General features: G+C 31.3%; 58 protein-coding genes and 2 tRNA genes (1 of these 60 running past the window's edge). 32 read left to right on the forward strand and 28 right to left on the reverse strand.

All coding sequences use genetic code 11. The features are described 5' to 3' along the window. Positions 1–73 precede the first annotated feature (73 nt). Positions 74–1105: a pseudaminic acid synthase gene (pseI, locus tag ELQ04_RS00010; protein ID WP_002938994.1), complete on the reverse strand. Its 1032-nt coding sequence runs from the start codon at positions 1103–1105 to the stop codon at positions 74–76. A gap of 255 nt (positions 1106–1360) precedes the next feature. On the opposite strand from pseI, the gene pseA reads away from it, so the two are divergent. From pseA to hisF, 3 genes are read left to right on the forward strand one after another with little or no spacing between them, the layout of a single operon-like run. After that, entirely contained in the window at positions 1361–2497 is a 1137-nt protein-coding gene (gene pseA, locus ELQ04_RS00015; RefSeq protein ID WP_002938770.1) for a pseudaminic acid biosynthesis protein PseA, read from the forward strand. After that, positions 2494–3099, forward strand: a complete 606-nt coding sequence (gene hisH / locus ELQ04_RS00020) for an imidazole glycerol phosphate synthase subunit HisH (protein ID WP_079396629.1) — start codon at positions 2494–2496, stop codon at positions 3097–3099. The genes pseA and hisH overlap by 4 nt, the downstream gene beginning before the upstream one ends. Next, a complete protein-coding gene (gene hisF, locus ELQ04_RS00025; protein WP_002938776.1) occupies positions 3100–3846 on the forward strand; it encodes an imidazole glycerol phosphate synthase subunit HisF in 747 nt (248 codons plus the stop codon). On the opposite strand, the gene pseH is transcribed toward hisF, so the two are convergent. Genes pseH through pseF form a run of 3 tightly spaced genes read right to left on the reverse strand, consistent with a single transcriptional unit; the run spans position 3811 to position 5787 of the window. Beyond that, positions 3811–4284: a UDP-4-amino-4,6-dideoxy-N-acetyl-beta-L-altrosamine N-acetyltransferase gene (gene pseH, locus ELQ04_RS00030; RefSeq protein WP_002938777.1), complete on the reverse strand. Its 474-nt coding sequence runs from the start codon at positions 4282–4284 to the stop codon at positions 3811–3813. The genes hisF and pseH overlap by 36 nt on opposite strands. After that, positions 4281–5105 (reverse strand): UDP-2,4-diacetamido-2,4,6-trideoxy-beta-L-altropyranose hydrolase, encoded by an 825-nt coding sequence (gene pseG / locus ELQ04_RS00035; protein WP_002938778.1) that lies wholly within the window; start codon positions 5103–5105, stop codon positions 4281–4283. The genes pseH and pseG overlap by 4 nt, the downstream gene beginning before the upstream one ends. Beyond that, positions 5089–5787, reverse strand: a complete 699-nt coding sequence (gene pseF, locus ELQ04_RS00040; protein WP_002938779.1) for a pseudaminic acid cytidylyltransferase — start codon at positions 5785–5787, stop codon at positions 5089–5091. The genes pseG and pseF overlap by 17 nt, the downstream gene beginning before the upstream one ends. 91 nt (positions 5788–5878) lie before the next feature. Between pseF and ELQ04_RS00045 the strand changes: the two genes are divergently transcribed. Further along, entirely contained in the window at positions 5879–7093 is a 1215-nt protein-coding gene (locus ELQ04_RS00045; RefSeq protein ID WP_044778058.1) for a DUF2920 family protein, read from the forward strand. A gap of 23 nt (positions 7094–7116) precedes the next feature. Further along, on the forward strand, positions 7117–8187 hold the full coding sequence (locus ELQ04_RS00050) for a hypothetical protein (protein ID WP_002938519.1): 1071 nt from the start codon (positions 7117–7119) through the stop codon (positions 8185–8187). On the opposite strand, the gene ELQ04_RS00055 is transcribed toward ELQ04_RS00050, so the two are convergent. Then, positions 8184–8411, reverse strand: a complete 228-nt coding sequence (locus ELQ04_RS00055; protein ID WP_002938517.1) for a hypothetical protein — start codon at positions 8409–8411, stop codon at positions 8184–8186. The two genes, ELQ04_RS00050 and ELQ04_RS00055, sit on opposite strands and share 4 nt — an antisense overlap. Before the next feature lie 39 nt (positions 8412–8450). Beyond that, a complete protein-coding gene (locus ELQ04_RS00060; protein WP_044778057.1) occupies positions 8451–9959 on the reverse strand; it encodes an AMP-binding protein in 1509 nt (502 codons plus the stop codon). Between the two features lie 59 nt (positions 9960–10018). Here ELQ04_RS00060 and ELQ04_RS00065 point away from each other — a divergent pair, with 59 nt between their 5' ends. Then, complete coding sequence (locus tag ELQ04_RS00065) at positions 10019–11230, forward strand: DUF2920 family protein (protein ID WP_044778056.1); 1212 nt, start codon at positions 10019–10021, stop codon at positions 11228–11230. A gap of 13 nt (positions 11231–11243) precedes the next feature. Here ELQ04_RS00065 and ELQ04_RS00070 read toward each other — a convergent pair whose 3' ends face one another. From ELQ04_RS00070 to dcd, 12 genes are read right to left on the reverse strand one after another with little or no spacing between them, the layout of a single operon-like run. Continuing rightward, positions 11244–11465, reverse strand: a complete 222-nt coding sequence (locus ELQ04_RS00070) for an acyl carrier protein (protein ID WP_002786077.1) — start codon at positions 11463–11465, stop codon at positions 11244–11246. Continuing rightward, entirely contained in the window at positions 11465–12526 is a 1062-nt protein-coding gene (locus tag ELQ04_RS00075) for a beta-ketoacyl-ACP synthase III (protein ID WP_002938680.1), read from the reverse strand. Before ELQ04_RS00075 ends, ELQ04_RS00070 begins: the two co-directional genes overlap by 1 nt. Next, entirely contained in the window at positions 12516–14078 is a 1563-nt protein-coding gene (locus ELQ04_RS00080) for an HAD family hydrolase (RefSeq protein ID WP_002938678.1), read from the reverse strand. The genes ELQ04_RS00075 and ELQ04_RS00080 overlap by 11 nt, the downstream gene beginning before the upstream one ends. Beyond that, positions 14075–14491 carry a VOC family protein gene (locus ELQ04_RS00085; RefSeq protein ID WP_002791673.1) on the reverse strand — a complete coding sequence of 139 codons (417 nt, stop codon included), beginning with the start codon at positions 14489–14491 and terminating at the stop codon, positions 14075–14077. The genes ELQ04_RS00080 and ELQ04_RS00085 overlap by 4 nt, the downstream gene beginning before the upstream one ends. After that, positions 14484–15377, reverse strand: a complete 894-nt coding sequence (locus ELQ04_RS00090; protein WP_002938677.1) for a class I SAM-dependent methyltransferase — start codon at positions 15375–15377, stop codon at positions 14484–14486. Before ELQ04_RS00090 ends, ELQ04_RS00085 begins: the two co-directional genes overlap by 8 nt. Continuing rightward, entirely contained in the window at positions 15374–15604 is a 231-nt protein-coding gene (locus ELQ04_RS00095) for an acyl carrier protein (protein WP_002781997.1), read from the reverse strand. Before ELQ04_RS00095 ends, ELQ04_RS00090 begins: the two co-directional genes overlap by 4 nt. Before the next feature lie 30 nt (positions 15605–15634). Then, a complete protein-coding gene (legH, locus tag ELQ04_RS00100; RefSeq protein ID WP_044778055.1) occupies positions 15635–16426 on the reverse strand; it encodes an N-acetyltransferase LegH in 792 nt (263 codons plus the stop codon). Positions 16427–16446: 20 nt separating this feature from the next. Next, complete coding sequence (locus ELQ04_RS00105) at positions 16447–17238, reverse strand: AAC(3) family N-acetyltransferase (RefSeq protein ID WP_044781089.1); 792 nt, start codon at positions 17236–17238, stop codon at positions 16447–16449. After that, complete coding sequence (locus tag ELQ04_RS00110; protein WP_044781091.1) at positions 17235–18542, reverse strand: DUF4910 domain-containing protein; 1308 nt, start codon at positions 18540–18542, stop codon at positions 17235–17237. The genes ELQ04_RS00105 and ELQ04_RS00110 overlap by 4 nt, the downstream gene beginning before the upstream one ends. Further along, positions 18535–19665 (reverse strand): UDP-4-amino-4,6-dideoxy-N-acetyl-beta-L-altrosamine transaminase, encoded by a 1131-nt coding sequence (gene pseC / locus ELQ04_RS00115; protein WP_002937707.1) that lies wholly within the window; start codon positions 19663–19665, stop codon positions 18535–18537. Before pseC ends, ELQ04_RS00110 begins: the two co-directional genes overlap by 8 nt. Further along, positions 19666–20670 (reverse strand): UDP-N-acetylglucosamine 4,6-dehydratase (inverting), encoded by a 1005-nt coding sequence (gene pseB, locus ELQ04_RS00120; RefSeq protein WP_002937709.1) that lies wholly within the window; start codon positions 20668–20670, stop codon positions 19666–19668. Between the two features lie 48 nt (positions 20671–20718). Beyond that, the gene (dcd, locus tag ELQ04_RS00125; RefSeq protein WP_002854086.1) at positions 20719–21279 is read right to left on the reverse strand and encodes a dCTP deaminase; all 561 of its coding nucleotides are present in this window, start codon (positions 21277–21279) and stop codon (positions 20719–20721) included. A 148-nt stretch (positions 21280–21427) separates the two neighbouring features. Here dcd and accB point away from each other — a divergent pair, with 148 nt between their 5' ends. Continuing rightward, a complete protein-coding gene (gene accB, locus ELQ04_RS00130; protein ID WP_002937712.1) occupies positions 21428–21883 on the forward strand; it encodes an acetyl-CoA carboxylase biotin carboxyl carrier protein in 456 nt (151 codons plus the stop codon). 1 nt (position 21884) lies between these two features. Next, a complete protein-coding gene (locus tag ELQ04_RS00135) occupies positions 21885–23216 on the forward strand; it encodes an acetyl-CoA carboxylase biotin carboxylase subunit (RefSeq protein WP_044778053.1) in 1332 nt (443 codons plus the stop codon). A 36-nt stretch (positions 23217–23252) separates the two neighbouring features. On the opposite strand, the gene salC is transcribed toward ELQ04_RS00135, so the two are convergent. Then, positions 23253–24068 carry a peptidylprolyl isomerase SalC gene (gene salC, locus ELQ04_RS00140; protein ID WP_002937716.1) on the reverse strand — a complete coding sequence of 272 codons (816 nt, stop codon included), beginning with the start codon at positions 24066–24068 and terminating at the stop codon, positions 23253–23255. A 64-nt stretch (positions 24069–24132) separates the two neighbouring features. On the opposite strand from salC, the gene gltX reads away from it, so the two are divergent. From gltX to ELQ04_RS00160, 4 genes are read left to right on the forward strand one after another with little or no spacing between them, the layout of a single operon-like run. Then, positions 24133–25524 (forward strand): glutamate--tRNA ligase, encoded by a 1392-nt coding sequence (gltX, locus tag ELQ04_RS00145; RefSeq protein ID WP_044778052.1) that lies wholly within the window; start codon positions 24133–24135, stop codon positions 25522–25524. Position 25525: 1 nt separating this feature from the next. Beyond that, the gene (locus ELQ04_RS00150) at positions 25526–26761 is read left to right on the forward strand and encodes a malic enzyme-like NAD(P)-binding protein (RefSeq protein ID WP_002854063.1); all 1236 of its coding nucleotides are present in this window, start codon (positions 25526–25528) and stop codon (positions 26759–26761) included. Beyond that, complete coding sequence (gene upp / locus ELQ04_RS00155) at positions 26758–27384, forward strand: uracil phosphoribosyltransferase (protein WP_002831283.1); 627 nt, start codon at positions 26758–26760, stop codon at positions 27382–27384. Before ELQ04_RS00150 ends, upp begins: the two co-directional genes overlap by 4 nt. A 5-nt stretch (positions 27385–27389) precedes the next feature. Then, a complete protein-coding gene (locus ELQ04_RS00160) occupies positions 27390–28061 on the forward strand; it encodes a menaquinone biosynthetic enzyme MqnA/MqnD family protein (RefSeq protein ID WP_002854065.1) in 672 nt (223 codons plus the stop codon). On the opposite strand, the gene ELQ04_RS00165 is transcribed toward ELQ04_RS00160, so the two are convergent. Both ELQ04_RS00165 and ELQ04_RS00170 read right to left on the reverse strand, forming a co-directional pair. Beyond that, positions 28058–28708 (reverse strand): TrkA family potassium uptake protein, encoded by a 651-nt coding sequence (locus ELQ04_RS00165; RefSeq protein ID WP_002853664.1) that lies wholly within the window; start codon positions 28706–28708, stop codon positions 28058–28060. The genes ELQ04_RS00160 and ELQ04_RS00165 overlap by 4 nt on opposite strands. Before the next feature lie 10 nt (positions 28709–28718). Further along, entirely contained in the window at positions 28719–30062 is a 1344-nt protein-coding gene (locus ELQ04_RS00170; RefSeq protein ID WP_002876757.1) for a TrkH family potassium uptake protein, read from the reverse strand. A gap of 140 nt (positions 30063–30202) precedes the next feature. Between ELQ04_RS00170 and ELQ04_RS00175 the strand changes: the two genes are divergently transcribed. Next, a tRNA-Phe gene (locus ELQ04_RS00175) sits at positions 30203–30278 on the forward strand. 107 nt (positions 30279–30385) lie between these two features. Here ELQ04_RS00175 and ELQ04_RS00180 read toward each other — a convergent pair. Both ELQ04_RS00180 and ELQ04_RS00185 read right to left on the reverse strand, forming a co-directional pair. Beyond that, a tRNA-Ile gene (locus ELQ04_RS00180) sits at positions 30386–30462 on the reverse strand. Positions 30463–30515: 53 nt separating this feature from the next. Then, entirely contained in the window at positions 30516–31616 is a 1101-nt protein-coding gene (locus ELQ04_RS00185) for an FtsW/RodA/SpoVE family cell cycle protein (RefSeq protein ID WP_002853654.1), read from the reverse strand. A gap of 77 nt (positions 31617–31693) precedes the next feature. Here ELQ04_RS00185 and ELQ04_RS00190 point away from each other — a divergent pair, with 77 nt between their 5' ends. From ELQ04_RS00190 to ELQ04_RS00270, 17 genes are all read left to right on the forward strand, one after another. Continuing rightward, positions 31694–32662, forward strand: coding sequence for an RluA family pseudouridine synthase (locus ELQ04_RS00190; RefSeq protein ID WP_002937723.1), 969 nt, complete (start codon positions 31694–31696; stop codon positions 32660–32662). Beyond that, complete coding sequence (locus ELQ04_RS00195; RefSeq protein ID WP_074469125.1) at positions 32607–33842, forward strand: fibronectin type III domain-containing protein; 1236 nt, start codon at positions 32607–32609, stop codon at positions 33840–33842. Before ELQ04_RS00190 ends, ELQ04_RS00195 begins: the two co-directional genes overlap by 56 nt. After that, positions 33842–35020: a tRNA (guanosine(46)-N7)-methyltransferase TrmB gene (gene trmB / locus ELQ04_RS00200; RefSeq protein WP_002937734.1), complete on the forward strand. Its 1179-nt coding sequence runs from the start codon at positions 33842–33844 to the stop codon at positions 35018–35020. The genes ELQ04_RS00195 and trmB overlap by 1 nt, the downstream gene beginning before the upstream one ends. 69 nt (positions 35021–35089) lie before the next feature. Then, positions 35090–35755, forward strand: a complete 666-nt coding sequence (locus ELQ04_RS00205; protein ID WP_002856386.1) for an ABC transporter ATP-binding protein — start codon at positions 35090–35092, stop codon at positions 35753–35755. Further along, entirely contained in the window at positions 35742–36548 is an 807-nt protein-coding gene (locus ELQ04_RS00210) for an FtsX-like permease family protein (protein ID WP_044778051.1), read from the forward strand. Before ELQ04_RS00205 ends, ELQ04_RS00210 begins: the two co-directional genes overlap by 14 nt. Beyond that, positions 36545–37738, forward strand: a complete 1194-nt coding sequence (locus tag ELQ04_RS00215) for a M23 family metallopeptidase (RefSeq protein WP_002853860.1) — start codon at positions 36545–36547, stop codon at positions 37736–37738. The genes ELQ04_RS00210 and ELQ04_RS00215 overlap by 4 nt, the downstream gene beginning before the upstream one ends. 51 nt (positions 37739–37789) lie before the next feature. Continuing rightward, positions 37790–38509 carry a UMP kinase gene (gene pyrH, locus ELQ04_RS00220; RefSeq protein WP_002854049.1) on the forward strand — a complete coding sequence of 240 codons (720 nt, stop codon included), beginning with the start codon at positions 37790–37792 and terminating at the stop codon, positions 38507–38509. Positions 38510–38519: 10 nt separating this feature from the next. Beyond that, positions 38520–38744, forward strand: coding sequence for a DNA-directed RNA polymerase subunit omega (locus tag ELQ04_RS00225; protein WP_044778050.1), 225 nt, complete (start codon positions 38520–38522; stop codon positions 38742–38744). Further along, positions 38728–40923 carry a bifunctional (p)ppGpp synthetase/guanosine-3',5'-bis(diphosphate) 3'-pyrophosphohydrolase gene (locus ELQ04_RS00230; RefSeq protein WP_044778049.1) on the forward strand — a complete coding sequence of 732 codons (2196 nt, stop codon included), beginning with the start codon at positions 38728–38730 and terminating at the stop codon, positions 40921–40923. Before ELQ04_RS00225 ends, ELQ04_RS00230 begins: the two co-directional genes overlap by 17 nt. 11 nt (positions 40924–40934) lie before the next feature. After that, the gene (gene tyrS / locus ELQ04_RS00235; protein ID WP_002856563.1) at positions 40935–42140 is read left to right on the forward strand and encodes a tyrosine--tRNA ligase; all 1206 of its coding nucleotides are present in this window, start codon (positions 40935–40937) and stop codon (positions 42138–42140) included. Next, on the forward strand, positions 42137–43228 hold the full coding sequence (locus ELQ04_RS00240) for a nitronate monooxygenase family protein (protein ID WP_002857924.1): 1092 nt from the start codon (positions 42137–42139) through the stop codon (positions 43226–43228). The genes tyrS and ELQ04_RS00240 overlap by 4 nt, the downstream gene beginning before the upstream one ends. Then, complete coding sequence (locus ELQ04_RS00245) at positions 43228–45207, forward strand: N-acetylmuramoyl-L-alanine amidase (RefSeq protein WP_044778048.1); 1980 nt, start codon at positions 43228–43230, stop codon at positions 45205–45207. Before ELQ04_RS00240 ends, ELQ04_RS00245 begins: the two co-directional genes overlap by 1 nt. After that, the gene (gene mnmC / locus ELQ04_RS00250) at positions 45204–47045 is read left to right on the forward strand and encodes a bifunctional tRNA (5-methylaminomethyl-2-thiouridine)(34)-methyltransferase MnmD/FAD-dependent 5-carboxymethylaminomethyl-2-thiouridine(34) oxidoreductase MnmC (protein ID WP_044778047.1); all 1842 of its coding nucleotides are present in this window, start codon (positions 45204–45206) and stop codon (positions 47043–47045) included. The genes ELQ04_RS00245 and mnmC overlap by 4 nt, the downstream gene beginning before the upstream one ends. Before the next feature lie 118 nt (positions 47046–47163). Further along, the gene (locus ELQ04_RS00255; protein ID WP_044778046.1) at positions 47164–48303 is read left to right on the forward strand and encodes a hydrogenase small subunit; all 1140 of its coding nucleotides are present in this window, start codon (positions 47164–47166) and stop codon (positions 48301–48303) included. A 2-nt stretch (positions 48304–48305) separates the two neighbouring features. Then, positions 48306–50021 (forward strand): nickel-dependent hydrogenase large subunit, encoded by a 1716-nt coding sequence (locus ELQ04_RS00260; protein WP_002937742.1) that lies wholly within the window; start codon positions 48306–48308, stop codon positions 50019–50021. A 10-nt stretch (positions 50022–50031) separates the two neighbouring features. After that, positions 50032–50724 carry a Ni/Fe-hydrogenase, b-type cytochrome subunit gene (cybH, locus tag ELQ04_RS00265; RefSeq protein ID WP_002937743.1) on the forward strand — a complete coding sequence of 231 codons (693 nt, stop codon included), beginning with the start codon at positions 50032–50034 and terminating at the stop codon, positions 50722–50724. Continuing rightward, on the forward strand, positions 50721–51257 hold the full coding sequence (locus ELQ04_RS00270; RefSeq protein WP_044778045.1) for a HyaD/HybD family hydrogenase maturation endopeptidase: 537 nt from the start codon (positions 50721–50723) through the stop codon (positions 51255–51257). Before cybH ends, ELQ04_RS00270 begins: the two co-directional genes overlap by 4 nt. Here ELQ04_RS00270 and recR read toward each other — a convergent pair. From recR to ELQ04_RS00285, 3 genes are read right to left on the reverse strand one after another with little or no spacing between them, the layout of a single operon-like run. After that, positions 51254–51826 carry a recombination mediator RecR gene (recR, locus tag ELQ04_RS00275; protein ID WP_002894902.1) on the reverse strand — a complete coding sequence of 191 codons (573 nt, stop codon included), beginning with the start codon at positions 51824–51826 and terminating at the stop codon, positions 51254–51256. The two genes, ELQ04_RS00270 and recR, sit on opposite strands and share 4 nt — an antisense overlap. Beyond that, complete coding sequence (locus ELQ04_RS00280) at positions 51826–53061, reverse strand: ArsS family sensor histidine kinase (protein ID WP_044778043.1); 1236 nt, start codon at positions 53059–53061, stop codon at positions 51826–51828. The genes recR and ELQ04_RS00280 overlap by 1 nt, the downstream gene beginning before the upstream one ends. Next, on the reverse strand, positions 53058–53729 hold the full coding sequence (locus ELQ04_RS00285) for a response regulator transcription factor (RefSeq protein WP_002876772.1): 672 nt from the start codon (positions 53727–53729) through the stop codon (positions 53058–53060). The genes ELQ04_RS00280 and ELQ04_RS00285 overlap by 4 nt, the downstream gene beginning before the upstream one ends. 154 nt (positions 53730–53883) lie before the next feature. Here ELQ04_RS00285 and dnaJ point away from each other — a divergent pair, with 154 nt between their 5' ends. After that, positions 53884–55008, forward strand: coding sequence for a molecular chaperone DnaJ (gene dnaJ / locus ELQ04_RS00290; protein ID WP_002937746.1), 1125 nt, complete (start codon positions 53884–53886; stop codon positions 55006–55008). A 114-nt stretch (positions 55009–55122) separates the two neighbouring features. Here the strand turns inward: dnaJ and ELQ04_RS00295 are convergent, their stop codons facing one another. Next, positions 55123–56400, reverse strand: coding sequence for a major outer membrane protein (locus tag ELQ04_RS00295; protein ID WP_134224408.1), 1278 nt, complete (start codon positions 56398–56400; stop codon positions 55123–55125). Between the two features lie 252 nt (positions 56401–56652). After that, positions 56653–57108: a low molecular weight protein-tyrosine-phosphatase gene (locus ELQ04_RS00300; protein ID WP_044778041.1), complete on the reverse strand. Its 456-nt coding sequence runs from the start codon at positions 57106–57108 to the stop codon at positions 56653–56655. Positions 57109–57161: 53 nt separating this feature from the next. On the opposite strand from ELQ04_RS00300, the gene ELQ04_RS00305 reads away from it, so the two are divergent. Continuing rightward, positions 57162–57671, forward strand: the 5' end (the start) of a protein-coding gene (locus ELQ04_RS00305) for an MFS transporter (RefSeq protein ID WP_044778040.1). The gene runs 675 nt beyond the window's last position; only the first 510 of its 1185 coding nucleotides appear in the window; its start codon is at positions 57162–57164; its stop codon lies beyond the right edge, outside the window.

Here is a 57671-nt window from a genome sequence, read left to right on the forward strand (position 1 = left end):
CTTTCTTTTAAAAGAATATTGCTTAAAGCCTCAATGTTTTTGTTAAAAAGTTCTTTTTGAGTAGGGGTGAAGGTCATTGAAAATCTCCTTGTTTTAAAGCATCGCCAAATTCTATATCTTTATTAGCTTTTTTTCCTAAAAGTTCTTGATAAAATTTAGGATGTAGCCCGAAAGAAGGACGCACGGATTTTACATTTTCTTTGCTGAAAATTTCACCTTTTTTGATATCCTTACTTGCATATAAACTTCTTGCAAAAACACGGTTTTTAAGAGCTTTTTCATCTAAATCTAACTTACCATCACCTAAAGCACTTTCGGCCTGTCTAACTGCATCTACCATAGCTTTAAATTCATCAAAATCAAGGCTAAATTTACTGTCTTCACTTTCTATACTTTTATCTAACATAAAATGCTTTTCTATCACTCTAGCGCCTAAGCTTACTGCCATAACAGGGGCCAAAAAACCAAAGCTGTGATCGCTTAGTCCCACTTCAACATTAAATTTTTCTTTTAAACTCACTATAGCTTTTAAATTCATATCTTCTATGGCAGCAGGATAAGCCGAAGTACATTTTAAAAAGATGAGATCAGAATTTTTTTCTTCTTTAAAAATTTTACAGATTCTAAAGAGCTCTTCTTCTGTAGCAATGCCCGTTGAAACGATAGTAGGTTTTTTTTCTTTGGCGATTAAACGTATGAAATTTTCATCATTGGCTTCAAAAGAAGCGATTTTATAGGCTGTAGGATCAAAGCGTTTTAGAAATTCTAAATCTTCTTTGGCAAAAGGACTTGAAAAACAAAGTATGCCTTCATTTTGCGCAGTTTCAAAGATTTGAGAATGCCATTCATAAGGAGTTTTTGCACTTTCATAAAGCTCATAAAGTTTTCTTTTATCCCAAAGCCCTCCTTTGATGATAAAATCTTCTTTGTCGCTATTTAGCGTGAGACTATCTGGAGTGTAAGTTTGGATTTTTATCGCATCAGCACCTGCCTTTTTAGCAGCTTTTATGCTTTGAAGTGCCATTTCAAGACTTCCTGCGTGATTTGCACTAAGTTCTGCTATGATAAAAACCTTTTTATCGGTGTTAAAATTTCCTATTTGCATGTATTTCTTTCTTTGGTAAATTTCCTACTAAAAATGATATATAATTATATTATATATTTCTTCAATTTATATATTTATATTATATAAATATTATGACTTTGTTATGTTTTTGCTTGGTTTTATTCAAAAAATGCCATAGGGATTTAAATCATAGAATTTATTCATTTTTTAATTTTTATATAATATAAATATATAAAATTATAAAATAAAATTTAATTATAACGATATATATTTAAGGCTAATTAAAGGAAATTTATGAAATTTTGCAAAAAATGTGTGATGCCAGATACTAAACCTGATTTACATTTTGATGAAGATGGAGTTTGTGATGCTTGTCATTCACAAGAAGCTAAAAATCAAAATATTAATTGGCAAGAAAGAGAAAAAGAATTTTTTGAGCTTATAAAAAAATACAAAAAACATCCTGTTTATGATTGTGTTATCGGAGTAAGTGGCGGAAAAGATTCTACTTTTCAAGTAGTTAAAATGCTTGAACTCGGACTTAATCCTTTGTGTGTGTGTTTTGAGCCTAGTGTGCCTACGAAAATAGGTCGCAAAAATTTAGACAATTTAAATCATTTGGGCGTGGATTTGATCCATATCAAGCGTGATCCAAAAGTTTATCAAAAACTTGCCCGTGAAGCTTTTGTAAGAACAGGGGATAATGAGTGGCAAAACCATTTGGGAATTTTTACTTCTGTTCCACGCATAGCGGTAAATTTTGGAGTGCCTTTGATCATCTGGGGGGAGAGTCCGCAGATAGAGTATGGCGGACCTGCGAGTAGTAAAAATAAGAATATTTTAGGCAGAGAGTGGCTTGAAGAATTTGGCGGACTTTTAGGAAACCGTGCTTCTGATATGCTTGGGGTAAATGGTATCACTGAAAAAGATTTGTTTTTATATACTTATCCAAGTGATGAAGAACTTCAAAGAGTAGGGGTTACGGGGCTATTTTTAGGGTATTATTTTAAATGGGACTATAAAAAAATTCTTGAAATTTCTAAAAAATATGGTTTTTTAACTCTAGATCATCCTGTTGAGACTACTTATGAAAATTTTGAAAATTTAGATTGTTATTCTAATCATGTTCATGATTATTTAAAATACTGTAAATATGGCTTTGGTAGGGCAACAGATAATGCTTGTTTGGATATTCGTTTAGGTTATATCAGCCGTGAAGAAGGGGTGCGTTTGGTGCAAAAATATGATGGTAAGCCCCCTAAAAAGGCTATTAAAAAATACCTTGAATTCAGTGGTTTTAGTGAGGAAGAATTTCAAAAAATTGTAGATTCTTTTACTAATAAAAAAATCTTTAAACGTGATGAAAATGGCAAATTTTTAAGAGATTATGATGGTTCTTTGGTAAGAAAAGACGAGTGTGTTTTAAAATGATAGCGTTCATTGATTACAAGGCAGGAAATTTAAACTCCGTTGCTAAGGCTTTTGAAAAAATAGGAGCTACAAATTTCATAGCTAAAAATCCAAAAGATTTGCAAAAAGCAGATAAATTGCTTTTACCTGGAGTGGGATCTTTTAAAGAAGCCATGAAAAATTTAAAAGAACTTGGTTTTATAGAAGCTTTAAAAGAGCAAGTTTTGGTGCAAAAAAAACCTATTTTAGGCATTTGTTTGGGAATGCAGCTTTTTTTAGAAAGGGGCTATGAAGGTGGAACTTGCGAAGGACTTGGTTTTATAGAAGGTGAAGTAGTCAAATTTGAAGAGGATTTAAATTTAAAAATCCCACATATGGGTTGGAATGAACTTGAAATTTTAAAACAAGTTCCTTTGTATCAAGGCATAGAAGATAAGAGTGATTTTTATTTTGTGCATTCTTTTTATGTGAAATGTAAAGATGAGTTTGTAAGTGCTAAAGCACAATATGGGCATAAATTTGCTGCATCTTTACAAAAAGATCATATTTTTGCGACGCAGTTTCATCCTGAAAAAAGTCAAAATTTAGGCTTAAAACTTTTAGAAAATTTTATAAGGCTTTAAATGTTAAAAACTAGAATTATCCCTTGCGTGTTATTAAAAAATTCTCAACTTGTTAAAAGTATAGAGTTTAAAGATTTTCGCACTATAGGGCATTTAACTTCAACGATGAGAATTTATAATGCACGCAATGTTGATGAGCTTATTATCTTAGATATAGATGCTTCAAAAAGTGGAGAAATAGATTTTGAAAGTATAGAAGATCTTGCTAAAGAATGTTTTATGCCCTTAACTATAGGTGGAGGCATAAAAACTCTTGAAGATATACAAAAGATTTTAAATTTAGGTGCGGATAAAATTTCTATCAATTCTAAGGCCTTAGAAGATAAAGATTTTATAAGTAAAGCGGCAAATCGTTTTGGTTCTCAATGCATAGTTTGCTCTATAGATGTTAAAAGAAAAGGGGATCAATTTTGTGTTTATGATAGGGGAAATTTACTTGAAAAAAATCCTTTAGAACTTGCTTTAGAATACGAAAAAAAAGGAGCTGGAGAGCTTCTTTTAACTTCTGTAGATTTTGAGGGAAAAGCAAAGGGTTATGATTTAGAACTTTTAAAGATCTTTCAAAATAAACTTAAAATTCCTCTTATTATCAACGGAGGACTTAGTAATCCAAGTGATGGAGTTAAAGCTTTAAATTTGGGTGCTGATGCTTTGGCAGGAGCTTATATTTTTCATTTTTCTAAGTATACCCCTAAAGATGTAAAAGAAGAATTAGCTAAGCAAGGTTTTGCAGTTAGATTGCTTTAGGCAAACATAGTAGAAATCTTTATCTTCATCATAAATAGTAAAATGATTTTGTTGATATAATTTTAAAGCTTTGTGGTTATCTTTAAAAACATAAGCTTTAAGAGTATTTACTTTTAAGTTTTCAAAAGCGTATTTTATAATTTCATTCATTAAAATTTGTCCTACGCCTTTTAAATCAGGTTTTGCATAAAGTCCAAATTCACAAGATTTAGTTGCGATATTGACAAAATCAATTACGCCGATAATCTGTTCATCTTGAAAAACTAAAAAATATTTTTTGCTAGAATCTTGATGTAAATTTTTTAAAAATCTTAAATGTTCTTCAAAATCAATATGTTTTGTTTTCATAAATTGACTGATATCGGGGTGATTGCGCCATTTAAAAATCAGCTCTATTTCTTGAGGGTTAAGTTCTGTGAAATTTTTAAGTTTTATCAATACTTATACTCCACTTCATAGCCTTTTTGAGCTAACCAATTGGCTAGTTTTTCTTGATTTTTAGCAACACAGATGGCTTTAAAATTTGCTTTTAAAAGTAAGGCTTCATTGACTAAAGAACTTGCACTGATGATGAGTTTATTGCTTTCATTCATCAATTTTGCAATATTTTCATGATCGATAAATAATCTAATATTATTATGTAATTTTGCAAATTTTTGTAATTTTTTAAGATCGGGATTAGAAGAGCTAGTTGCAATGCTTATGATTTTTCTTTTAGGTAATTCGCTAGCGATTTGCAAGGAAAGATTTTTGATATCTGTTCCGCCCATGCAAATGAAAAAATCGTATTTTTTTTCTCTATTTTCTTTGGTTTCTTGATAAAATTCTTCTCTGATTAAAGCATAAGAAAAACCACATCTTACTTCGCATTTAAAAGGTACTAAACCTTCATAATCACTTGCTTTTGCATAAGCATTGACATTGAGTAAAATGTCACAATGATGAGGCTTTAATTCATCATCAAAGCTTAAGATTTTTACCCCTGTTTCAAGCTTGATTAGTTTTTCATCATCTACGCTGATGCCATAGTGATCGATGATAAGAAGTTCAAATTTTTCTTCTTTGATGAGATTAATAAGCTCGTAGATACTTTCACTGCTAAGCTCATAAACAGGATAAGGAATTTCATCAATCAAAGAGCCTTTTAAAGGCAAACAAGCAAAACTTACATCATCGTATTGTTTAGCTAAGACTAGATCGCGTTTAATGTGTCCAAAGCCTATTTGACTCGAGCTATCGCTTCTAAAAAGTACTTTCATGATTTGCCTTATAAAGTATTTTTGCAAATTCCAAATCTTGCATGGTGTCTATATCGCAAACTAAATTTCTTGGCAATACAAATACGCCAGAATGAGGTTTAAACATAAAACCTTCCTCAAGCCAAGCTTTACTTGTACCAAAATAAAAAGCTCCTGCATCGTGATAAGCTTTTGTTAAGTCTTGTGAGCGGCTTTTATAATGTTTTTCATCAAACATATAAACTTGATTGTTTTCATTTAGATAAAAAGCCCTTTGTATAGGATACTCAAACTCAGTGGCAGCAAATAAAAACTTGCTTTGATTTTGGATAAATTTTTCATAGGCTTGTTTTAAAATATCTTTGTTTAACAAAGGAGCGGTAGCATAAAGGCAGCAGACATGATCATAAATTTGATTTTGGCTTTGTAAAATTTCTATGGCATTTTGCACTACAGCAGTACTTGAAGCATAATCATCGCTTAAATTTTTATCACGCACAAATGGAGCTTTTGCACCGTATTTTAAGGCTACTTCTATGATTTCTTTATCATCGCTTGAAAGCACTACTTCATCAAAAATACCCGAATTTAAAGCATTTTCTATGCTATAAGCGATTAAAGGTTTGCCTAGAAAATCAATAATATTTTTTCTAGGAATTCTTTTTGATCCACCACGAGCAGGGATGATGCAAAGATTTTTCATAGTTAAGCCTTGTTTTTTGTGTTTTATTTTACTAAAATTTAAGTATAATTGTCTTTAAAATACAATAAAATAATGCAAAGAGGGTGGAATAATGCTCATAAACCAAACCTTTGAAATCGATTCTTGTGATGATGTAGAATTAGGTATTAAAAGAACTAGTAAGCTTGAATACCGCATAAGTTATGATGATGAAAAAGATATCAAAGCTATAGTTTTTATAGTGGGTGGTTTTGGAGCTAATGCAAATATTTCTTTTTTAGATTTTGATAGAGAATATATTGCTAAAAATTTTGATGTTGTAGTGGTGCATGTTTTTTATCATTGTTTTTGTGCAAGAAAAAGTATTGATCAAAAGTACAATCCAAAGCTTATTCCTAACAAAGACGATTTAGAGCGTGTAAATAGTATTTTAAGAAATATTAATTTAGGACATTTGTTGGCTAATGAAGATAATTTTGAACAAATTATTCCTTTTATAGAGCAAAGAGCTGGAGAGATTAAACAGGCAGGTTTGGTTGATGAAAGTCAAAAAATAGAACTTTTTTGCGATTTTATCCCACCCAATGGAGACTATCAAAACTATGGCATTATGGCAGCTATTGATCATATCAATGCTTTAAAAGATTTAGTTAAACGCTTTCCAAAATTTGCAGATTTACCAAAAATTTATGGGGGGGGGTCATACGGAGGATACCTATCTTTACTCATAGCAAAAATAGCTTCTTGGTATGTGGATGGTGTGATTGATAATTCAGGTGTTTGCTTACCATTCTTGGCGTGCATTTTAGGAAGAGAAATGAATCAAGGGGAATTTTATTTCGAAGGAAGTGGTCATAGACTTTATTGCTTTGTGTATAAATATTGGACTAGAAATATAAATTCTTCTTATTATTTTGGAGATGAGAATTATTTAATTAGAGCAATTTTAAATTCAAATCATCTTAAAATTCAAGCAAATATTGATAGTGATATCGTTTTTTCGAGTTATCATAGTTTGCAAGATATAGGTGCGCCAGTGCAAAACAAAATAGAGCTTTATAAGTGTTATCAAGAATTAGGCTATGATGCTACTTTGCATTTAATAAAAGATGAAAGTGATGTAGATGGTAGATTTATAAAAAGTTTAGAGCATGGGCTTAGAATGACTGATAGAGCCTTATTTAGAAAAGAACTTCCTTTAATGCTTGAAAAACTACAAGGAAAAAAATCTTTTATGCGAGAAAATTCCATCTCTTATCCTTGTGGAAATAAAATTTTTACTTTTAAAGATGTGGGAGATAAGTTTGAATTAGTCATAATAAACTAAAATAAAGACAAAGGATATATAAAATGACAGCATATTTACATATAGGAACCACCAATACAGGAAATCAAGAAAAACAAGGCTTCTTGATGCAAAACGAAGAAAAGCTTTTGCAAAAAGGTTATATTTATCCAAAAAGTCTTAGAGTGGCAAATAGACATTGGGCTTTGGTGGATATGGTTTTAGAATTGGTTCAAAAAGAAGATATTTTAAAAAAAGAGAGTGTTTTAAGTCATATTGCAAATGAAAGACTTCTTAGAACTATAGAAAATTTTAAAAGTGAAAGTGCTTTGCATAAAGATAAAAAATTTATTTTTTCAGCTGAGGGTATAGTTTGGGATTTTTCTACTAAAAAACATGTAGAAATTTTAGAAAAGATTATGAGAGAGTTAGGTTTTACTCAAATTTATATTATTGTGTATTTTAGAGATACTTTGGGTTATTTAAACTCACATTGTTCTCAAGATCATAAAAACAATATGGGGTATTATTCTGCTGATTTTGCTCCGCAAGATCATCCTAGAAAATATATTTTTGACTATGAATGGATTTGCAAAACTCATGCTGAGGTATTTGGAGAAGAAAATTTGATAGTAAGACTTCTAAGAGAGGATTATGTAGGAGGGACTTTGCTTAAAGATTTTGTTTATCATTTAGGACTTGAATGGGATGAGAGTTTTGTTTTAAAACAAACCAAAAATGAAAGTTTTAATCTTTTAGGAATGGAGCTTATGTCAAGATTAAATCAAAAAGATTTAAAGCAGGATAATCTTAATTCTTTGCTTTTTATGGCAAGAAGAAAATTTGAAGGCAGTAAAGAAAAAAGATTAAAATTTGCAGTGCAAAAAGATATTGCCAAAGCTTATGTCGATTATTTTGCTTCTTCGCTTGAATGGGTAAAAAACAAATATTTTCCGCATAAAAATTCTCTTTTTACTCCTGTGAATTGGGAAGAATACGAACAAAATTATACTTTAACTCATACACTAAGCAAAGACTGGGATGATGTGGCGAATTTTATAGCGCAAATTATTGTTTCTAAAAATGACATCATCAGTTCTTTAAAAGAGCAACTCGAACTTGCAAGGAAAGATTAGTCTTTCATTGCAAGTTCAAGCATTTTTTTGATATTTTCAAAGCTTTCAAAATTTTCAGGTGTGATAAATTCTGCTTTTAAGGGTTTTTTATAAAATTTTTCTATTTCGGCAACCAAAGCCATGATATCGATACTATCGATAAAATCTTCACTTACTAGATTTTCCACACTCTCATTGATATCTGTTCTTTCTATATTGATAAAAAATTGTTTGATTTCTTGCATTTTTGCTCCTTTGGTTTTTTGAAATTATAAAATATTTATTTAAACAAGTTCTTTTAAAACTTTCCTATCAATTTTACCATTTTGATTAAGCTTAAATTTGTCGAGTTTAATAAAATTTTTTGGGATCATATAAGAAGGTAATTTATCTTTCAAAAAAAGTTTAAAATTAATTTCTTCTTCACTTTCATAAAAACAAATAATATCTTCTTTAAAAATACAAGCACTGTTTTTAATATTCACATGAGAATTTATCACGCTTTCTATTTCTCCAAGTTCTATTCTATGTCCCATATATTTTATCTGATTATCTGCTCTTCCGTAGCATAAAAGCTCTCCAAATTCATTATAAGAAACGATATCTCCTGTTTTATAGAGTAAATCTAAATAATTATCATGCAAAGGATTTTGAATAAAAGCTTGTTTGGTTTTTTCTTTGTCATTATAATACCCTAAAGACAAAGAAGTTCCACGCACAAAAAGCTCCCCTTTAATACCTATTTGTTTAGGACTTATGAAATTCATATTTTCATCAAAAACTAAAAGTTCTGTGTTTTTACATGCTTTGCCTATGGGTAAAAGTTCTTCATCTTTAAAAGTGCGATTGATGATATAAAAAGAACACACATCAGTGATTTCTGTTGGACCATAAAGGTTGGCAAATAAGGCATTGGGTAAGTGTTTACGCCAAATATTTAGCTGTTTATTGGGCATGATTTCACCACAAAAAAGTATCTTTTTTAAGGCATTTAAACTAAAATTATTCAAAGCCTCAGTATTTGCAAAATAAATCAGCACCGAAGGTACCCAAAATATAGTGCTTACTTTTTCTTTTTCAAGACATTCTAAAATTTTATTTGGAAAGGCAAAAAGATGATTGGGTAAAAGGTGTAAAGTCGCTCCTGATTTTACACTTGAAAAAATATCTAAAATGCTATTGTCAAAATAAAATGGCGCTTGATTGGCTAAAATTTCATTCTCATCAAATTTAAAAGTCTCACACACCCAAAAAGTATAATCAATCACACTCTTATATGCTATGCTTACTCCTTTAGGAATGCCTGTGCTCCCGCTAGTAAAGAAAACATAGAGTAAATTTGTATCTATATGTTTTTCTTTGGCATTTTTTATTAAATTCTCATCTATATTAAAACTTTCAAAGTCTTGTGTATAAAGTGTAGGCAAATCTAAATTAAAATTTAAATCCTTTGAAGTGATAAAAAGTTTAGGTTTTAAAACCTCTATGACTTTTTCTACTCTTTCTTTAGGACTTTTTTCATCTAAAAGGGTATAAAAATTTCCACTTAATGCCACTCCAAAAAATGAAATTAAACAATCAATTCCCTTAGGTAAGATGATTAAAACAGGAGCTTGAGTAGGATTATCATTTCCTAAAGTTTTTAAAATTTCACTGGCTAGTTTTTTAGAAAAAAGATCAAAGTCTTTATAAGTGATTTCTTTTCTTTCTTTGGCAAAGGGTTCTACAAAAGCGATCTTTTTGCTAAATTTAATCAAATTTTTTTCTAGAAAATCGTAAATATGGGTTATCATGTTTGCCTTTTTAGTTTTTTGTATTATAATATCAATAAATTAATAAAAAAGGTCTTTATATGCTCATAAACCAAACCTTTGAAATCGATTCTTGTGATGATGTAGAACTAGGTATTAAAAGAACCAGTAAGCTTGAATACCGCATCAGTTATGATGATGAAAAAGAGATTAAAGCTATAGTTTTTATAATAGGAGGTTATGGAGCCAATGCAAATATATATTTTTTAGACTCTTATAGAAATTATATTGCTAAAAATTTTGATGTAGTGACAATAAATGTTTTTTATCATTGTTTTTGTCAAAGGCGTTCGGATGTTGAAAAGTATAGTGCTTTTACAATATTTACAAAAGATGATGTGTCAAATTTATCTCAGGTTTTATTGGAAATAGGTGTTAATATTAATGTTAATCTTGAGAACGCACAACAATGTTATGAATTACTTAATCAGAATATTACTACTTTAAAATCACAAGGAAAACTAGCACAAAATTATCAAGCGAAATTTACCTCAACTTTTGTCCCACCCAATGGAGACTATCAAAACTATGGCATTATGGCAGCTATTGATCATATCAATGCTTTAAAAGATCTAGTTAAACGTTTTCCAAAATTTGCAGATTTACCAAAAATTTATGGGGGGGGGTCTTATGGAGGATACCTATCTTTACTCATAGCAAAAATAGCTCCTTGGTATGTGGATGGTGTGATTGATAATTCGGGTTCGGCTGTTCCACCTTTGATTTATATTTTAGGAAGAGAAATGGAGGGTGGTTGTGATTATGTATTTAATGATCCAAATACTCTAATAGAATGTTTTCTAAAAACCCACTGGACACGTAAAGAAAATTCACCTTATTTTTTTAATAATGAAAATTATTTTATTAGAACATTGTTAAATAAAGATCATTTGATTTTACAAAGTCAAAAAAATAAAAATATCATTTATGTGAGTTATCATAGCAAAGAAGATCCTTTAACTCCAGCAAATTTTAAAGAACAAACCATGCAAATATTAAAAATTTTAGGATATGATGTAAGCTTAAATTTGATAGATGAAAATAAAATTGATGGAAAATTTATTAAAAATTTAGATCATGGTTGTGGTATACCTGATAAAGCCTTATTTAGAAAAGAACTTCCTTTAATGCTTGAAAAATTGCAAAAAAGAAAATGTTTAATGCAAGAAAATTCCATCTCTTATCCTTGTGGGAATAAAGTGTTTATATTTAAAGATGTGGGAGATAAATTTGAATTAGAGATAAAAGATTAAAACCTTAAAGGTTTTAATCAAGCTTTGCTAAATCGATTAAATCACTCACTTTTTGACAATTTTTCAAGTCCTCGGCTGTGATTTTTAAAGCAAAAAGATTTTTATAAAGTACCATCACAGATACAAAAGCCAAACTATCCCACTCGTCTATATCATCAAGTAGCATATCTTCATTTAAGTCTTCATCTCTATGCATAGCTTCTTTAAGCTCTTCTAAAAATTCAGTTTTTGTCATTATTTCTCCTTTGTGTAAATTAAAATATCTTTTGTGTATAAATCCTTGAAATTTAGCACCACACTTCCCCAGCTAAGCCCTGCACCAAAAGCACTTAAACTCGCTTTAAATTCTTTTGGAGTATCTAGTTCGCAAAGTAGAGCAGGTAGTGAACAAGCGCTTAAATTAGCGTATTTTTCCATGATGAAATTAGGAACTTTATCATCATTAAGTTTTAACTCTTCTTTAATACAATCAACCAAATACGCATTAGATTGATGAAAAAGATGAAAAGCAATGTCTTTTTCTTCTACCTTGGAAAATTCTAAAATTTCTTTAAAGCTTTTAGGTTCGCATTCTAAAGCCATATTAAAAATATTTGCTCCGTCCATGTAAAGATTTTCTAATTGTCTAAACTCCTCAGTTTGCATGAGCGAATCATCGTTAAAAATATCTGCTTTAGGTATTCTCATCGCACCTTTTGGAATGATGAGTTTATCAAAATGTCTTCCATCGCTTCCAAGTTCAAAAAAGGCTTCATTAAAATCCGTTTTTTCAATCAAAGTTGCACTTACTCCATCGCCAAAAATTGGGGCTAAATTCATATTTTTAGGATGGATGAATTTGCTTAAAGTATCCCCACAAACGAGCAAAATTTTACCTAAGCCACTTTGTATTAAAGAATGAGCGACAAATAAGCCGTATAAATACCCTGCACAAGCTTGCCCTAAATCAAAAGCTATGGTTTTAGAGCTTAAATTTAAAAGCTGATGTAAATAACAAGCCGTAGAAGGCATGAAAAAATCAGGACTTTGAGTTACTACGATGAGTGCGTCAAGGCTATTTTTATCTATATTTAAACCTTGTAAAAGTGTATTGGCTGCGTGTTTGCCAAGATCGCTTACACAAGTGTTTTCATCACAAATATAACGTGTTTTTAAACCTATGACTTTTTTCATTCTTTTAAGGATTTTGATATCGTTTGAAAAAACGCTTTCTAACTCATCATCAATGCAAATTTTATGTTCAGGTACGCTTACGCAAATACCTGAAATTTTAGCTTTATCAAATCTAGTTTTCATGGATTATAAGTCCTTTAAAATTTAAATTTTGAAATGAAACAAGGGCTGAGTTTTTTTCAATTTCTTTAGAAATTTGTTCTAAAAAGCTCAAAAATGGCATATTTCTTTCGCCTTTTTGATAGTAAAGCCTTGCATTATTGTTTTTAAGATCAAAGAAATGTAAAGCTAGTTCAAAGGCTTTAAAAAACATTCTAGTTTCAAGTTTTCTACCTAAAGCCCTACAAGAAATGCAAAGATCATCGATAAATAAATTTCCTTCTTTACAAGAAAAAACAAAAATAGCGATAATCCCACTATCGCTTAATTTATCACTCATACTCACACTTACAATGAGCTCTTTTTGCATGTGTTGTGCGACTTTTTCTTGATTTAAGCGTGTGTAATTAGCGATAAATTGATTGGTTTTGCCTAAAAGTTCGCTAATGCGAGGGATATTTTGCAGATCATTTTTGCTAAAATTTAAGCTGATTTCAAGATTTTGAAAATATTCTTCATCGCTTAAGCTTTTAAGCTCTTCTCTTAAAGCATTGGCTGCTATATCTTTGGCACGAATTTGATCTTCTTTGGTATTTGAAAGTTTTAAAAGATTAGGAAAAAGTTTGATTTTATAAAGTATATTTTCATCGCATAAAAGTGTTTTAACGCCTGTAAATTTGGTATTTTCAAGCTCGGCGATATTATCATCTATAAAAAGCATAGCGTTAGTATTTATATTAAATTTTTTAGCAATTTTTAAGATATTTTCACCCTTTGGCTCCCAATTGATCATTCTAGTATCAAAATCATCCCATTGTAAGATGAAATCTTTCCTTATTTCAAAAAGTTTTTTTGCGTCTTTTTCTTCATTTTTTGAAGCTAGGGCAAGTAAAAACCCTTGTTTTTTAAAAGTTTTAATTTTTTCTTGTAAGGTTTTGTGCAAAGGACTTAAATTAAGATTATCTATACCCTCTTCACCTAAAATTCCTTGATACAAGGTATTATCAAGATCAAGTACAAGAGCTTTAAGAGCGGGTTTTACGAATGCAGGGATGAGGCTAAGTCCTAAAATTTGTGCTAAAAAAATCAAGGCTTTATTATTAAGCTTAGAGCCTGTAAGTTCTTCTTTAGCTAGGTCTAAAATATCTTCTTCATCAAAATACTCTTTTATGAGTTTTTCTATGTTAAAAATTTCACAATTTAAAATTTTTTTATCTGTTTTAAATTCTCCTAAACTAAGAACTAAAATAGGGTTTTGTGAAATTTTTCTTAGTTCTAAAAGTCTTTCTTCCATAAAATTTTGCACATTATTTTTATAGCGGGTTAAATCTAGCCATAAAAGTTCTAAACTAGCTTCTTTAAAGTTATCAAAACTCAAGCTATCATCATAAGAGCTGAAATTAAACTCGGCTCTTAAATTGGCAAAATGTAAAAAAGGAGCAATGATACTTTGCACTCCTTCAAAAGCATGATTTCTATGGACATTAATAAGAAGATCTTGACTTTTGCCAAAGTCTAATTCTTTGGCGAATTTTATAAGCTCATTGCGTTTTAAATGGGGTGAAAAAAGATTCATTTTAGCTCCACAAGTTCGATTAAAAGCCTATTTGGCATCATGATAAAACAAAGTTTAGCAAAATAGCTTGCTTGCATAATAGGAACAATGCAAATGCCTCCTTGTTGTTCCAAAAGAATTAAATCTTGGGCGATGTTTTTACTTTCATAGGCTAAATGATACATTTTGGTATTATTTTTTAAATAGCTATCTAGTGGGCCTTTATCGTTTAAATTTTGCAAAAGTTCAAATCTATACTGTGGAAATGCTTCATTACAAGGAATGATAAATTCGCCTCTTACCCCTTGTTTTTCATCTATAAATTCTGATTCTTTATAAAAACCTAGTTTAAAAAAACATTCCCTTTCTTTTTCTAAATTTTTACAAGCCACACCTATATGATGAAGGGGTAAATTGAGTGTTGTATTAAGCATTTAAAACTACTGCCATAGTGATAGCATTTTTAAATTTCAATGCTTTTTCCAAACTATAATCATTTGCCATAAAACATTCATAAGCTTTAAATTTTAAGCCTGATTTTTCTATCAAATCTTTAACTTCATCAGGATGGGAAAATAAATAAATATGATCAATAGCAGGAGCATTGATAGGAATAGTTGCAAAAATTTCCCCTCCATCGCTAAGAAGCTCTTTAGATCTTTTAAGGAATTCAAGAGGTTTTTCTACGTGTTCTAGCACTTCTCCAATCACTATCAAATCAGCTTTTTTATCAAAATCATAAGTAAAAAAATCTTGACATAAAAAATCACATTTTGTAATCAATCCCCCTACTTGTTGTTTTACCATTTTTCGAGTAAGTTCGCAACTTGTTGGAGAGATATCAACTCCATAAAAGGCGGAAAATTTACCACTTTTAACTGCTCTTGCAAAATATTCTCCATGGCCAGGGCCTATTTCAAAATAAGTTGTTTTTGGAGTAAAATTTTTTAAATATTGCGAAAAATACTTTCTCACTTTAATATGAGCTATCCAAACAAAAGAAGAAAGAGCTAGGCCTATCATGTATTGTTTCATATAACTTTCATTAAAATAAACTTTATCCTTAACTTCATCAAAGCTAGAATAACGATAAGCCCCATTTTCTATGAAAAATTTTGTTTCTTCTAAAGTATCGTTAAGGATCAATAAATAACAATCGCATTGTTCTTTTATACTGATACCATCTTGAATATAATAAGAAATTAATTTATCAAATTCTTCTTCGTCTTCTTGTGGAAATTCAATTTTTTTAAGATATTTAGAATGGATAGGATTTTTTTGAGCGATGGCTTGAAATAATTTTTCAATATTTTCTTTCATTTTTCTGCCTTTAGGGTTTGAATTTTTTCTAGTAAAGCGCTTTGAGATTTTAAGAGACTTAAATCTTCTTTGTTAAATTTGATTTCAAATTCTTCTTCTAAACTCATGATGATATCAATATGAGCTAAAGAAGTCCAGTTCTTGCAGTTTTCCATGCTTAAATTTGTATTTTCATCTACTTTGGTTTCAAGTATATTTTCTAAAATTTCATAAAATTGTTTTTCCATTGTATACCACTTTCTTGAGAATGTTGAAAATTAATATATTGTATCATAATTTTCTATTAGAATTGTTTGGTTTATATCTAATTTTTTCCATAAAATTTCTATATATTCTTTAGCGTTGTAAATATTTATATGATCTCCTGCAAAATTGTTTTTTTTAAAATTTTTAGTATTATTAACAATATTGATAATGTTAATTAAATTGGGTTCAGAAGATATGTCAAGTTTTCTAACATAATAACTAATGGTTTTATTGTATGATATATTGTTTTCATCAATTAAAATTCCAGAGAAAATTTTATGATATCTGTAAAATACATTAAATTGTTCTTCTGCATAATGTGTTAGTGTGTGTCCTTGGCCTCCAAATGTCATATATTTTCCATTCTCTTTGGTTAAAACCTCATAAACACAATTTTCCCCAAAACAACTTGTTGTATCTTTTAAAAATAATTCTTCTTTTGCTCCTTTTATAGCAAAAGAAAATATAGGATCGTTTGTGCGTTTTACTCCTGTTTGTTTGCGAAAATATTCATTTAATACTCCCATTTTTGTTTTGGAATTTATTTTGTCATAAACTTCATTTTTGCAAAAACTATAAGTAAAGGTTGGCATGATCAAAGTGCCTTCTTTGCCTATAACTTCAAAAAAACAATCTAATATAGTCTGTAAAAATTCATTTCTAGAAAGCAAGGGAAAACCGAAATTAAAAAGTTCAGTATGCACACACAAGGTATCGCCTTTTTGTAGTCCTAGTTTGTAAAAAGTTTCTATGAAGTCGTAAGTGGAGTATTTTTTATTTTCAAATTCAAGTAAATATTTCATAAACTACCTTTAAATATTTTTCATAAAAGAAGCTTTTCATATATGGCAAATTTATCCTGCTTAAGGGCGTTGCCTATGGCTTTGACATATTCTTTAGCATCATAGCTTTCTAGAAAATCTCCTGCAAATTTTATGCTTTTGTAATACCTTGTTTGCCGCACGATTTCATTGATCTTATCAAGGCTGCATACATAGGCTTTTTCCAAGTCTCTTACATAATAATTTATCCTTTTTTCTCTTTTTTGTCCTAGCTCGTCAATCACCAAGCCCTTAAATTCCTTAAAATACCTGCAAAAGCTGGTATTTCTCTCTTCAGCATAATGCGTTAGGGCGTGTCCATAATTCAAGCCTAAAAGCATAAATTTCCCACCTTCCCTAGTTAAAATTTCATATACACTATCCTTTCCAAAACAGCTTGAGTTTTCTTTTAAAAAAATATCCGCTTTAGCACCCTTCACAGCAAAGGAAAAAATAGGGTCGCTAGTTCGCCTAACCCCCCCCCCGCTAGTTCTAAAAAATTCATTCAGCACTCCCACTTTGCCTTTAGAATGCACTTTATCATAAACTTCATTTTTGCAAAAACTATAAGTAAAGGTTGGCATTAGAAGAGTGCCTTCCTTGCCTAGCACTTTAAAAAAGCATTCAAGTAAGGTTTTTAAAAAATCATTTTTAGTAAGCAAAGCTTTGCCAAATTTCATAAGTTCTGTATGTACGCATAAAATATCACCCCTTTTTATACCTAGTTGATAAAAAGCATCTATTAAATCCTTATCGGAGTATTTTTTGCCATTGTGTTCTAAAAAATATTTCATTTTACCAGTCCATAAAATTTTATTTTTTCCAAAAGTTCTTTAAATTCATAAGCTTGCATATTTAAGATATTGGCTATATCGATGATATCATTCTCTCCATCACAGTAAGCTAGAAAATTACAAGCCAAAGGAATGTCATTGGCAGTGCTAAGGGTATGATATAGTCCTCTTTTGCCAAGATTGGGTTCGCATACTATGGTGTTTTCATATACAGCGTTGATTTCTAGATTTAAAATCATTTCTTGTATGCTTTGAAGTCCACCCATTAAACCTTTTTCAGAGATAAAATTGAGATCATCTTTACTAGTGTGGTATTGTTCGTATTCTAGGTATCTTGTGCGACATACTCCTACAATGCCAAGATTTACAAGCGGAGCATTGTATTGTCTTTCATCGCTTCCACGATCTAAAAAACTAAATGCTTTAAAATTTTCTTTATTTTTAAGCGTATGCAAGGCAACTTTATCACTTAGAGTGTTTTTTTTGGGTGTGTGTATGAGTGAGTAAGCATGATCATCGCCTAAGCAAGAAAGCACAAAGCCTGCTTTAACATGTTTTTTTAAATGCTCTAAATGTTTGCTAAGATAGACTATAGAGCCTATGGTTTCAGGAATGATGACAAAGCGGTAATTATACCTTCTTTTTTTTAAACTTAAAAGCCATTTTGCTAGGAAAATAGCCACCACAGGACCACTAAGCTCATTATTTGCCATAGAAGGATGACAAAGATAGGTTGAAATTAAAATTTCATCTTTTGAGTTTTGCGTACTAGGTAGGATAAAATCAGCATAATCCAAAACCCCATTTTCATCATGTTTCGCATTGATATAGACTTTGTATTTGCCTTTTTTGAGTTTTTTTCTTTCATTATGCGTGAGACAAAATCCCCAACGTCTTTTGTAATAACTCGTTACATAAGGAATAGCATCGGGCATTTCTTCTATGGAGTAAAGATGATTTTGAAGTTCTTCAAGTTCGATTTCTTTATCGATAGCTTCGCTATAATTTAGAAGGTGTAAATTATGCTTTTTAAAATCACAAATTTTTTCTCCTTCTGGAGTGATGATATAGGCTTCTTTGGCGTTCCATTCATCAGGGACTATCCAGTCAAAAACCTTTGTGCCACTTTTTATAGAGTGAAATTTGAGTATACCCCCCCCCAGAGTTTTATTTAAAATTTCTAAGCTAGCTCTAAAACCTTGCCCTGTGATGCTTCTAGGGATAGGAAAAAGTTCGCAAGCTAGTTCATACATAGCCTTTCCAGTTTGGCTAAAATCTTGGCTTCTAAAGTCCAGCTTATCCACAATATCCCTTTTTAACTTTTTCAAGAATGCTAAATAAAGTATCTTTTACAAATTTTGCATCTTTTAGATTCATTTCTTGATGACAAGGTATGCTAAGCTCGGCTTTGTAAAAATTATCCGCATTTTGGAGTCTGATTTCTCCTAAGAGTTTTTTATAAAAACTAAACTCATAAGTTGGTTTATAATGTACCTGTACGCCAATTCCTGCATGAAGTAAGCTTTCAAAAAGTTCTTCTTTTTGACAATAAAATTCAGGAAAAAGCAAGATAGGGTATAAATGTCTTGAGCTTTTTTTATAATTTTTGATTTTTATCGTGGAAAAATAAGGATTTTTTTCAAATTCTTTATCGTAAAAACTTGCGATTTCTTCTCTTTTTTCAAGATTGTGATCGAGTTTTTTAAGCTGGTTTATCCCTAAAGCACAAGCAACATCGCTTAAGCGGTAATTATAGCCAAGTTCTACCATATCGCTATCCCAAAGCCTTTTTTTAATTATACCATGGCTTCTTAAAAGCTTGATTTTAGCGATAAGCTCTTCATTATCACTTACCACAGCCCCGCCTTCAAAAGTAGTGATAGGTTTAACAGGATGAAAAGAAAAGATAGAAAGATCGGCTTTTTTTCCTACTTTTTCACTTTTATATAAGGCACCTAAAGCATGGCTTGCATCATCGATTAAAGGGATATTGTATTTTTTAGCAAGGCTTGAAATTTCATCTATTTCAACGCTATTTCCCCCAAAATCCACCACGCTAATAGCTCCTATATTTTTACTATCTTTTAAAAGTCTTGCTTCTAGTTTTTTTTCATCAATATTGCCATCGTTTTTAATGTCGATAAATTCTACCTTAGCTCCAGCTATTAAGGCCGCATTAGCCGTAGCAGCGAAGGTTAAAGGAGTGGTTAAAACGATTTTTTCTTTGATACCTAGTGCTGTATAGGCAAGATGAAGGGCTGAAGTGGCTGAGTTTAATACACAAGCGTGTTTTACGCCCACATATTCACAAAGGGCTTCTTCAAATTCATCCACCTTTTTACCCCCTGTTAAAATTTCATCTTTTAAAGCTTTTGTAAGTGCATCTATATCGCTTTGATCGATGTTTTGATGAGAATAAGTAAGCATTTAAAAACCTTCGGTGTGATCGATGATTTCTAAAAGTTCTTTTTCGCTTGCCCATAAAGGATTATTATCCGAACTATAAGAAAAACCATCTTTTACCTTTTGTCCTTTTTCGCCTAGGGCATTGATACTAAAGTCATTATCTTTATCTACAAGTTTAATGCTAGGGCTTATGGCATAGTAGTTTTCAAATTCATAGGTTAAATGACTATCATCACTTGAAATCATGATTTCATGTAGTTTTTCTCCTGCTCTTATGCCTATGATTTTATGACTTAAATGAGGAGCTAAAGCATGAGCTAGATCGGTGATTTTCATCGAAGGAATTTTAGGGATGAAAATTTCTCCTCCGTGCATTCTTTCAAAATTGCTCAGTACAAATTTCACTCCATCTTCAAGGCTGATCCAAAAACGAGTCATTCTTGCATCGGTGATAGGAAGTTCTTTAGCTCCTTCGCTGATGAGTTTTTTAAAGAAAGGTACTACCGATCCTCTTGAACCTACAACATTGCCATATCTTGTAACACCAAAGCGTGTTTGTTTGTTGCCTGCTATATTGTTTGCAGCGACAAAAAGCTTGTCGCTTGCAAGTTTGGTTGCGCCGTATAAATTTACAGGATTGCAAGCCTTGTCTGTGCTAAGAGCGATACATTTTTTAACCCCATTTTCAAAACAAGCGTCGATGACATTTTGCGCACCGTGGATGTTTGTTTTTATACATTCCATAGGGTTATATTCAGCAATAGGTACATGCTTCATTGCAGCAGCATGTATAACAAAATCCACATCACGCATAGCAGCACTTAAACGCTCTTTATCTCTTACATCTCCTATGAAATAACGCATACAAGGAGCATTAAAAACGCTTGCCATTTCAAATTGTTTGAGCTCATCACGAGAATAAATGATAATCTTATTAGGTTTATAGTTTTCTAGCAAAACCTTAGTATAAGTTTTTCCAAAAGATCCTGTTCCGCCCGTGATTAAGATATTTTTTTTGTTAAACATTTTGCCTTCCTTTGCTTAAGTTTTTTAAAATTAAAGCAATAAGTGTTCCTATTTTAAAATTCTTGGCAAGGTTATGCCAGTTTGGGCTTGATACTTGCCTTTTTTATCTTTATAAGTGGTGTCACATTTTTCATCGCCTTGCAAAAACAACACTTGCGCTATACCTTCATTGGCATAAATTTTTGCAGGTAAAGGCGTAGTATTTGAAATTTCTATAGTGATATGTCCTTCAAAACCTGGTTCAAAAGGGGTAACATTGACGATGATGCCACATCTTGCATAAGTGCTTTTGCCAAGACAAATAGCTAAGACATTATCAGGCATTTTAAAATACTCTATAGTTCTGGCTAGGGCAAAAGAATTTGCAGGAACTATACATACATCGCCTTCAAAATCTACTACATTTTCTTCTACGAAATTTTTTGGATCCACTACAGTTGAATTAACATTAGTAAAAATTTTAAACTCACGCCCTACGCGTATATCATAACCATAGCTTGAAAGTCCATAGCTTACGACACCTTTGCCTATATTTGCTTCGCAAAATGGTTCGATCATCTTGTGTTCTAATGCCATTTTTCTTATCCAATTATCCGCTTTTAAGCCCATTTTTAACCTTTTTAATATTTGTAATTGTTTGTAAGGATTATAACCTAAAAAATCTATATTTTTTATGATTTTTTTCTTTTTTAAAGTTAAATTTCAAGTTTTTTTATATAATACAAGGTTAAGTTCTTAAATTTTGTAGGAGAATTTTATGACAAAAGAAGAAATTAAAGAGTTAGTAAACCTTTTTGCTGAAGCAAATATTAGTAAAATTAAGATCAAAGAACAAGATGGTTTTGAAATAGAACTTGAAAGAGATATGTGCTGCGATGTTCCAGTCCCTGTTTGTCCTCCAGTTCCAGCTCCACAACCTATCAATGTAAGCGTTGTAAACGAAGCTCAACCTAGTCAAAGTGCAAAATCAAACAAACCAAGTATAAACAGCCCTATGGTAGGAACTTTCTATCAAGCTCCAAGTCCAGGTGCAGCACCTTTTGTAAAAGTAGGCAGTACGGTTAAAAAAGGCGATACTATAGCTATTATCGAAGCGATGAAAATCATGAATGAAATTGAAGCGGAATTTGATTGTAGGATCGCTGAAATTTTAGTTGCTGATGGTCAGCCTGTAGAATTTGGAATGCCTTTATTTGCGGTGGAGAAATTATAAAATGGAAATTAAAAGCATATTAATTGCTAATCGTGGAGAAATAGCACTGCGTGCTTTAAGAACGATTAAAGAAATGGGTAAAAAAGCAATTTGTGTGTACTCTGAAGCAGATAAAGATGCTTTGTATTTAAAATACGCTGATGCAAGCATTTGTATAGGCAAAGCAAGAAGTTCTGAAAGCTATTTAAATATCCCAGCTATTATTACAGCAGCTGAAATTGCTGAAGCAGATGCGATTTTTCCAGGATATGGATTTTTAAGTGAAAATCAAAATTTTGTTGAAATTTGTGCAAAACATAACATCAAATTTATAGGTCCTTCTGTGGAAGCTATGAATTTAATGAGTGATAAATCAAAAGCAAAACAAGTCATGCAAAGAGCAGGCGTACCTGTGATCCCAGGAAGCGATGGAGCTTTGGCAGGAGCTGAAGCAGCTAAAAAACTTGCCAAAGAAATAGGTTATCCTGTGATTTTAAAAGCAGCTGCAGGTGGTGGTGGTCGTGGTATGCGTGTGGTTGAAAATGAAAAAGATCTTGAAAAAGCGTATTGGTCGGCTGAAAGCGAGGCTATGACAGCATTTGGCGATGGAACTATGTATATGGAAAAATACATACAAAATCCACGCCATATAGAAGTGCAGGTTATAGGAGATAGTTTTGGCAATGTGATTCATGTGGGCGAAAGAGATTGTTCTATGCAAAGACGCCATCAAAAACTTATAGAAGAATCCCCTGCGATTTTGCTTGATGAAAAAACACGCACTAGACTTCATGAAACTGCTATTAAGGCAGCTAAAGCTATAGGATATGAAGGTGCGGGAACTTTTGAGTTTTTGGTAGATAAAAATTTGGATTTTTATTTTATAGAAATGAATACGCGTTTGCAAGTTGAACACTGTGTAAGTGAAATGGTAAGTGGGATTGATATCATAGAACAAATGATTAAAGTAGCAGAAGGTTATGCTTTACCATCTCAAGAAAGTATTAAGCTTAATGGGCATTCTATAGAATGTAGAATCACAGCTGAAGATTCTAAAACCTTCTTGCCAAGTCCAGGTAAGATTACTAAATACATTCCACCCGCAGGACGCAATGTAAGAATGGAAAGTCATTGTTATCAAGATTACAGTGTGCCTCCTTATTATGATTCTATGATAGGCAAACTTGTAGTTTGGGCAGAAGATCGCAATAAAGCTATTGCAAAAATGAAAGTAGCTTTAGATGAGTTGCTTATAAGTGGGATAAAAACAACCAAAGATTTTCATCTTTCTATGATGGAAAATTCTGATTTTATTAATAATAATTACGATACAAATTATCTTGCAAGACATTAAAATTTCCCTATTAAAGGGAAATTTTAATTGTAATTTTTATCTTAAATATTCTATATTGATTTTAGAGCGGAGTTTATCAAAATAATCTTGTATAAAATTTTGTCTTTGTTCACTTACGTAAGCGTTTAAAACTTCATTTTTAACTTGTTCGTATTCAGGAGTTTGCGCCCCATCTTTGCTTTTAACTTCATAGAGTTCATAGCCATTTTTTCCATTTAAAACAGGGGAAAAGCCTCCAACAGGAATTTGCGATAAAAGCCCTAAAAGTCTTGGATCGGCATTACTTGTATTTAAAGATGCATTTTGTGGTTTAAGGATTGTTTTTTTTGTATTTTTGATATTTTCTAAAGTTTGAGGATTGTTTGATAGATAAATATTTACATTAATTTGTGTATAAAAAGTGAATTTATCTTTATTTTGTTCAAAAAATTTTTTTGCTCCATCATCACTAAAATCAGTTTTTGCCATACTTGCGATTTTTTCATAAAGCTTTCTTTTTTCTAAATCTTTTTTAAAATTTGCACGAAATTGTTCATAGCTTTGATTTTTGGATTTTAAATTTGCTTTGAAAGCATTTAAAGTGGTTTTGTTTTGAGCAAGCATTTTATTTATAGCATCATCAAGCTCTAGATCATTGACTACAATACCTAGTTGTTTCATTTGTGAAATTTCCATTTTTTCATTGATGAGTACGCCTAAAGCTTTATTTCTATCAATTTTAAGTGCTTTCATAGTTTGATCTATATCATAAGTTGTAATAGGCTCTTTGCCTACAACTACAGCTATAGCATTAATGGTATTTGCACTAGCTAAACTTGCAAAAAATGCAAAACTTAATAAAATTTTTTTCATTTCAAACCTTTATTTAAGTATAAATATCGCATTATATCAATAAAAATTTAAGAAAAGGCAAAAAATGCACGAAAAACTTACAACGCGTTTTGCTCCAAGCCCAACAGGGTATTTGCACATAGGTGGACTTAGAACAGCTCTTTATAATTATTTATACGCTAGAAAAAATGGTGGAAATTTTTTACTTCGTATTGAAGATACGGATTTAAAAAGAAATTCCAAAGAAGCTACTAAAGCAATTATCGAAGCTTTTAAATGGTGTGGTTTAGAACATGATGGAGAAGTAACTTACCAATCAGAGCGTTTTGATCTTTATAAAGAATATGTCAAAAAGCTTTTAGATGAAGGTAAAGCGTATTATTGTTATATGAGTAAAGAAGAATTAGAAGAATTGCGCGCCAAGCAAGAAGCCGCCAAAGAGCGCCCAAGATATGATGGAAGATATAGAGAATTTAAAGGCACGCCACCTCAGGGTATAGAACCTGTTGTGCGTATTAAAGCACCTCAAAGCGGCGAGATTGTTTTTGAAGATGGGGTTAAAGGCGAGGTAAAATTTAAAGCAGAGGATATAATGGATGATTTTATCATTGCAAGAAGTGATGGAACTCCAACTTATAATTTTACTGTTGTTATTGATGATGCTTTAATGGGGGTAAGTGATGTGATTCGTGGGGATGATCATCTTTCAAATACTCCTAAACAAATTGTGCTTTATGAGGCATTGGGTTTTAAAATTCCTAAATTTTTTCATGTGGCTATGATACATGGAGAAGATGGTAAAAAGCTTTCAAAAAGACATGGGGCAACTGATGTTATGAAATACAAGGAAATGGGAATTTTACCTCAAGCTTTGCTTAATTTTCTTGTGCGTTTAGGTTGGAGTCACGGTGATGATGAAGTGTTTTCACTAGAAGATTTGAAAAAACTTTTTGATCCTTATCATATCAATAAAAGCGCATCTTGTTATAATGCTAAAAAGCTTGAATGGTTGAATGCTCATTATATTAAAACTTTGCCTTTTGAAGAGATTAACCGTCAGCTTAAAGATCTTGGCTTTGATTTATCTGTTTATGAAAAGGCAGGATTTTTACTTGATTTATTAAGAGAGCGTGCAAAAACCTTGCATGATATTATCAATGGTGCAAAAAGCATAGTTAATACGCCGCAAAATTATGATGAAAATGCAGTGCAAAAATTTGTTAACGAAAATAATTTAGAATTGCTCCAAGCATTTGCTAATACACTTAAAGATCAAAAAACTGGTAAAGATTTTGAAGATTTTACAAATGATTTTTTAGAAAAAAAGGAAGCAAAGTTAAAAGATTTGGCTCAGCCTATACGCATAGCTTTAACAGGGAGTGCGGTAAGTCCTAGTATTTTTGAAGTATTAGAATTTTTAGGGATTGATGAGTGTAAAAAAAGAATAGAAAATTTTTTAAAAGTTAGAGGAAAATAAAATGAATTTAAAAGAAGAAGCTTTAAAATACCATTTAGGTGGGAAAATTGATATTGTGCCAAGTAAGCCAATGGCTACAAGTTATGATCTATCTTTGGCGTATAGCCCAGGAGTTGCAGAACCTTGCCTTGAAATCGCTAAAGATAATGAGCTTGCTTATACTTATACAAATAAGGCTAATTTAGTAGCTATAGTAAGCGATGGTTCTGCTGTTTTAGGACTTGGAAACATAGGAGCACAGGCTTCAAAACCTGTTATGGAGGGTAAGGCTTGTTTGTTTAAAAAATTTGCCAATGTCAATGCTTATGATATAGAAATTAATGTTCATAGTATAGAAGAGATTGTAAATTTTTGCAAGGCTTTGGCTCCGACTGTGGGCGGGATAAATTTAGAAGATATAGCTGCTCCAAAATGTTTTGAAATCGAAGCAGCTTTGCAAGATTTAGGAATTCCTGTAATGCATGATGATCAGCACGGAACAGCTATTATTTCAACTGCAGGACTTATGAACGCTATGGAAATAAGCGGTAAAAAATTTAAAGACATTAAAGTGGTTGTAAGTGGCGCAGGTGCCGCAGGTATAGCAAGTGCTAAGATGTATAGAAATTTAGGGGTTGAAAATATTATTTTAGTAGATAGTAAAGGAGTGATTTCTAAAGATAGAAATGATTTAACTCCTCAAAAGCTTGAATTTGCTGTTGATTCTAAGGAAAAGACTTTAAAAGAAGTTTTAAAAGGAGCTGATGTTTTCCTAGGGCTTAGTGCGCCAAAAATTCTTGATGATGAAATGGTTTTAAGCATGGCAAAAGATCCTGTGATTTTTGCTTTGGCAAATCCTATTCCTGAAGTGATGCCTGAAGATGTAGCTAGACTTAGAAAAGATGCGATTGTAGGAACAGGAAGAAGTGATTATCCAAATCAAATCAATAATGTTTTAGGTTTCCCTTTTATTTTCCGTGGGGCTTTAGATGTGCGTGCAAGTAAAATCACTGAAAATATGAAAGTAGCTGCTGCTAAAGCATTAGCAGATCTTGCAAAACTTCCTGTAAGCGATGCGGTTAAAAAAGCTTATAATTTAAGCACTTTAGAATTTGGAAGAGATTATGTTATACCAAAACCTTTTGATGAAAGAGTAAAAGCTGCAGTAAGTACAGCTGTAGCAGCAGCTGCGGTAAAAGATGGTGTAGCTAAGGTGAAAAATTTTGATGAGAAAGCTTATTTTGAAAGCTTAAAATGAAAAATATTCATTGTATCAATCATCCATTGATCGAACATAAATTAGGAATTTTAAGGGCTAAAGAGACAAAGCCCTTTCAATTTCGTATGTTAATCGATGAAATTTCATCTTTTTTGCTTTTTGAAGCGAGTAAAGATTTTTCTTTAAAAGAAATTGAAATTTCAACACCTATACAAAAAACTACAGTAAAAAAACTTGATGAAAAAATTATGATTTGTCCTATTTTAAGAGCTGCATTAGGAATGCTTGAAAGTGTTTTTAAGATGATTCCTGATGCAAGTGTTGGATTTTTGGGATTTGTAAGAAATGAAGAAACTTTAAAGGCGGATTTTTATTTTCAAAAACTTCCCAAAGATGCAAAAAAACGCACCGCTATTGTCATAGATCCTATGTTTGCTACAGGTGGGACTGCTATAGAGGCTTGTAATTTTTTAAAAAGCCAAGGAGTTAAAAAAATAAAATTTATATCCATACTTGCTGCTCCACAAGGTTTGAAAAAATTTAGCCAAATGCATGATGATGTAGAAGTTTTTGTGGCTTGTATTGATGAAGGTTTAAATGAAAAAGGTTATATTATCCCAGGGCTTGGAGATGCAGGAGATAGAGTGTTTAACACTCTTTAAAAGAGATGATTTTTGGAAAAATTGATTATATTAATCTTTTACCTTTACATATATATCTTAAGAAATATCCCTTGCCTAATGGTTATAAAGCAAATATGGAGTATAAAAAAGGAGTTCCAAGTAAGCTAAATAAAGATTTATTTTATAGAAGAATTGATGCAGCTATCATTTCAAGCATAGAAAGTGCTAGAAAAAAATATAAAAATTTAGATTTGGGTATTTGTGCTAATAAAAGAGTTTTAAGTGTATTAGTAGAAAAAAATACATCAAATGCCAAAGATCCAAGTTCAGCAACTTCAAACGCTTTAGCTAAAGTATTAAAACAAGATGGAAAAGTAATTATAGGTGATAAGGCTTTAAAGCTTTATCTAAAAGATCCTTCTAAATATATCGATTTATGTGCAAAATGGCACGAAAAAACAGGATTGCCTTTTGTTTTTGCTAGATTTTCTTGTGTGCAAAAAAAAGCTTTATATAAACAAATTTTGAAAAAATTTCCAAAAACAAAGATTAAAATTCCTTATTATATACTGCAAAATTATGCCAAAACAAGGGATTTAGATATAAAAGATGTTAGATATTATTTAGATGAAGTTATATATCATAAAATTTCTACCAAAGAAAAAACAGCCTTAAAGCGTTTTGTAAAGGCTTGCAAGGCTTTAAATCTTGCTTAGTGTTCAAATTCTCTAAGTTCTTTAACTGTTCCAAGGAGTATTACAACATCTCCACTATAAACTGTCGTGGTTTCTAAATCAGGTAGTATTTCCCAGTCGCTATTTAATTTTTTATAAGAAATCACTTTCATATTTTGTGCTACATGTTTTAAAGAATTTCCTGCTAATTTTTCATCTATATTGATCTTAATAGCTCGTATAGTATTTGCTGAAAGATCAAAAACTTCATAATCAGCATCTTTAGTTAAAAATTCTTTTACTAGTCTTTTAGCACTTTCTTTTTCAGGATAAATAACCTTTGTTGCGCCTAACTTAGAAAGAATTTGACCATGGATATTAGAGGTTGCTTTAGCAATGATATTTTTAACACCTATATCTTTAAGCGCCATAAGAGTAAGGATTGATTTTTCAACATTTTCTCCTATGCTAACAATAACAACTTCAACATCATGAAAGCCTGCTTCTTTTAGGGCTGAAATATTTGTAGAATCTAAAATATAAGCATAGCTTGGAGGATTTTGTATACTTTTTAAAGCTTCCTCATCTTTATCCGCAACGATAACAGTATGACCTCCAGCAATGAGTTCATCTGCTACAACTGAGCCAAATTTTCCAAGTCCTATGATTCCATAATTAAGATTTTTCACGATTTTACCTTTATAAATTAACCTTTCCTTCAGGGAATTTTAAATGAATAGCTTTGTCTTGTTTGAATACCGAGAGTAAAAAAGCAAAAACACCTATCCTACCACTTAGCATCATAATGATGATAATCACCTTGCTAGGATCACTAAACAAAGCGCATAAAGATAAAGTTCCACCATTTCCTACTGAAATTCCTACGGTTGCAAAAGCCGAAGAAGTTTCAAAAAGCAAGGCTATAAAATCAAATTTTGACTCTAGCAAGGAAAGCAAAATAACAGCTATTACTATATAAACAGCCGAACCTACAGCTATAATAAAAGCTTTAGATATAGTTTCTCTTGGAATTTCATGTCCAAAAATTCTAACTCTTCCATCGCGGATACTCCAATAAGCATAGAGTAATAAAACCATTACAGTTGTTACTTTCATACCCCCAGCTGTTCCACCTGGTGCACCACCAATAACCATAAACAATGATCCAAAAAATAAGCTTGCATCATGTAAATGTCCCATATCTAAGGTGTTAAATCCTGCTGTGCGGTAATTAATAGCAATAAAATATGAGCTTAAAATTTTATCAAAAAATGAAAAATGTCCTATAGTTTGAGGATTTGAGTATTCAAAAGCAAAAATAATAAGCGTTGAAGAGAAAATAAGAAAAATACTTGCAACAACAACCATTTTTGTATGTAGGCTTAAATTTTGCAATTTTTTTCTTTGAAAAAAGTATAATTCAACCAAAACAAAATATCCAAGCCCTCCAATAATAATCAAAGAAGTGATAATAAGATTAATTGCTATATCATGTTTATAAGCTATAAGTCCATGTTCAAATATAGTAAATCCAGAATTATTAAAAGCGCTAATAGAATGAAAAATTCCAAACCATAAAGCTTTCTTAAAATTCATTTCAAGGGCAAAACGCATGGTAAGAAGTATAGCACCTATCAATTCTATAGTAAAAATGAACAGCAAAACCTTTTTAAAAAATTTAAATAAACCATCCATTGATGGATAAAATAAAGACTCTTTTAGTAAATTTCTTGCACTAAAACCAACTTTTTTGCGTATGAGTATATAAACAAATAAACCTATACCCATATATCCTAAACCGCCAATTTGCACCAAAGCTAAGATAATAATTTGCCCTGCTAAGGTAAAATCAACCGCAGTGTTCTTAACTACTAATCCTGTCATACTAACAGCAGATGTGCTTGTAAAAAAGGCATCTAAAAAATCAATAGGAGTTGTATGTGCCCAGCTTGAATGTAGCAATAAAGCCCCAAACAATGCAATAATAATATAACCAGCTAGTAAAATTTTAAAAGTTCGTCTATCTAGTCCAAATTGTTTCAAAAAATTTCCATTTGATAATGATCTAAAGCGGGTATTCTATCTTATTAAAACTTTAAGGGAAATAAAATTTTATTTTTGTATTTAAACTTAAATTAAAGAAAAAAAGATACAATTACATTTTTACTTTATCAAATCATTGTGGTTGGATAGCTCAGTCGGTAGAGCAGCAGACTGAAAATCTGCGTGTCGGCAGTTCGATTCTGCCTCTAACCACCACTTTATCTTTCAAAAAATCACATCACATACTTTTTTATATAAGATTGAAATATTTAAAGAACTAAAAATTATTATTTTAAAGAGAGAGTCTATAACTTATAGTAGAATGGTGGATTTAGCAGGACTCGAACCTGCGACCAACCGGTTATGAGCCGGTTGCTCTAACCAACTGAGCTATAAATCCGCCTAAGTTGAATTAAAAGATAAAATTATATCTTATTAATGCTTAAAAATATTTTATTTAGCCTTTATATCCGTCCAAAAATATCTAAAAGTGATTAAATGCTGTAAAATTCCAAAAAAAATCATAAAAATAGTAAAAGAACTTCCACCATAACTAAAAAAAGGCAAAGGGATCCCAACTACTGGTGCAAAACCTATAGTCATTGAGATATTTACTGCCGCATAAATAAAAATAAATAATGCAACACAATTAATAGCCACTCTAGCAAAATAATCATCTTTAAGCTTATAATTTAAACTAAGTAGATGAAAAATAAGTAAAATATAAAATATAATTAATGTCAATCCCCCAATAAATCCAAATCTTTCTATCATGTAAGCGAAAATAAAATCACTAGTTGAAATAGGTAAAAATTTAAAATGAGTTTGCGTAGCTTCATCTTGAGATTTTCCGGTTAAACCACCATTTCCAATAGCTATCATTGATTGGGCTACTTGATAACTTGGTTTTTCTGAAATAAAATCATGAATTCTTTGCTTTTGGTAGGGTTTTAAAAGATGTGTATAAATAATAGGAGAGCTAACACTTATAGCTATAACAATACTTAACCAAATTTTATAATGAACTCCCATGATAAAAAGCACTCCAAAACCAACAAGTAGTAAAACCATAGCACTTCCTAAATCAGGTTCTTTTGCAATTAGCAAAAAAGGCAAGATGATGTAAAAGCTAAGTTTGATGAATTGTTTAAGTTTGTATCCATTTTTTGGAGGAGGATTTTGATAAATAAGATAGGCAAGCATTAAAATAAAACTAGGTTTAAAAATTTCAGAAGGTTGTATAGTAAAGTGAGTAAAAGGAATTTCAAGCCATCTTTTAGCACCTAATTTTTCAACCCCAAAAATATCTACGCTTAGCAATAAAAAAATATTAATCCAATAAGCAACAGGAATAATCCAAATAAATTTCCTTATGGGAAAGAAGAAAAAAACCATAAAAGCAAACAATCCCACACAGGCATAAACAAACTGTTTTTCTGCTAAAAAAGGATTAGCTTCAAAGATTAAGAAAAATGAAATAAGAATTATGGGTAAAAATAAAATGGGTTGCATATAGTCAAAATGAGTTAAAATTCTTCTATCTAATCTAAACAAAATTTGCCTTCAGTTGGTAATATAAAGCTATAATTATAAACTAAAATTTTAAATTTATCAAAACCTCTAAGGAAAAAATGCAAACTTTTTTAGTAGATGAAAATTCAAGGCTTGATGTGTTTTTGGCTAAAAAATTAAACCAAAGTCGCAATCAAGTTGCTTTACTTATAGAAAAAGATTGCGTACAGGTTAATGATAAAATTCAAGATAAAAATTCATTTAAGCTTAAAAATGGTGATATTATTTCTATTGCAAGTTTAAAGCCTTGTGATGAGATAAAACCCCAGTTTGAAGTGGATTTTGATATTGATGTGTTATACGAAGATGAAGACTTGCTTGTTTTAAATAAACCTTCAAATTTAGTCGTTCATGGAGCAAGTAGCGTTAAAAATGCCACTTTGGTGGATTGGTTAATAGAAAAAAAATATACTTTATCAAATTTAGGAGGAGAGATAAGAGCTGGTCTTGTCCATAGATTAGATAAAGATACAAGCGGAGCTATACTGATAGCGAAAAATAACTTTACCCATCAAAAATTAAGCGAACAGCTTGCAGATAAAAGCATGGGAAGAATTTACCTTGCGTTAATTGATTTGCCACTAAAAGAAGATAAAATTATAGTAGAAAAATTTTTAATGCGTTCGCCTTCTAATGCTATTAAAAAAATAGCCATAGATAAGGAAAATAAATTCAGTAAAAACGCAAAATCAGCTTTTATAAATGTAGTAAAAACTGAAAATTTAACTTTGATGGCTGCTAAGCTTTTTACAGGAAGAACTCATCAAATTAGAGCGCATTTGGCTAGTTTAAATCGCCATATTTTAGGTGATAGTTTATATGGTTATAAGGGTAAGTATGATTGTAGGATAATGTTGCATGCTTATTTTTTGTATTTTATCCATCCAAAAACCAAAGAGCAAATTTTTGTTAAAGCACCTTTGATGGAAGATTTTAAAAATATTATGTTTAAACAAATTAATTTAGGAGAGAATGATGAAAAGATTTCGCTTGAGTTTTTACTTGAGTTTTTTAACTCTTTTGCTTAGCGCTTGTAGTGTTTCGCAAATGAATTCGCTAGCTTCAAGTAAAGAGCCTGCTGTAAATGAAAGCTTGCCAAAGGTTGAAAGTTTAAAAAGTCTTAGTGATATGAGTAATATTGCTTTTGAATGGGAGCCTTTATATAATGAAAATATTAAAGGATTTTATTTGTATCGTTCTAGTGATGAAAATCCTGATTTTAAACTTGTAGGCACTATTAAAGATAAGTTTCAAACTCATTATGTAGATACTAAATTAGAGCCTGGTACTAAGTATCGTTATATGATGAAAAGCTTTAATGAGCAAGGACAAATTTCAGAAGATGGCAAGGTTATAGAAGTGAGCACAGCTCCAAGGCTTGAAGCTGTTCCTTTTGTTCAAGCTGTGACTAATTTGCCTAATCGTATTAAACTTATTTGGCGTCCGCATCCTGATTTTAGGGTTGATTCTTATATTATTGAAAGAACCAAAGGTGATGATAAAGAATTTAAAAAAATTGCAGAAGTAAAAAATCGTTTAAACGCTGAATACATTGATAGTGATTTAAAACCTAATGAAAATTCAAGTTATAGAATTATTGCTGTGAGTTTTAATGGGATAAAGAGTGAGCCAAGTCAAGTTGTAAGTTCTACAAGCAAGGCTTTACCTCCTCAAGTTGAGCATTTAAGTGCTAGCACAGATGGTTCTAATAAAATCATTTTAACTTGGGATGCTCCTACATATGAAGATTTTTCTTATTATAAAGTTTATTCTACGAGCTCAAGTTTCCTTCCTTTTAGTGTTTTAGCAAAGACTGATAAAAATTCTTATGAGGATATAGTAGAAGGAGCAGGTAAAAGCAAGTATTATAAAGTAACAATGGTGGATAAAGATGGTCTTGAAAGTCCTATGCCAAAAGATGGTGTAGAAGGTAAAACTTTAGGTAATCCTTTGGCTCCTAGTATTATTTTGGCTCAAAGTACAAGCGAAGGGATAAATTTAGAATGGAGTGATAATGATACTAGAGCTGTTGAGTATGAAGTAAGACGCTATGGCGGGGAGCAAAATGCAGTTTTTAAAGGCATTAAAGAAAAGCGATTAAAAGATGTAAAAGCTTTACCAGGGGTGGAATATAGTTATGAAGTTATTGCTATTGATTCAGCCGGGCTTCGTTCAGAACCTTCAAGCAAAGTTAAGGCGGCTCAGTAGTGCCAAATTTTAAAAGCAAAAAGATCAAAGAAATAAATCTGCCTTATAGCAAGGATGATGTTGAATTTCTTTGGCTTGCTAAGAATGATAATGTTAGTCTTATTTATACAAAGGTTCAAGAAGAGAGTTTTTTTCTGCAGATTAAAAAAGCACAAAATGGTTTTGTGATTAAAGGCGATAAACATACAAAACCTTCTAAAATAGGTTATTTGCAAAAGGCTTTAAAAATCTTTAAAGAAGGTTTTTGTGAGGATATTGTCAATGAAGCTTTTGGACTTAAAAGCAATGCTTTAATTGAAAAAACACCATTTATTGTTGATAATTTTGATGAGCTTTTATCTAGACTTCAGGGTAAAATTTATATAGAAATAGGCTTTGGATCAGGAAGACATTTGCTTTATCAAGCAAAAGAAAATCTAAATGTTTTAATTTTAGGGGTGGAAATTTACAATCCAGCTTTAACTCAAGTAGCTAAACTTGCTAAAGCACAAAATGTAAATAATATTTTGCTAATCCAAAGTGATGCGAGATTGTTATTGAGTGTATTAAAATCAAAATCAGTTGAAAAGATTTTTCTACATTTTCCTGTTCCTTGGGACAAAAAGCCTCATAGGCGAGTTATTGGGAAAGATTTTTGCAAAGAATGTGCCAGGGTTTTAACCCAAAATGGTCGTTTTGAGCTTAGAACAGATAGTTTTGAGTATTTTAATTTTACTCTAGAACAATTTTTGACTTTTCCTGCTCCAAAATTTAGTCTTAGAAAAAATGAAAATTTAGAAATTTCAAGCAAATATGAAGATAGATGGAAAAAGCAAGAAAAAAATATATATGATCTTTGGGTGTGGAATTTTAACCAAGAATGTAAAAACTATGAGTTAAATGAATTTAATCTCTCATCGGTTGAATTTTCTAAAGAGGATTTAAAAAAAATAGAGCAGAACTTTAAAAATATTACTATAAAAAAAGATGATTTTTTCTTGCATTTTGAAAGCATCTATAAACAAGATGAGAATTTGCTTTTAAAGGTTGCTTTTGGAGCTTTTAATAAGCCTGAACATTGTTATTTGCATCTTGATAAAACGATTGATTTTGTTTTTAAAGAACCATTTAAAATTCAAGAAAATATTAAAGCGATAAATGAATTAAAAGAAATTTTAAAAGTTCAGTTTAAAATATAATTTTTCTTGAAAATTAAGCAAAAATAAAGCATAATTTAAAAATTTAAAAAGGGAAATTAAGGAAAAAGGATGCCTAATTTAATCCAAGCAAATAAACTTACTTTAGGTTATGATGAATTAGTTATTAAAGAAGCGAGTTTTGCTTTTAAGGATGATGATTTTGTTTTTATTACGGGTAAAAGTGGGAGTGGTAAGAGTACGCTTTTAAAGTCTTTTTATGGAGATTTAGAACCTATTTCTGGTAAGCTTGAAGTATGTGGATCTTTGATGAATAAAATTGGAAATTTAGAACTTTTAAAATTGCGTCAAAGAATAGGGATTATTTTTCAAGATTATAAACTTGTACAAGAATATAGTGTTGAAAAAAATGTTATGTTGCCTTTAATGATTAAAGGTTATAGCAAAAAAGTATGCCATGATCAAGCTGCTAAGCTTTTAAAGCATGTAAATTTAACTTTTAAAGCAGATAAATTGCCTAATCAACTTAGCGGTGGCGAGCAACAACGCGTCGCTATGGCTAGGGCTTTAGCTCATAATCCAAAGCTTTTGCTTTGCGATGAGCCAACGGGAAATTTGGACGAGTATTCTTCTGATATTATATGGACTCTTTTAAAGTCTGCTAGAGAGCTTTTAGGAACTTGTGTTATAGTGGTAACACATAGAATTCCTAGTAATTTAAGAGTGGATTATCGTCGTTTTAATATAGAAAATGGAAAAATGAATGAAATTTTTTAAAACACATTTATCTTTAATTTTACCTTTACTTTTTATGATGTTTGCTTTTGAATTTATTTTGATTACAAATGCAACTTTAAAGCATTATGAAGAACTTGTTAATAAAGATTATAATATTATAGTTGTCAGCAAAACTGAACTTGATCAGAATGTAGTAAAAACAAAAGTACCATTTTTTGCTGGACTTGAATCTTTAGATCCTAAGGATTTAATCGATCGTTTGAAAAATGATGTTTCTGAAAAGAATTTGAAAGTTTTAAAAGATTCTCTGCCAAAATTTTATACTTTAAAATTAAATTCTTTGCCCGATCAAAATGAACTAAATTCGATTAAAAATCAACTTTTAAATATTGTAGGTGTTAGCAAGGTTGAAACTTTTTCTAAAACCCATGATAAGATATACTCTTTGCTTATTTTGATGAAATTTGTTTTTTGGTTATTTTTGTTTATCATTATTTTACTTGCCTTTGTTTTGTTTTTAAAACAGATGAGAATTTGGCTTTATGAACATACCGATCGTATTGAAATTATGTGTTTATTTGGAGCTCCGTTTTGGTTTAGATCTTTTATGCTTTATAAGGTGGTTGTGGTTGATTGTTTTATTGCTTTTGTTATTTTACTTGCCTTTTTTACCCAAATTTTTGATCTTTCTATTGTCCAAGAAAGTTTAAAGGCTGTAGATATTATTTTTCCACCTATTAATTTTATTTTACATTTGACTTTAATTTTTTTAGCTACTTTGTTTATTTGCTTGTTGTGTGTAAATACGGTTATGTTTAAGGTTAAAAGATGAGAAAAAATATTCTTATCTTTTTTTGTTTTTTTTTGTTTGTTGATATAAGTTTAGCAAACGCTATAAATGAAAAAACAAAAAGTTTAGAAGAAAATAAACGCATACAAGAACAGTTAAATAAAAAACTTGAAGATTTGGCTAGCGATATTTTAAATGGTGAAAAAAGTTTGAAAGATCTAAGTTTGCAAATTGAAAGCTTAAATTCACAAACTTCTAAGCTTGAAGCAAGTGCTAAGGCTCAAAATCAAGAGTTAAATACTCTTACAAGCCAAAATGAAGATTTGCTTAAAAGTAAATCAAATATGGAAGGTAAGCTTATATCTTTAATGGCTAAAGATTTTGCTTATGATTTACCTATCCCTCAAGGCTATATTGAAAGTGAAGAAAGTTTTATGGCTTTTGAAATTTTAGGAAGTTTAAACAAAGTTTTAAATGAAGAAATTTTTAAAATTTCTAAAGATTATGAGGGAGTAAGCAGGCTTATTGATGATAAACAAGCTCAGATTAAGAAAATCAATGAAAGTCTTAAGGATTACAACGCTCAATTAGCCAAGCTTCAAAGTTTAAAACAAAAACAAATTAGCGAAATTAATAAACAAAAAACAGATCGAGCTATATATGCAAAAAAACTCGATGATTTGCAAGCTCAGCAAGAAGAGCTTAGAAAAACATTAAATCAATTAAAAATTATTAATGATAAAGAAGATGCAAATTCAAACAAAAATGATACTAAAATAGTAAAAAATAATCAAAAAATAAGACAATTAGGTTCAAGCTATCAAGGAAGTTCAGTCAAGCGTTACACAGGAAAAAAAACCATAGCTCCATTGGATTCTTTTACTGTGAAGCAAAAATTTGGAAATTATGTTGATCCTGTTTACAATCTTAAAATTTTTAACGAGAATGTAGTTTTAAGAAGCAATAAAAGCGATGCAGTTGTTAAAAATGTGCTAGATGGAAAAATAGTTTTTGCCAAAGATACTAGCATGTTAGCTCGAGTTGTTATTGTTGAACATGATAATGGCATACATACAATATACGCACATTTAGATAAGATTGCTCCTAATATTAAAGTTGGTAAGAATATTAAAAAAGGTGCCGTAGTGGGTAGGATAAAAAATGATCTTACTTTTGAAGTAACTCAAAAAAATTTTCATATCAATCCTTTGGAACTCATTAGCTTAAATTAGCTAAATTTAATGGAATTTAAAATATAATTTCAAGTTAAATAAGGAGAAATAATGCAAGAGAGAAAAAGAGTTTTAGTAAAATTTTCAGGAGAGGCTTTAGCAGGTGAAAATGGCTTTGGTATAGAAAATTCTATTTTAAAATTCATAGCTTCAGAGATTAAAGAACTTATAAAAAATCAAATAGAAGTAGGTATAGTTATAGGCGGTGGTAATATTATTCGCGGAGTAAGTGCTGCTAAGGGCGGATTGATTAAAAGGACAAGTGGAGATCATATGGGAATGCTTGCTACGGTTATCAATGCTATTGCTATACAAGAAGCTTTAGAAAGCTCTGGACTTGAAGTTAGGGTTCAAAGCGCCATTCAGATGGAAGCATTTTGTGAAACTTATATTATGAGAAGAGCACAAAGACACTTAGAAAAGGGTCGTGTTGTGGTTTTTGCCGCAGGTACTGGAAACCCTTATTTTACTACAGATACAACAGCTATTTTAAGAGCTGTGGAAATTGATGCAGATATGGTAATAAAAGCTACAAAAGTTAATGGAGTTTATGATAAAGATCCAAAACAATTTGATGATGCAGTATTTTTAAATACTTTAAGTTATGATGAGGCTATGCAAGATAATATTAAAGTGATGGATGATACAGCTATAGCTTTAGCTAAAGATAACAAACTTCCTATTGTGGTTTGTAATATGTTTGAAGAGGGTAATTTACTTAAAATCATACAAGGTGATACTAGCCTTTGTTCAATCGTTAAAAATAATTAAGGAGAAAATTATGGATAAAAGAATAGAAGAAGTAGCGGCAAAAGCTTTGGAAAAAATGGGTAATGATAGATATCGCCTTTCTTTAGTGGTAGCAAAAAGAGCGGAACAATTGGCGAATGGAGTAACCCCTTTGGTAGACTTTGATAAAAATAAAAATAAACTTGCAGATATAGCTTTATATGAAATTGCAGAAAATAAAATCACTTTAGAGGGTTTAGTTGAAACCAATCGATGAAGAATTATTGCTTGAACAATTAATCGATAATGTAAAAAATTGTAAAGATTTAGAAGCTGCTAAGGCTTTGCTTTTCGAAATTTGTGGCCATGATGCCATTCTTGAAAAAGCGGTAGATTACTGTATATTTTGCCATGAAGGGCAGTTTAGAAAAAGTGGAGAGCCTTATGCAGTGCATCCTATTTTAGTAGCGACACTGGTTGGATTTTTAAGTGAAAATAAAAGCAATATTTTAGCTGCTTTATTGCATGATGTGATTGAAGATACAAACTGCACTGAAGAAGAACTTAGAGAGCAGTTTGGTTCTGAGGTTTTAAAACTTGTTTTAGGACTTACTAAAATTATAGAAATTAGAGAAGATAATCTCGTTTCATCAAAATCTAAAAAAAGTTTAACTAAATCAGCCTTGACTTTCAGAAATATGCTTTTAGCAAGCATTGAAGATGTTGGGGTTTTGATTGTGAAGTTATGTGATAGGCTGCATAATATGCTTACTCTTGATATTCTAAGAGAAGATAAGCAAAAAAGAATCAGCGAAGAAACTTTAGTTGTATATGCCCCAATAGCTCATAGACTTGGTATTTCAAGCATAAAAAATTATTTAGAAGATCTTAGCTTTAAATATCTTATGCCAGATGAGTATAAGCTTATTGACAATTATATCAACTCCAATAATCAAGAAATGCAATTAGGTTTAAATGAATTTATTTCCAAAATCGAACTTTTATTTTTGAGCAATGGCTTTAGACAAGGTAGTTTTGAAATTCAAAAACGCATTAAACATAGCTATTCTATTTATCTTAAAATGCAAAGAAAAGGCATTGGTATTGAAGAAGTTCTTGATTTGCTTGGGGTAAGAATTTTGGTTGAAAAAGTAAGTGATTGTTATTTAGCTTTGGGAATTTTACATACACATTTTAATCCCTTGGTTTCGCGTTTTAAGGATTATATAGCCTTGCCTAAACAAAATGGTTATCAAACCATACATACCACACTTTTTGATGCTAAAAGTATTATAGAAGCACAAATTCGAACTTTTGATATGCATAAAATTGCGGAATTTGGTATAGCAGCGCATTGGAAATATAAAGAAGATGGCAGTGTGGTTGCGCCTCGTCTTGATTGGCTTACAGATATTTCAATGCAAAGTATAAACAATCTTGAAAATGCAGAAGATTATAATGCTATTGAACTTTATGAATATGCTAAAGATAGTCTTTATGTTGAAGATGTCGCAGTTTATTCTCCTAAGGGAGAAATTTTTACTTTGCCTCGTGGTGCAACGGTTCTTGATTTTGCCTATGAAGTGCATACCAAAGTAGGGCTTCATGCAAAAAGTGCTTATGTAAATCGTATTAAAATACCTTTGTTAACCGAGCTTAAAAATGGCGATATTGTGCAAGTGGTTACTAGCAATGATAAATTTTATCGCTGTTCTTGGATAGATAGTGTTAAAACAGGAAAAGCAAAAGCAAGTATAAGGGAATTTTGTAAGCAAAAAATCAGAGAGATTAATCTAGCAAGTTCTATTAATATGTTAAGTTTTATTTTTGGAGTTGATAAAAACAGAATTGAAACTTGGATAGAAAAAGAAAATTTAGCCAGACGTATTAGACAAGTAGCAACAGATAGTGCTTATTTAAAAGATATAGTTAATGGTCTTAAAAAATACGCCAAGAAGTCATATTGGTTTGATAAATATGAGATTAAAGAACAAAAAATAGGAAATTTTACTCTATATTGCAACCATAAAATCGCTAATGTGGATTTTGATTTTTGTTGTCATCCAAAAAGAGGTGATGCTGTTTTAGCTTTTGTTAAAGGTGGTAACGCTATCGTCCATCATAAGCTTTGCGATAGAGCTGATAAAATGATAGATAATAATCAAGATATGGTATTTATAAAATGGGATTCTAACATCCCTAAATCTTATAAATTGATTTTTTCTTTGGAAAATAAAAAAGGTGTTTTAGCGGAATTTTTGGCATTTTTAGCTAAAATGCAGATAAATTTATTAACAATTAATTTATCAAGTGATTTAAATTCGGCGGTAGATTATTTTGAGATTACAATGGAAATTCCTGATAATATCAACCCAGATAGTGTCAAGGATAGGTTAAAATCTCGTTGTAAAATTTTAGATTTTACATCTTTAAATGATGCTTATAAAGAAGGTTAAAAAGGTTTATTATGGATATAAAAAAAATATTAGCAGAAGTTAAGCGTGGCTGTGCAGAGCTTATTGATGAAGAAAGAATAGAAAATTTAATTAAAAATTATTATGAAAAGGGTGAAAATTTCTTCATAAAGGCAGGATTTGATCCTACAGCACCTGATTTACATTTAGGCCATAGTGTGGTTTTAACAAAAATGGCTTTTTTGCAAAAACATGGAGCTATTGTGCAATTTTTGATTGGAGATTTTACGGGACAAATTGGCGATCCAAGTGGAAAAAGTGCAACGCGTAAAAAGCTGGATAAAGAGCAAGTTTTAATCAATGCTAAAACTTATGAAACGCAGGTTTTTAAGGTTTTGGATAAAGAAAAAACACAGATTAAGTTTAATTCTACTTGGCTTAATGAACTTGGAGCTGCGGGTATAGTAGAGCTTACTTCAACTTTTAGTGTAGCTAGAATGCTTGAGCGTGACGATTTTACCAAGAGATTTAAAGAGCAAAGCCCTATTTCGATTTGCGAGTTTTTGTATCCTTTACTTCAAGGATATGATAGCGTGGCTTTAAAAAGCGATATTGAAATGGGCGGAACGGATCAAAAATTTAATCTTTTAATGGGAAGACAGCTTCAAAGGGTTTATAACATAGGAAAAGAACAAGCTGTGATTATGATGCCTTTACTCGAAGGTTTAGATGGTGTAAACAAAATGAGTAAGAGTTTAAATAATTACATTGGTGTTACAGAAAAAGCTAATGATATGTATGCTAAAATTTTAAGTATTAGTGATGAATTGATGTTTAGATATTATGAACTTTTAAGTCAAAAAAGCTTAGAAGAAATCGCGCAAATAAAAAAAGATATAGAACAAGGCAATTTACATCCTAAAAAAGCTAAAGAAAATTTAGCTTTAGAGATTACGGAGCGTTTTCACTCCAAAGAAGAGGCTAATAATGCTAAGTCTGAATTTGATAGGATTCATTCTCAAAATGCTTTACCAAGTGATATGGCTGAGTTTGAAATACAAGGAAAAATTTGGCTTGCTAAGGCTTTGGTTGAATGTGGTTTGGAAAGTTCTACTTCTGCGGCAAGAAGAAGCATCAGTGCTAATGCAGTAAGTGTAAATTCTCAAAAAGTTAGCGACGAGCAAATGCATTTAGAACAAGGAGAATACATCTTACAAATAGGTAAAAGAAAATTTGCAAAATTAAAGGTAAAAGAATGAATTTACAACCCTTACAAATAGGAAAACATACTATAAAATATCCCATTTTTCAAGGGGGAATGGGACTAGGCATAAGCTGGGATAGATTAGCTTCTGCAGTTTCTTTAAATGGTGGACTTGGGATCATTTCTTCTGTGGGAACAGGATATTATGAAGAAAGAAAGTATGCAAGTAAAGAATTAAATGCTAAGCCTTATGGAAGTGAAAATTTTTACTCACGCAAGGGTTTGCAAGCTTTGATTAATAATGCAAGAAAAGTTTGTGGCGATGCACCTTTGGGGTGTAATATCTTATGTGCAAGTAATGATTATGCAAGAATAGCACGCGATGCTTGTGAAGTTGGTTTTAATGTGATTGTTTCAGGCGCTGGACTTCCCACAAATTTACCTGAATTTACTGCAGATTTTCCTGATGTGGCTTTAGTGCCTATCATTTCATCTGCAAAGGCTTTAAAAATTATTTGCAAAAGATGGCAAAGCCGTTACAATCGCTTGCCTGATGCAGTGGTTTTAGAAGGGCCAAAAAGTGGAGGTCATCAAGGTTTTACTTATGAACAGTGCTTAGATCCAAATTATCAGTTAGAAAAATTAATCGCTCCTGTGGTAGAAGAGGCTAAAAATTGGGGATCTTTTCCTGTAATTGCTGCGGGTGGAATTTGGGATAAAAAAGATATAGAAAACGCTATTTCTTTAGGGGCTAGTGGCGTTCAAATGGGAACGCGTTTCATAGGAACTTTTGAATGTGATGCGAGTGAAGAGTTTAAAAGCGTTTTGCTAGCTTCTAAAGAAGAAGATATAGAGCTTATTAAATCTCCTGTGGGCTATCCTGCACGTGGGGTTAGAACCAATCTTTTAAATTTGGTAGATAAAAGAATGGGTCCAAAGATTAATTGTATAAGCAATTGTGTAGCACCTTGTGGACGCGGAAAAGAGGCGACTAAAGTAGGGTATTGTATAGCAGATAGGCTTTTTGATGCGTGGTCAGGTAAAAAAGAAACAGGACTTTTCTTTACAGGTGCAAATGGATATCGTTTAGATAAGCTTATCAGTGTTAAAGAACTTATGGAAAAATTGGTTAATGGTGAATAATGGCTAAAATTTTTGTATTTTTAGTATTTGTTTTCACAACTCTTTTTGGAGCTTATGAAAATGAACTTGCAAATTTCGATAAAAATTTTATCGGTTCTAAAAGCGAAGTGCAAGTAAAATTTCACCATCAGCTCAAAAGCCTTTATATACAAAGTGTTATTAATGAAGATGAAAAAACTAAAATTGAAATTTTAAAAAGATTGATCATCAGTTCAAATACTTTAAATTTAGATGACAAGTCATATGCTAATGAGTTAAAAGAAAGTGGTATAAGTGAAGCAAGTATCAATGCTTTAAGAAAGGCTGTTATTAAAGATATTAAGGTTCAAAATATTTCTCAAGACACTGAAAAATCAACTTTTGAACCTATAAAAACAGTTCAAAAAAATGAAAAAAAATCATCTAACGAACAAATAAAAAATACAGAAAAAACAAGTTCTAAAACTTCGCGAGCGCCAAAGAGTAGTATCGTTTCTAAAGCAAAAAGCGATGATAAAATTTATGTTTTAAAGTCAAGTAAAACAAACCAAGGTGTAGAGTTTGAACTAAATGCAGATTTAAATAAGGAACAATTAAAAAGTTTTGCTTTAGATGAAAAAGGAAATTATCGTTTTATTAGTGATTTTGAGGGGGTTTTAGAAGGGGGTAAAAAAGAGTTTAAATTTGATGATTATCGTTTAGTGATTTCACAATTTAATCCCAAAACCATACGTATAGTGGTTTATGCTAAAGAAAAAATTCCTATTGATATATCTTTTAAAGAAGAAAAATTAATTTTTTCAAAAGAAACTACTAGCCAAAAAAAGACTGAGCAAGTTAGTAAAATTTCAGAGAAAAAGCAAGATCAAAAAACAGAAATTAAAGCCAAAGTTTTAGAAACAAAAAAACAAGATAAAAAAACCAATAACGAAAAAGAAAATCAAGAGCCTTTATATGTTTTAGATGTGGATAAAATTTCTAATGCTGTGGTGTTAAATTTAAGCGATGATTTAGATGAAAAAGAAATAGCAGTATTTGATACCAAAGATCAAAAATTCCGATATGTTGTAAGTTTTAAGGGTGTGTTAGAAGGTAATAGAAAAAGCTTTACTTTTGGACAAAATGTGATTACAGTTACTCAATATAATCCAAAAACTGTTCGTGTGGTTTTGAGCGCTCCTAAAGAATTTAAACTCTTAAAGGAGTTGGATAATAAAAATCTCACTTTAGGTTTTTATACACAAACTACAAATCAAAATGTAAACAAAAAAGCAACTCAAAGTTCTAGTAAAACTTTAAATACAAATTACAAATCAGGAAAGCTTGTGGTTATCGATGCGGGGCATGGTGGAAAAGATAGCGGTGCCTTAAGTGATAAAAAAGGAAGTTTAAAAGAAAAAGATATAGTTTTAAGTACGGCTTTAAAACTTGGAAATGAACTTAAAAAACGCGGTTATAAAGTGCTTTATACTAGAAGTTCGGATAAATTTATCAATCTTCGTGATAGAACTAAATATGCCAATGATAAAAGAGCGGATTTGTTTATTTCTATACATGCTAATGCAGCACCAAATGCCACAAAAGCCAAAAGTAGTGAAGGTGTGGAAACTTTCTTTTTAAGTCCTGCAAGAAGTGAAAGAAGTAAAAAGGCAGCAGAAAAAGAAAATCAAGGGGATTTTGAAGAGATTAATTATTTCTCAAAACAAAGTATTTTAAATTTCTTAAATCGTGAAAAAATCGTTGCTTCAAATAAACTAGCCATTGATGTACAAAAAAATATACTCACTCAAACACGCAAAAAGTATAAAATTGTAGATGGCGGTGTAAGAGAAGCACCTTTTTGGGTTTTAGTAGGTGCGCAAATGCCTGCAATTTTGATTGAAATTGGCTATATCACACATCCAAATGAAGGCAAAAGAATCGCCAATAAAGCTTTTCAAGATTTATTGGTTAAGGGTATTGCTGATGGAGTTGAGAGTTATTTTTATAACAACCGATGAAAAAAGCTAAGCTAATCTTTAAGGATAGTACTCCTTTTTCTTTGGATTTTGATGATTTTTATTTTAATTCCAAAGATGGCTTAAATGAAAGCAAATTTGTTTATACTCATTCTTTTGAATGGAAAAATCAAGAAAATTTTATTATCGCAGAGAGTGGTTTTGGTATAGGTTTAAATTTTTTTCTTACTTTGAAACGCTTTTTAGAAACTACCCCTTCTAAGCGTCCTAAAAAACTTTTTTATATTAGCGTAGAAGCTTTTTATATCGAAAAAGAACAATTAAGAGAAATTTATCAAAAACTAGGATTTTATGAAGAGTTTAAAGAGCTTTTAGAGCAATTTTTAAAATTTTATCCCAAGGCTAAAGAAGGAATTTATCGTTTTTATTTTGAAGATTGTTTTTTAGATCTTGTTTTTGAAGATATAGCTGTTTTAAAAGAATTGGATTTTAAAGCTGATGTTTGGTATTTAGATGGATTTTCTCCAAATAAAAACTTGCAAATGTTTGATGAAAATTTAATCTTTGAAGTGGCAAGACTTTCTAAAAAAAATACACAAATTTGCACCTTTTCTTCGGCAAGTTTTTTGCAAAAAAATTTAAAAAAATATGGTTTTAGAGTAGAAAAAACCAAAGGTTTTAGAAAAAGAGAAATGATTAAAGCTTATTTGGAAAATGAGCTTGAGTTTAAAGACAAAGAAGCGTATTTTTCAAGAACATTTTCATCTTTAAAAAATAAAAAAGTAGCTATTATTGGTGCGGGTATATCAAGTGCTGTTTTAGCTTATGAGCTTAGTTTAAGAGGTTTTAAAGTAGATGTTTTTGAAAAATATTTAGAATTAGGCAAGGGTGCAAGCGGAAATGAAAGTGGAATTTTAAGCTCTTTAATCTTAAAGCCTAAGGTAAATTTAGGGGAGTTTTCAGAGCTTTCTTTTATAGAAGCAAGCCGTTTTTATAGACAAATTTTAGATTTAAAATTTAAGGGTGTGGTGGAGTTTGCACATAATGATTTGATGCAAGAAAGATTTGACACACAAAGAGAAAATGTTTTGTTTAAAATTTCAAAAAATCAAGCTTTTTTAGAAGAGGGTGGAGTGATTTTTCCAAAAAATTTGGTTAAAAATCTTTTTGAAAAAAGTAAAGCTTGTATATATTTTAATCATGAATTTCAAGCTTATAAATTTGAAAATGAGTGTTTTACTTTAAAATTTAAAAATGATATTGTTAAAAGTGATTATGCGGTTTTAATTTATGCTATGGGTGCAGATACAAAAGATTTTGTTTTTTATGATGAGATGAAATTAAGCAAAGTAAGAGGTCAAGTTACACATCTAAAACCTTTTTTAAATACTCCATTTCCTTTATCTTCTAAGGCTTATATTTGCCCTGTAAAAGATGATTTGCAAGTGATTGGAGCAAGCTATGATAGGCTTGATACAAGTTTAGAATCAAAAGAAGAAGATGATAAACAAAATATAGAAAATATAGCCGAATTTATAGATAAAAATACAAAATTAGAAATCATAGGTTCTAAGGTAGGCTTTAGATCTTATTCGAGTGATCGCTTTATGATAGTTGGAAATGCCTATGATGAAGTGTTTTATAAAGAAGAATATAAAGCTTTATTATGGACAAAAAACAAGAAGCAAAAGCTAGCTAAAATGTCTTGTAATTTGTATTTTAATTTTGCTCATGGATCAAGGGGTTTTAGCACAAGTGTTTTAGCGGCAAGGTATTTGTGTGCATTGATAAATAATGAACCCTTGTGTTTAGAAAAAAAATACATCCACGCTATTCACCCTGCAAGATTTTTGATTCGTAAACTCAAAAAAGGCTTATGATTAAGCTTTAATTAAGAGTGATACTAATATTTGCTTATGAGAGTAAGTTTTAACTTTATTTTAACTTCCTTTATTTTATTATTATAGAGAATAAATTTCATGTTATAAAGGAAATATAATGATTGATTATCATCAAATAGAGTCGCGTTTATCGGCTCTTGAAAAGCTTCCTTCTTTGAAAGACAATGATAGTATTACAAAAGCATTAGAAAAGTCAGGTTTTTCTAGAAGGGATTTTATGAAATGGGCAGGTGCTATGACTGCATTTTTGGCTTTGCCAGCGAGTTTTACTCCTATGGTGGTAAAAGCTGCTGAGCTTGCTGATAGGCTTCCTGTTGTGTGGCTTCATATGGCTGAGTGTACAGGCTGTAGCGAGAGTTTGTTAAGAAGTGATACTCCAACGATTGATAGTTTGATTTTTGATTATATTTCTTTAGAATATCACGAAACAGTGATGGCTGCAGCAGGTTGGCAAGCTGAAGAAAATTTAGAAAGTGCCATTCAAAAGCATAAAAATAAATACATTTTAATGGTTGAAGGTGGTATCCCTATGGGTGATACAGAGCATTTTTTAACCATAGGTGCACATGGAAAAACAGGCTATGAGCTCTCAAAAATGGCAAGTGAAAATGCTTTGGCAATTTTTGCTATAGGAACCTGTTCTAGCTTTGGAGGAATCCAAGCCGCAAGACCAAATCCTAGTAATGCACAGCCTTTAAGCAAAGTAACAAGCAAAACTGTGATCAATGTTCCAGGCTGTCCTCCAAGTGAAAAAAATATAGTGGGTAATGTGCTTCATTATTTATTATTTGGCGAGTTACCAGCACTTGATGTGTATAATAGACCAAAATGGGCTTATGGTCTAAGAATTCATGATCTTTGTGAAAGACGCGGACATTTTGATGCGGGTGAGTTTGTACATGCTTTTGGAGATGAAGGAGCAAAACAAGGTTTTTGTCTTTATAAAGTAGGTTGTAAAGGGCCTTATACTTTTAATAACTGCTCAAGAGAGAGATTTAACCAGCACACTTCTTGGCCTATTCAAGCAGGGCATGGTTGTATAGGTTGTTCTGAGCCTGATTTTTGGGATACTATGGGACCTTTTGAAGAGCCTATGGCTAGTCGTAAATTTGATACTGTTTTTGGTTTGGGTGCAGATAGTGTTTCAGATAAAATTGGTATAGGTGTGCTTACACTCACAGGCGTTGCTATAGCAGCACACGCAGTTATATCTTCCATGCAAAAAGATAAGGAATAAAAATGAGTCAAAAAATAATCGTAGATCCTATTACAAGAATTGAAGGGCATTTAAGAGTTGAAGTTGTTGTTGATGATAACAATGTGGTAAAAGAAGCTTATGCAGGCTCTACTTTGTGGCGCGGTATTGAAACCATAGTAAAAGGGCGCGATCCAAGAGATGCGGGTTTTATGACACAAAGAATTTGTGGAGTTTGTACTTTTTCACATTATAAAGCAGGTATAGTTGCTGTTGAAAATGCTTTAGGTATTACTCCGCCTTTAAATGCGCTTTTAACAAGAACTTTAATGAATGCAGCTTTATTTTTACACGATCATATTGTGCATTTTTATCAACTTCATGGGCTTGATTGGGCTGATGTGGTAAGTGCTTTAAGTGCTGATGTTAAAAAAGCAAGCGATGAAGCTTTTAAATACACTCCAAATCCTTATGCAACAGGTGCAGATAAACTTCTTGAAGTGCAACAAAGACTTAAAACTTTTGTAGATAAAGGAAATTTAGGACCTTTTGCTAATGCGTACTATGGTCATCCAACTTATCGTTTAACTCCTGAGCAAAATTTAATCGTTCTTTCTCACTATCTAGAATGTTTAAGAATTCAAAGAATCATTGCTCAATGTATGGCGATTTTTGGAGCTAAAAACCCACATCCACAAAGCTTAACCGTTGGTGGTATAACTTGTGTTATGGATTTGCTTGATCCTGCAAGAATGGGTGAATATATGGTTAAATTCCAAGAAGTACAAGACTTTGTTAATCGTGCGTATTATCCTGATCTTGTGATGGCAGGAAAAGCTTATGCACATGAAGCAAGTGTTTTAAATGATATAGGGGTAAATAATCTTTACACCTTTAAAGAATTCCAAATCGGAAGAGATGAATGGCTTTTTGAAAGTGGTATTATCAAAAATGGAGATTTAAGCAAGGTTTATGAAGTAGAAGAAGATAAGATTACCGAAGAGGCAACTCATTCTTGGTATGCAGACAATGAACCTTTACACCCTTATGATGGTAAAACAAATCCAAATTATACAGGACTTGTAGATGGAGAAAGCGTAGATCATCATGGAAATAATGTTCATTCTAAAGTGTTTGATACCAAGGGTAAATATAGTTGGATTAAAGCTCCACGCTATGAAGGAAACCCTATGCAAGTAGGACCTTTAGCAAATATTGTTGTAAATTATGCTAAAGGTAATCAAAATGTTGTTCCTGTGGTAGATGAGTTCTTAAAAGAAACAGGACTTCCTTTAAATGCTGTATTTAGTACACTTGGAAGAACAGCTGCGCGTTGTATTGAAGCAAAAATCGTTGCAAATAATGCTTTAAAAGCGTTTAATAATTTAGTTGAAAATTTAAAAGTAGATCAGAGTACTTGTGCGCCTTATGTGATCGATAATTCTAAGGAATACAAAGGACGCTATATGGGGCATGTGCCACGCGGAACATTAAGCCATTGGTGTAGAATTAAAAATGGCGTCATTGAAAACTGGCAAGCTGTGGTGCCTTCTACTTGGAATGCAAGTCCAAAAGACGCAAATGGCGTAGGTGGAAGTTATGAGCAATGTTTGATAGGACTTAAAATCGCTGATGTAAAACAACCACTTGAAATCATTAGAAAAATTCACTCTTATGATCCTTGTATTGCTTGTGCGGTGCATGTAATGGATACTAAGGGCAATAATCTAAGCGAATATAAAGTGAATGTCAATTTATAAGGAGGCTTTCATGCAAAACAAAGAAGAAAAATTGCAAAGAAAAGCTGAATATGAATTTAGCATAGGTTTGCGTTTAACGCACTGGGTAAGAGCTATTGCTATAGTGATTCTTATTGGCACAGGATATTATCTTTCTTATGTGTTTCAAAGTCCTATTAGCAACGGCGAACCTGTAAATTTTATGCAAGCAAAATACCGTTTAGTGCATCAAGCGGTGGGTTTTGTTTTAATCGCTTGTATTATTTTTAAAGTATATTTGTTTTTCTGCGATAAGGTAAGTGCAAAAGAACGCAGAAGTGTATGGGATATTTTTAATATCAAATTATGGATAGAACAAGTAAAATTTTACATTTTCTTAGGAAAACATCCGCATTTAAAAGGGGTTTATAATCCTTTGCAATTTATAACTTATTTTTTCTTTTATCTTGTGATGTTAGGTATCATTCTTACAGGGCTTATTCTTTATACTCATACTTACCATGAAGGCTTAGGTGGGCTTTTATATCATATTTTAAGACCGCTTGAAGCTGCAATGGGTGGCTTGGCTGATGTAAGAACTTATCATAGAATTTTGATGTGGGTGATTATGATTTTTGTACCAGTACATATTTACATGGCGATTTTTAACGCAGTAAAAGGTAAAGATGGTGCTATGGATGCTATTATTAGCGGATATAAATATGTAAAAGAAGAAAAGCATTGAAATTCTTAGTCCTTGGAATAGGCAATATCATGTTTGCAGATGAAGGCTTAGGCGTTCATCTTTGCAAACAACTTGAAAAAAACTACAAATTCACTCATCCTGAATTTACCTTAGATTTTGTTGATGGTGGAACTTTGGCTTTGCAGCTTAGCTATATCATCGCTAGGTACGATAGGCTTATCGTTTTAGACTGTATAGAAGCGCAAGATGCGAGTATAGGAGATGTATTTTTCTTTCCTTATGATGCTATGCCTAATAAAATCAGCTGGAGTGGAAGTGTTCATGAAATAGAAATGCTTCAAACCTTACAATACATGGAACTTGCAGGAGATTTGCCTAAAACACATATTTTAGCTTGTGTGCCAAAGCGTATTGAAGCGATGAGTTTTAAGCTCTCAGATGAGCTTATACAAGGGGCTAAAATCATGGAAAAAACTTTACTTGATTTTTTAAGTAAGGAAGGTTTTACTTATGAAAAGATTGCGGATTTTTCTTTGCAAGAATTAGCCGATATTTCTTATAAAAATTACTAAATTTTTGTTCTAAAATTCATAGCTTTATTTAAAGAGATTAAATCCACATTTTCTAAATTCACACCACTTGGAATTCCTTGGGCGATTTTACTAAAAGTTAGGTTTAAGCCTTTAAATTTATCTTCTATAAAAAAGATAGTTGCATCAGAATTAATACTATGTGTCAATGCAAAAATGAGCTCAGAGATATTTAGCTTAAGTATGATTTGCTTTAGTTTTTCAAGTTTTTCTTCATTTAACTCATCTAAAACAAAATATAGCCCATTGTAACTTTGACTCTCTTCGAGCGTTAGTATATCTTTTGGACTTTCAACTATACATAAAATGTTTTTATTTCTTTCTTCATCGCTACAAATTTCACAAAGCTCATTTTCACTTAAAGCACCGCATTGCTCACAAGGTTTTATAAAGCGGATAGCATTTTCTATATTGTGTGCGAGTTTCATACCATCGATTTGATTATTTATGCAAAGGTGATAAGCAAGCCTTATAGCGGTTTTTTTCCCTATGGTAGGTAAATTTGCAAAACTTTCAACAAGTTCATTGAATTTTTCTAGGCCTTTTGCCATTATTTTTCTTTATCTCCAAAGAAAATTTTAAAGCAATGCTTTCCATCATCATAAAAATAAATCAAATCAAAATTATGCAGTTTACATACCTCTGAAACTATATAAAGTCCTAGCCCCATACCTTTGACCTGATTGTGTTTTTCTCTTGTGAAAGCTTCAAGATAATGTTCTATAGGCTCTGCTAAAGGTTTGCCTGGATTTTTAATGGTAAAACATTCTTTACAACAAAAAAGCTCACAAGTGCCATTGTTTGAGTATTTTAAGGCATTATCGATAAGATTTTTTAAAATTACAGAGAAAATTTCTATATCAACATTGATTAAAGCATCATATCTTATATCGACTTTTACAACTTTATTAAAATCATCTCTCATAAGGTGTTCTTTAGCTTCTTCAAGTATAGCGCTAAAACGACTAGGTTTAAAGTGTAAGTTGTAGTTTTTTGAAAATAAATTTTCGATTTTGGCAAATTCATTGATCAAAGAATCCATGCGTAAAAATATAGCGATAAGTCTTTCTTTTTGTCTGTCTTCTTTGATCATTTCAGAAATGATTCTCCCTTTTCCTATAGGGGTTTTTAACTCATGCATGATTGTTCTTAGGAAAAGTTGTCTTGATTGGATTAATTCTTGGTTTTTCTTGAAAGCTTTTTGAAATTCAAAGGCGATCTTACCTACTTCATCTTCTTGATAGTCTAAAAAATCAGGTTGTTCCCCGTTTGCAACTTCGGCAACTTGTCTTCTTAATTTTTTTAAAGGTTCTAAAGATCTTAATACCGAAAAATACATAAAAACAACCAGCAAAGAAAAAGAGAAAAATCCTATCAATAAAAGATTATAAACCCTATCACTAGTATTTTCTTCATATAAGCCATCAAAATCTTTACATTGAACATCAAAATAAAGATTGCTATGATATTTTAAAGAAGAAAGAGTACAAAGCTCTCCACCTGCTTTAAAAAGTGATTGTCCATTATTTCTTATAGCTTTTACAAGATGGGGATTTTGTATAGCGTTAAAACCGCTGTTTCCAAGATAAGCTCCTATTTCAACACCTGAAGTGTTTTCATAGGAGATGAGTAAATTTTTTATAAGATTTTCTTGTTTTAAACTTTCTTCTTCATTATAGGCATTTCCTTCTATTTTTAAAAGAACGATAAAAAGCACACAAACCAAGAAAAAAGTAACAACAAATAAAATAATCAGTTTGGTATAAATAGAATAATTTTTTGTCATCCTATCAGTTTATATCCTATACCTCTAACAGAAAAAATATGTTTTGGAGATTTTGAACTATCTCCTATTTTTACTCTTAAGCGACCGATGATAACATCAAGGCTTTTAGAATCTTTATCTTTTAGATTTTTACAGCGACTTACAAGCTGTTCTCTTGAAACGCTGTATCCGTGTTGTTGGATAAGGTATTCTAAAATTTCAAATTCAGCAGGAGTAAGTGTTAAAACCTTATCTTCATAGGTGATCTCATGTCTTCTTTCATCGATTTTGAAAGCAGAATTAATATTTTCATTATTAGTGTGTTCAACTCTTTTTGTGCGACGAATAAGACTCATAATCCTTGCATACATTTCTTTTGGATCGTAAGGCTTTGGTAGATAATCATCAGCGCCGATTTGAAGCCCCACAACTTTATCGCTTAAATCACCTCTAGCTGATGAGATAATAATAGGAATGTTGCTTTTTTGTCTGATTTCTCTACAAACTTCAAGACCATCAATTCCTGGTAAAGTTAAATCCAAGATTAGACAATCATAGCCTTGAACGCCTACATTTAAAGCACTTTTAGGATTTTCAAAATTTGTGATTTTAATATTAAATTGCGCTAAATACTCAGATAATAATTGCGCAAAATCAGGATCATCTTCTATCATCAACACATTAATCATTTTGGTATCCTTTAAATTTTATCTAAGATTTATAATCTTTACATAATTTTATTTAAAATTTGATAAATTATTGATTTTATTTTTGCTAAAATTAGATTTTTGAATTTTTAAGATTAAAATTCTAGCAAAATTTTAAATTTTTTAAAGGAATAATGTGGAAATAAGTTATTATGAAATTCTTGAAATCACGCAAAGTGCTGATAAAGAAACCATAAAAAAAGCCTATAGAAAAATGGCTTTAAAATACCATCCCGATAGAAACCAAGGCGATAAAGAAGCAGAAGATAAATTCAAGCTTGTTAATGAAGCCTATGAAGTTTTAAGCAATGATGAAAAGCGTGCTATTTATGATAGATACGGAAAAGATGCTTTAAAAGGCGGTGGATTTGGTTCTAGTAGCTCAGGTTTTGGTGGTTTTGAGGATTTAGGAGATATATTTTCTAGTTTTTTTGGAGAAGGCTTTGGCTCATCATCGCGTCGTAGAAAAAGTTCAAATGATGAGAAAATCCCTTCCGATTTTATCGTTAATTTAAAATTAAGTTTTAAAGAAGCGGTTTTTGGTTGTAAGAAAAATATAGACTTTACTTATAAATGTTCTTGCAAAACTTGTAATGGAACAGGGGCTAAAGATGGAAAACTTCAAACTTGTCCAAAGTGTCAAGGTAGAGGACAAGTTGGGGTTTCTCAAGGTTTTATCACTTTTGCACAAACTTGTCCTGATTGTCAAGGAAGTGGAGAAAAGGCTAGTGAAAAATGTAGCGATTGTAAAGGTTTGGGTTATAATGAAAGCAAAGATAGTGTCGAGCTTAATATCCCAGAAGGTGTGGATACAGGTATGAAACTTCGTGTCAATGCTAAAGGCAATATCTTAAAAAATGGCACTAGAGGGGATATGTATGTTAAGATCATCGCTGCTGAAGACGATACTTTTATCAGAGATGATGATGATATATATATAGAATTTCCAGTGTTTTTTACCCAGGCTATCTTAGGACAAAGTATAAAAGTCCCTACCATACGCGGTGAAGCGACTTTAAATTTACCAAAGGGTGCTAAAGATGGACAAAGATTTGTTCTTGAAAAAGAAGGGGTAAAAGATGTTCATAGTTCTCGCATAGGAAATCAAATCGTTCAAATTTCTATCAAATTTCCAACTTCTTTAAACGATGAACAAAAAGAACTTTTAGAAAAACTAAGTGAAAGTTTTGGTATCAAAGATGGTATGCATCAAGAGCAAAAAGGGCTTTTTGAAAAAATCGCTAATTGGTTTAAGTCTTAATTTTCCTAAAGCTTTTTAGCTTGGGAAAATTTTTTATATAAATTTAAGTTTTAAAAATCAGGCGTAAAAAAAGGCGGAGCAAAACCCCGCCTTGAAGTTAGACTTGAAAGCTTCTTAGAATTTGTAAAGAGCTTGAAGTCTTACAGTGCTATGATCAGCACTTTCATTAGTGTTTGCACCTTGATCTAGGTTCACATAAGAATAGAATGCTGAGAAGTTAAGTTTTGGAGAGTATTTGTAATCTACTCTTGCAACAGCTTCAAGTTTTTTACCACCACCTAAATGATTAGCAGCTTCTGTTTTTGTTCCACCGTATATAAAATCAGCACCAACGCGAACTGTTTCGTTGAAAGTATATCCACCAGTTACATAACCGAAGATATTTCTACCAGTGTCACCATTTAGTCTTGAACCAGTAGTATAGAAAATTTCCTCACCTGCAAGTAAAGAGCTAAGATTACCTTGATCATCAATTATAACAGTAGAAGCTTTTTCTTTGTCACCGTAGTATAAACCACCAAGGCTAGCATCCCAACCATTTACTTCAATACCACCTTTTAATGCAAAGAAATTACCATTAGTATGTGTGGCATCATCAAGTTCGCTGTCAATACTATTTCCTAAGTAAGCACCTTCAATTGTCCAATTGATTCCATCAAAGATAGTTGTACTATAAGCTGCATCTACAGCATAGAAGAATGCTACTTGATCCCAATAAGCTAACCATAATTGTGGGTTGAATTGTCCACCAGCAAGATCATAAGAACCTACAGCTGCAGCACCGTAAAGATTTCCTACTGAATCTACTTTAAAAGGAGCTTGATTTGTATTTGTTGTTGAAATATTGCTATGTCCTAATAAATCCGCACCTTGCTCTGCAGCCATGAAGCTATCTACAGCAAAAGCAGCTAGAGTTAAACCATCGATGCTGTTATTTACTACTTTAACACCTGTTCCAACTAAACCATCAATAGCGTTATCTGTCCAGATAAGGTTTAATTGTTGTTTACCAGCGATTACGCTTGTAGCAACATCTTCATTTGTATAAGTTAAATATAATTGACGAACAAAAAGTCCTTTTTCGGCATTTGTTACGTTATTAACACCAGTGCCACCATCAACAGCGTTGTAGTCGAACTGAATGAAAGCTTTGAAGTTATCAGCTATAGCAGCACTGAAGTTAACTTGCGCTCTATATTTGTGATCTTGTTTGCTGTTATTTAAATTTGAGTTGTTAAGGAAATTTTTATCAAAATTACCTGTATCGTATCTGTATCTTAGTACACCTGATACATCAACATCTTTGATCGCTTCTTCAAGTGGAGTAGCGTTAGCTGCTGAAAAAGCACCTGCAGCAAGAGCTGCAACTAAACTAAGTTTAACTAGTTTCATGAGAATTCTCCTTGTTAAAAATTAATAAAACATCGTAATTGTAGCACATAAATTTGGAGTTTTTTCTTAAGAGTCACTTAAAATAGTAAAAATTTTAAATCCGAAGGATAAAAACATCTCAAAGAAAAGCCTAGCTAAAGGGATTTAAGCTAGGCGTGTAATTTTAAGGAGTTTTTCTTATGAATGTTTTTCGGTTCGTTTAGAAGTATAAGCCTAAAAAGTAAACGAGAAGTAATATATAGTTGTTTTAAATTATTTTGATAAAAAAATAAGTAAATTTTTACAAGCTAGGGATAAAATTTTATAAGTTTCATCAAAATTCCCACTATACCAAGGATCAGGGACTTCATCGTAGTTTAGACTAGGACTAAAATCAGTGATTTTTAAAACTTTGTTTTGGGTGTTGGTGAAGTTTTTTAAAACATTTTTGAAGTTAGAATTGTCCATGGTGATTAAAAAATCACTTTCATCGCAAAGCTTTTGAGTGAGTTTTTTGCTTGTGAAGTTTTTGTGTTCTATGTTAAGTTGGGCAAGTTTGTTTTTGGTGCCATAATGCATACCTTCTCCATCGTGTTCTCCTGAGGTTCCTGCACTACTTATAAGAAATTCTTTTTCCAAATTTGCCTTTTTGACAAGATCTTTCATGATAAATTCTGCCATAGGTGAACGGCATATATTGCCTAAGCATATAAAGAGTATTTTTTTCATTTTTATCCTTGAGGTTTAATTAAAAATTATAAAAAATATCATACAATAAATCCATGGAAAATTTCAATAGAACTTTGCTTGTGTGTTGGTTTGGTGTTTTTACCACAAGTATGGGGCTTAGTCAAATCGCTCCGATTTTGCCTTTTTATATCAAAGAACTAGGACATGTTGATACAAGCGAGATAGCGTTTTACTCAGGGCTTGCTTTTGGGATCACTCCCCTTTTTATGGCTGTTTTTTCACCTTTGTGGGCTTTTTTGGGTGCAAAGTATGGTTATAAAAATATGCTTCTTCGTGCAAGTTTTGGAATGTCGGTTTTAACCTTATGGCTTAGCTTTGCTCATAGTGCTTTAGAAGTAGTTTTTGTGCGGGGTTTAACAGGGATAATTTCGGGTTTTACTTCTGCTGCTGTTGTGTTTATCGCTGTGATAGCGCCTAAAGAAAAAGTGGCTTATGCTTTAGGAACTCTTTCTACGGCTTCTATAAGTGGAAGTTTGCTTGGGCCTTTGTTTGGTGGCTTTGTGGCTGAATTTTTTAGCATTAGTGCGGTTTTTGATGTGGTG

The organism is Campylobacter sp. CH278, assembly GCF_004378845.1.
Taxonomy (GTDB): domain Bacteria; phylum Campylobacterota; class Campylobacteria; order Campylobacterales; family Campylobacteraceae; genus Campylobacter_D; species Campylobacter_D jejuni.

What these genes read in the sequence shown, in the direction of transcription:
- pseA (WP_002938770.1), top strand. Translation starts at nt 1,361, where the DNA reads ATGAAATTTTGCAAAAAATGTGTGATGCCAGATACTAAACCTGATTTA.
- hisF (WP_002938776.1), top strand. Translation starts at nt 3,100, where the DNA reads ATGTTAAAAACTAGAATTATCCCTTGCGTGTTATTAAAAAATTCTCAA.
- ELQ04_RS00050 (WP_002938519.1), top strand. Translation starts at nt 7,117, where the DNA reads ATGACAGCATATTTACATATAGGAACCACCAATACAGGAAATCAAGAA.
- ELQ04_RS00160 (WP_002854065.1), top strand. Translation starts at nt 27,390, where the DNA reads ATGATTTTTGGAAAAATTGATTATATTAATCTTTTACCTTTACATATA.
- ELQ04_RS00090 (WP_002938677.1), bottom strand. Translation starts at nt 15,377, where the DNA reads ATGAAAGAAAATATTGAAAAATTATTTCAAGCCATCGCTCAAAAAAAT.
- ELQ04_RS00105 (WP_044781089.1), bottom strand. Translation starts at nt 17,238, where the DNA reads ATGAAATATTTTTTAGAACACAATGGCAAAAAATACTCCGATAAGGAT.
- ELQ04_RS00085 (WP_002791673.1), bottom strand. Translation starts at nt 14,491, where the DNA reads ATGCTTAATACAACACTCAATTTACCCCTTCATCATATAGGTGTGGCT.
- pseI (WP_002938994.1), bottom strand. Translation starts at nt 1,105, where the DNA reads ATGCAAATAGGAAATTTTAACACCGATAAAAAGGTTTTTATCATAGCA.
- ELQ04_RS00190 (WP_002937723.1), top strand. Translation starts at nt 31,694, where the DNA reads ATGCAAACTTTTTTAGTAGATGAAAATTCAAGGCTTGATGTGTTTTTG.
- salC (WP_002937716.1), bottom strand. Translation starts at nt 24,068, where the DNA reads ATGAAAAAAATTTTATTAAGTTTTGCATTTTTTGCAAGTTTAGCTAGT.
- mnmC (WP_044778047.1), top strand. Translation starts at nt 45,204, where the DNA reads ATGAAAAAAGCTAAGCTAATCTTTAAGGATAGTACTCCTTTTTCTTTG.
- gltX (WP_044778052.1), top strand. Translation starts at nt 24,133, where the DNA reads ATGCACGAAAAACTTACAACGCGTTTTGCTCCAAGCCCAACAGGGTAT.
- ELQ04_RS00060 (WP_044778057.1), bottom strand. Translation starts at nt 9,959, where the DNA reads ATGATAACCCATATTTACGATTTTCTAGAAAAAAATTTGATTAAATTT.
- ELQ04_RS00095 (WP_002781997.1), bottom strand. Translation starts at nt 15,604, where the DNA reads ATGGAAAAACAATTTTATGAAATTTTAGAAAATATACTTGAAACCAAA.
- ELQ04_RS00280 (WP_044778043.1), bottom strand. Translation starts at nt 53,061, where the DNA reads ATGACAAAAAATTATTCTATTTATACCAAACTGATTATTTTATTTGTT.
- dcd (WP_002854086.1), bottom strand. Translation starts at nt 21,279, where the DNA reads ATGGGCTTAAAAGCGGATAATTGGATAAGAAAAATGGCATTAGAACAC.
- ELQ04_RS00285 (WP_002876772.1), bottom strand. Translation starts at nt 53,729, where the DNA reads ATGATTAATGTGTTGATGATAGAAGATGATCCTGATTTTGCGCAATTA.
- ELQ04_RS00295 (WP_134224408.1), bottom strand. Translation starts at nt 56,400, where the DNA reads ATGAAACTAGTTAAACTTAGTTTAGTTGCAGCTCTTGCTGCAGGTGCT.
- ELQ04_RS00215 (WP_002853860.1), top strand. Translation starts at nt 36,545, where the DNA reads ATGAGAAAAAATATTCTTATCTTTTTTTGTTTTTTTTTGTTTGTTGAT.
- ELQ04_RS00300 (WP_044778041.1), bottom strand. Translation starts at nt 57,108, where the DNA reads ATGAAAAAAATACTCTTTATATGCTTAGGCAATATATGCCGTTCACCT.
- ELQ04_RS00245 (WP_044778048.1), top strand. Translation starts at nt 43,228, where the DNA reads ATGGCTAAAATTTTTGTATTTTTAGTATTTGTTTTCACAACTCTTTTT.
- cybH (WP_002937743.1), top strand. Translation starts at nt 50,032, where the DNA reads ATGCAAAACAAAGAAGAAAAATTGCAAAGAAAAGCTGAATATGAATTT.
- ELQ04_RS00135 (WP_044778053.1), top strand. Translation starts at nt 21,885, where the DNA reads ATGGAAATTAAAAGCATATTAATTGCTAATCGTGGAGAAATAGCACTG.
- pyrH (WP_002854049.1), top strand. Translation starts at nt 37,790, where the DNA reads ATGCAAGAGAGAAAAAGAGTTTTAGTAAAATTTTCAGGAGAGGCTTTA.
- ELQ04_RS00065 (WP_044778056.1), top strand. Translation starts at nt 10,019, where the DNA reads ATGCTCATAAACCAAACCTTTGAAATCGATTCTTGTGATGATGTAGAA.
- upp (WP_002831283.1), top strand. Translation starts at nt 26,758, where the DNA reads ATGAAAAATATTCATTGTATCAATCATCCATTGATCGAACATAAATTA.
- ELQ04_RS00240 (WP_002857924.1), top strand. Translation starts at nt 42,137, where the DNA reads ATGAATTTACAACCCTTACAAATAGGAAAACATACTATAAAATATCCC.
- accB (WP_002937712.1), top strand. Translation starts at nt 21,428, where the DNA reads ATGACAAAAGAAGAAATTAAAGAGTTAGTAAACCTTTTTGCTGAAGCA.
- pseF (WP_002938779.1), bottom strand. Translation starts at nt 5,787, where the DNA reads ATGAAAAATCTTTGCATCATCCCTGCTCGTGGTGGATCAAAAAGAATT.
- ELQ04_RS00080 (WP_002938678.1), bottom strand. Translation starts at nt 14,078, where the DNA reads ATGAATCTTTTTTCACCCCATTTAAAACGCAATGAGCTTATAAAATTC.
- legH (WP_044778055.1), bottom strand. Translation starts at nt 16,426, where the DNA reads ATGAAATATTTACTTGAATTTGAAAATAAAAAATACTCCACTTACGAC.
- ELQ04_RS00225 (WP_044778050.1), top strand. Translation starts at nt 38,520, where the DNA reads ATGGATAAAAGAATAGAAGAAGTAGCGGCAAAAGCTTTGGAAAAAATG.
- pseB (WP_002937709.1), bottom strand. Translation starts at nt 20,670, where the DNA reads ATGTTTAACAAAAAAAATATCTTAATCACGGGCGGAACAGGATCTTTT.
- tyrS (WP_002856563.1), top strand. Translation starts at nt 40,935, where the DNA reads ATGGATATAAAAAAAATATTAGCAGAAGTTAAGCGTGGCTGTGCAGAG.
- pseG (WP_002938778.1), bottom strand. Translation starts at nt 5,105, where the DNA reads ATGAAAGTACTTTTTAGAAGCGATAGCTCGAGTCAAATAGGCTTTGGA.
- ELQ04_RS00205 (WP_002856386.1), top strand. Translation starts at nt 35,090, where the DNA reads ATGCCTAATTTAATCCAAGCAAATAAACTTACTTTAGGTTATGATGAA.
- pseC (WP_002937707.1), bottom strand. Translation starts at nt 19,665, where the DNA reads ATGCTTACTTATTCTCATCAAAACATCGATCAAAGCGATATAGATGCA.
- ELQ04_RS00070 (WP_002786077.1), bottom strand. Translation starts at nt 11,465, where the DNA reads ATGACAAAAACTGAATTTTTAGAAGAGCTTAAAGAAGCTATGCATAGA.
- ELQ04_RS00195 (WP_074469125.1), top strand. Translation starts at nt 32,607, where the DNA reads ATGATGAAAAGATTTCGCTTGAGTTTTTACTTGAGTTTTTTAACTCTT.
- ELQ04_RS00055 (WP_002938517.1), bottom strand. Translation starts at nt 8,411, where the DNA reads ATGCAAGAAATCAAACAATTTTTTATCAATATAGAAAGAACAGATATC.
- ELQ04_RS00260 (WP_002937742.1), top strand. Translation starts at nt 48,306, where the DNA reads ATGAGTCAAAAAATAATCGTAGATCCTATTACAAGAATTGAAGGGCAT.
- ELQ04_RS00210 (WP_044778051.1), top strand. Translation starts at nt 35,742, where the DNA reads ATGAAATTTTTTAAAACACATTTATCTTTAATTTTACCTTTACTTTTT.
- ELQ04_RS00150 (WP_002854063.1), top strand. Translation starts at nt 25,526, where the DNA reads ATGAATTTAAAAGAAGAAGCTTTAAAATACCATTTAGGTGGGAAAATT.
- ELQ04_RS00075 (WP_002938680.1), bottom strand. Translation starts at nt 12,526, where the DNA reads ATGAAAACTAGATTTGATAAAGCTAAAATTTCAGGTATTTGCGTAAGC.
- hisH (WP_079396629.1), top strand. Translation starts at nt 2,494, where the DNA reads ATGATAGCGTTCATTGATTACAAGGCAGGAAATTTAAACTCCGTTGCT.
- ELQ04_RS00045 (WP_044778058.1), top strand. Translation starts at nt 5,879, where the DNA reads ATGCTCATAAACCAAACCTTTGAAATCGATTCTTGTGATGATGTAGAA.
- recR (WP_002894902.1), bottom strand. Translation starts at nt 51,826, where the DNA reads ATGGCAAAAGGCCTAGAAAAATTCAATGAACTTGTTGAAAGTTTTGCA.
- ELQ04_RS00255 (WP_044778046.1), top strand. Translation starts at nt 47,164, where the DNA reads ATGATTGATTATCATCAAATAGAGTCGCGTTTATCGGCTCTTGAAAAG.